Consider the following 57,671-nt stretch of genomic DNA (forward strand, 5'->3'; position numbering starts at 1 on the left):
GGGAAAAAGAGCGTGGCCAAAAACAACAAACAAAAACCACCAAACACACTATTGAGTTCTCAAACAACACGCCCGAGTTTGTCGCGCAGAAATCCCGCGGCTAAAAGCCGCTGAGCTTCTGCGGGCAGTGAGAATACCCACCGTAATGGGTGTCTCTCTCGGATTTCGTCTTCGCTCTCCGGCGCTTGTCCGTGTCGCTCTGACCTGGAATAAGTTACGTGAGCGCTAACAGCGAGTCAAATCGCCAGGTCACTGCGACGTTTTCCCAGGTCAGAGCGTGACTACCGGACGCCCTAACCGCCGGTGCGCTCGACGCCGGCAATGTGCCGCTTGCCACGTCGCAACACGAGCCAACGCTCATGCAGAAAATCGGAATGCTGTGGTAGCCACTCGTCGCTTTCAATACGAATGTTGTTCACGTACACCCCGCCCTCGGCGACATTGCGGCGCGCGGCCCCCTTACTCGCCGCCAACCCGGTGCTCACCAACAAGTCCACGATCGAGTCCGGGCCGCCCGGCTTCAGCTCGGCAACCTGCCCACTACTGGCCTCGCGCAGCGCGGCGCCGAGCGTCGATCCGTCGAGGTCGGCCAACTCGCCACGACCGAACAACGCCTGGCTGGCGAGCTCGACCGCCTTCGTCGCCCCTTCTCCGTGCACCAACGTGGTGAGTTCACGCGCGAGCCGTTTCTGCGCGGCGCGTTCATGCGCACGGTTCTTGGTCGCGTCCTCGAGCTCGCCGATCTCCTCCGGCGTCAGAAAGGTGAACCACCGCAGGTAACCGATGACGTCGGCATCAGCGGCATTCACGAAGTACTGGTACCAGGCGTAGGGGCTGGTCATTTCGGGGTCGAGCCACACGTTGCCGCCGCCGGTCGACTTGCCGAACTTCTTACCTTCGGAGTCGGTGACCAGCGGAGTCGTCATCGCATGCACGGTGGCGCCCAGCTTCTGGCGCACCAATCGGGCGCCGGCGACGATGTTGCCCCACTGATCGGAGCCACCGATCTGCAATGCGCAACCATGCCGCTGGTGCAGTTCCACGAAGTCGTTGGCCTGCAGCAGCATGTAGCTGAACTCGGTGTAGGAGATGCCGTCGCCTTCGAGCCGGCGTCGGACCGTCTCCCGGTCCAGCATCACGTTCACCGAGAAGTATTTGCCCAGGTCGCGTAGAAACTCGATGGCCGAGAGCTGACCGGTCCAATTGAGGTTGTTCTCGACGATCGCACCGGTCGGGCTGTCGTCGAATTCGACGAACCGCTCCAACTGACCGCGGATGCGGCCGGCCCAGTCCGACACCGTGTCGGCGGTGTTCAGCGTGCGCTCCCCCGTGTCGCGAGGGTCACCGATCATCCCGGTCGCCCCGCCGGCCAGCACGATCGGCCGGTGTCCGGCACGTTGGAACCGCCGCAACGTGAGCAACGGAACCAGGTGGCCTGCGTGCAGGCTGGGCGCGGTCGGGTCGAAGCCCGAATAGACGGTCATGGGGCCTTTGGCCAGGTCGTTCGCCAACGCATCGCGGTCGGTCGACTGGGCGATCAGCCCACGCCAGTCCAGCTCATCCAGGATTCCCATGCTCATGACGACGATCATGCCGCATTGCGCAGGTCAATCACTGGTGCCGGGCGCAGGTGCACGCGGGCTGCGCCGATACGCCGACACCTCTCCCCGGCCGGCAATCCAGAACCGCCATTGCCGGTCGGCGGCCTTGCTCACTCCGACCCGCGGGCCGTCGACTCCCGGGACCGCATCGCCCAGCGTCAACCGCACCGGACTACCGGCATCGAAGAGGTCAATCCCGTTGTCCTCCATAGCAATTCCCAACGCAGAGCACAGGTTTCCCGGCCCTCTCGCCAACGCAACGGGGCGCACCGCAGGCCCCCGGCGCCGCGCGGCCACCTCGGTGCCGGCACTTACCGCCGCAGCGCGCAGCAGGACCGCGCCCGCCACACCGTCGTAACCGCAGACCACATTCGCGCAGACATGGATGCCGTGGCTGCGGTAGGTGTACAGGTGTCCGGGCGGGCCGAACATCACGAGATTCCGTCCGCCTGCACCGCGAAACGAATGCGAGGCTGCGTCGGGCCAGGGGCCGTCGGGCGGACCCCCGTACGCCTCGACCTCGACGATGACGGCGCGGACACCGCGTCCAGTCAGCTCGGCCCCCAACAGCCGACGGGCTGCGAACAGCGGATCTCCGGTCAGCAGTTCGGCGCCCATCTGCAAGCCCACCCGAGCGATTTTGCACTTCGCAACATCCACCGTTGACACCGGCCATACGCGAGCGCAGTATTCATCACATGATGACTTCATCGATCGATGAATTCTCGGCCGGATTCCCGTCCAATGCCGACGCCCCTGCCGTCGACATCACCGGACTGCAGGTCAACCGTGGTGGGCGCCCCGCGATTCGAGACCTCTCGGTGCGGATCTCCCGCGGTGCCATCACCGGCCTGCTCGGCCCCTCAGGCTGCGGCAAGACCACCCTGATACGCAGCATCGTCGGGACCCAGATCGTCGAGGCCGGCACCGTCATGGTCCTCGGACACCCCGCCGGTTCGGCACCGCTACGCCACCGCGTCGGATACGTCACGCAGGATCCGACGATCTACAACGACCTGCGGGTCATCGACAACGTCCGCTACTTCGCCGCGCTGTACGGCACGTCGGCGGACTCGGCCGCCGACGCCATCCGGACGGTCGGACTCGACGATCACCGCACCGCCTACTGCGGCAACCTCTCCGGCGGTCAACGGACCCGGGTCTCGCTCGCCTGCGCCCTGGTGGCCGAACCTGAACTCCTGGTGCTCGACGAGCCGACCGTCGGCCTCGACCCGGTCCTGCGCGTCGACCTGTGGGAACAGTTCAACGAACTGTCACGGCGCGGAACAACCCTGCTGGTCTCCAGTCACGTCATGGACGAGGCCGACCACTGCGGTGACCTGCTGCTCATGCGCGAAGGCAGGTTACTCGCCCACACCACCCCTGACCAGCTACGGAAGGACACGGAATGCACGTCCCTGGAGGAAGCGTTTCTCACCGTCATCCGGCGCAGCGCCACAGCCGGGCACAACCGAGCCGACTGAGCCCGGCGGCCTACCTGGCCACCACCGGACGGATCCTGCGACAGCTCGCCGCCGACCATCGCAGCGTGGCGATGATCCTGTTGGTCCCCAGCCTGATCATCACCCTGATGTATTTCATGTTCCAGAACGCACCGCACGCGCCGGGGCAACCGACACCGTTCAACAATGCCTGCCTGATCATGCTCGGCGTCTTCCCGCTCATCGTGATGTTCCTGATCACCTCGATCACCATGCAGCGGGAACGAGTCTCGGGAACTCTCGAACGCATTCTGACCACGCCACTGCGGCGGTTCGACCTGCTCGCCGCCTACGGCACCGCGTTCTCGATCGCAGCCGCGGCGCAGGCCACCCTCGCCTGCGTCGTCTCGTTCTGGTTCCTCGGACTCCACACCGAGGGCAGCCCAGTTCTGGTGTTCCTGATCGCGATCATCAACGCCGTACTCGGCGTCGGTCTAGGGCTGTTGTGCAGCGCGTTCGCCCGCACCGAGTTTCAGGCCGTGCAGTTCATGCCGGTGGTGATCGCGCCCCAACTGCTGTTGTGCGGCATCATCGTGCCTCGGGCCGCGCTGCCGGACTGGCTTCAGTGGATCAGTAACGTGCTACCGGCCAGCTACGCACTCGAAGCCCTGCAGCAGGTCGGCGCCCACGCTGAGCTGACCGCCGTCGCAGCACGCGACATCGCGATCGTGCTCGGCTTTGCGGTGCTGGCACTGTGTCTGGCCGCGGCCACCCTGCGCCGTCGAACCCCCTAGGAACCCGTGAGTACCGACGTCGACTCCAGCAGAGAACGCAAACGGCCCGGCCGCCCGGCCGGACCATCGGACAAACGCGAGCGCATTCTGACCAGTGCGCGGGAATTGTTCGCCCGCAACGGAATCGACAAGACATCGATTCGCTCCATCGCCTCCGATGCCGGAGTGGACGCGGCACTGGTGCACCACTACTTCGGCACCAAGACCCAACTGTTCGCCGCGGCGATCCACATTCCCATCGATCCGATGACGGTGATCAGCCGGCTGAAAGAGGTGCCGGTGGACCAGATCGGGCACACGCTGCCGTCAATCCTGTTGCCGCTGTGGGATTCCGAGATCGGCAAGAGCTTTGTCGCGACGCTGCGCTCGATCCTGGCCGGCAACGACGTATCGCTGGTCCGGTCGTTTCTCCAGGACATCATCATCGGCGAGATCGGGCCCCGGGTGGACAACCCGCCCGGCAGTTCCCGGATCCGCATCCAGTTCGTCGCCTCACAATTGGTCGGGGTCGCGATGGCGCGTTACATCCTGGAGCTCGAGCCCTTCGCCACGCTGCCGGCGGAACAGATCGCCGAGACGATCGCACCCACCCTGCAGCGCTACCTGACCGGTGACCTACCCGGACTCCTCTGACCCGGCCAGCTCCATCAATCGCCGGTGCTCGGCGTCATCTTCGATGGCCACGGCCTCGTCGACCAGAAGGACCGGGATGCCGTCCTCGATCCGGTAGGCGCGCCGCAACCGGGGGTTGTAGAGCCAGTCCGTTCCGGCCAGCAGCAGCGGCCCGCGGTCCTGCGGGCACACCAGGATGCTCAGAAGCTTGTCGTCGACCACCACGTGAAGTTAGCCCAGCGGGATCTGGATGCCGCCACTCGGGCCGGGCTGTCCCCCGCCCCCGCCCGGAATCGGAGCGATACCGCCCGGGAACTGACCGACCCCGGGATTGAGCCCACTCTGCTGCGGAATCTGAGCGTTGGTCTGGGCCTGCAACTTGCGCTGGTAGGCCAACGTGCTCTTGAGCGCGTTGATCAACGGGACCTGGTTGGGGCGCTTGTCGAGGGCCTTGGTGATGGCCTCACGGTTGGCATTCGACGGCTTGTAGCCCTGCTGACGCAGCTTCAGGATGTCGTGGATCAGCGTCGAGATCTGGCCGCCGCCCTCGCCGGTGTCGTAATCCCTGGCGATGATGGACAACGCCTCGTCGGCGGTCATCGGCGGGGCCGCCGGAGCGGCCGATCCGGGTGCATCGGCGACCGGAGTGGGCTGAGCGGGGTCGGCGGCAGCCGTCGGCGCACCCGCGCCCACCAGCAGGCCCAGGACCAGCGCACCGCCGGTCACGACCCGACACCAGCTGTTCGCACCCGATCCCGATGTCATCGATCCTCCAGTCGTTCTGCCGTCCGCCGGAGCGTAACAGCGCGTTCTGGCCCCGGCATCCCGTCGGGCGACGCGACTATTCGGCGTCCGCCTCGTCGTCGGCACCGCCGGCGACGAGTTCGGCCCGACTGGCCGCGGTCAACTTCTTGTACGTCCCTGTATCGGCGTCGAGGTACCAGCAGTTACGCCGGCCGGATTTCGGGATGCCCGCGGCCCGCAGCGGCGCGACGAGCGGGCGGTAGGACGCACCGAGTTCCATGTCGGCCACCACGTGCACCACGTCCGGCGGGTTGCCGGCGGCCAGATCCTCCAGAGCGAGCGACAGATCGGCCGTCGGGACGCTACCGCCGGGGCGCAGGGCCAGGGCCGTCACTGCCAACTGTCGGCCCGACTCCTCGATGCCGTAGGTCACCGACATGTCGACCGCGTCGAGCCGCCCGACCGCGTCGTTGACACTGGTCGCGAACACCGGGCCCCGTTCGGTCCGGATCACCGCACCTCGGTTGTCGACCAGCCAGTAGTCACCGTCCTCATCGCGACGGAACAGGAACTCGGTGGACACCCAGGTGTCGGCCGGTGCGAACACACCGCGCTTGACCACGGCGGTCGGATCGACCGGGCCACGCGGGTGGGCCAGGAGCACACCCACCTCGTTGGCCTCGGCCTTGCGCACGAACCCCTGCTCGTCTTCCAGGATCAGGTCGTCGTCGGCGTCGTAGGCGGCGAGTTCGACGGTGCCGCCACCGGGCAACGGCCGTCCCTTGCTGCCGATCTTGGCTCCGGACACATTGGCCAGCACGGCCTGTCCGTCTGTGGTGGCGAAGAACTCCACGACTTGGGCCGGCTCGAACACGTCGACCACGCGTTTCCACAGCCCGGCCGGCATCCCGGATCCGATGAACAGCCGGACCGGGTGACTTCCCGTGAGCGAGAACGACGGATCGTCGATGACCTCGCGCAGCATCGCCCAGGTATAGGACACGACGGTCACGCCGTACTGCCGGATCTCCTGCAGGAACCGGTCGGGCTGCAATCCGCGCGACAGCGCGATGCGTGAACCGCCGACCACGGCACCGCCAAGACTGACCAGCAGGCCGGACTGATGATGCAGCGGGGTCAGGCAGTAGACCGTGTCGCCGCGACCCAGATTCGCCGCCGACGCGGTGCCGAACGCGGACAGAGCCCACCGGAAGTTGGTGATCTGGCGGGCCACGAGCTCCCCACCGACCTCGCTGAAGGCGACGAACGCCAGGTCGCGCGCGAGACCCGGGTTGGGCCGGTACCAGCCGGGCAGTTCGACGACGTCGGGGTCGATCTTCTCCATATCGACGACATCGGCGTCCTCGGGGACATCGAGGTCGCGGCTCTCACCACCGGGTCCACCGAGCGGCCCGCCGCTGCCGAGAACCAGCACGCGCATGTCGAGCTTGCAGGCCACATCGAGATGGCTCGGGTCGGCGATGATCTCGGCCACGCCACCGAGCCGGGCCGCCTCGGCCAGGTCCGCCTCCGGCAGCAGCACGGCCACCGCTCCCAGCCGGGACAGGGCCGCGATGGCCACCAGGGCACTGGGCCGGGTGTCCATCAGGACGCCGACCCGGGCGCCCTGTCGCACACCGACGTCGATCAGTCCGCGAACCACGTTGTTGATCCGGCGATCCACGGCCTCATAAGTGTGCACACGGCCGTCGAACAGCAGTGCCTCGCCGTTGGGGGCGCTGCGGGCCTGCTCGCTCATGATCCGGCCCAGCGAGATCCGGGTGTGGTCGTTGACCTGACCCAACCGGGCCAACCGGGGCAGCGTGCGGGCCGTCTCGATGACCAGGGTCCGGGCGTTCTTGTTCGCCGTCACCAGCGCGTCGGCGGCCGAGCGGGCCACGCCGAACGCCATCTCGGTGGCTGCGGTGGCGCCGTGGGTCACGCGGGCGGAGAACGACACCCCACCCTCGGGATGATCAGCCGGCTGCGATCCCATCGGCACCACGCCGTCGGGCATCTGTTCTCCGCCGAGCCATTTCACCCACTGCGCCACTGTCGGCCAGGTCTGGGTCGAGGCCTTGGACCCCACGACCAGGCCGAAATGTCCTGCCCTGATCAGGTATTCGTAGACGTCCGCATCCGGTGCGGCCCGTTTGATGCCGCGTACCGCGGCCGGTTGGCCGATGTCGTCGACCTCACCGATCACCGCCAGGATCGGGCAGTCGATGTCAGAAAGCGTGACCAGGTCCCCGTGGACGGAGAAGCCGCCGGTGATCATCCGGTTGTGCGCGATGAACTGCTTGAGCAGTTCGGAGATCGCCGGTCCGGACCAGGCGATCCAGCCCTCCGACGACAGGAAGCGGCGCTGCTGCTCACGCGGCAGCAGGGCCTCCCGGTCATGCAGTTGACGCAGGAAATCCAGGCGCGACTGCGCGGTCTTGATCGGGTCGAGCATCTGAAAGCCGGTGCGCGCCAACCACCCCGGGATGTCGATGCGGCTGAACACGTGGTCGGCCATGAAATCCGCGGCACCCGCGGCGACCCCCGCCGGAAGGTTCATCGGCAACGCGGCCAGGGTATCGACCGGCGAACCGAACGCGATGATGCTCGCCAGATCCTTGGACCGCCGGTAGGCCGCAGCCTGGTAGGCGAACATCCCGCCCTGCGAGTAGCCGGCAAGGTGCACGTCGCGGCCGGTGACCTCCTTGACGATGTCGATGGCCTCCGAGAGCGCGACCACGTGGTCTGCGAGGTTGCGCTGCATACCGCCCTCGACCTTGTCGGGCGAACCGAAGTCGATGACCCACGGGTCGACGCCCGCGGCGTGCAGGATGCCGACCGCACCGTCGTCGCGCGTCACGTCCCACATGTCGGCCGACATCATCATCGGATGCACCATCAGCACCGGAGGACGGAGATCCTGGGCACCGGGGCGGGCGTCGGGCGGGAAGTACCGCCGCAGCCGGTACATCGGCACACTCTGGATGATCTGGAACGGCGACGGGACCGCACCGGTCTCCAGGCCTCCGTAGCGCAGCACCTCCAGACCGTTCTGCGCGGTTGCCAGCAACCGCTCGACCGGTTTGGTCACTGCCGAGAAATCCACCAGTTAGCTCCCCACACCTGACAACTCACCCGACCCCCGATTGACGTCGTCATCATGGCATAACAGCAACCAATCGCCGATGTGATCAGCGCTATGCCGACGGTGGCCCCGTGCGATGCCGGATTCCCGGGCCCCGGACGATAGGGTCGGCGGCGATGGCACACCTGCTCGGGGGCGAAACCCTGCATCTGGAGTACCCCGCCGGGGTGGTGTTCGACTCGGTCACCGTCGGCGTCAGCGAAGGCGACCGGATCGGCATCGTCGGCCGCAACGGCGACGGCAAATCCAGCCTGCTGGCCATGCTGGCCGGCCGACTCGAACCCCATTCCGGACGGGTCACCGTGCGCGGCGGAGTGCGCATCGGCGTACTCGATCAGGCCGACACCCTCGACGACGCCGACACGGTCGGCCACGCCGTGGTCGGCGACGTGCCCGAACACGAGTGGGCCGGTGACCCCCGCGGGCGCGATGTCATCGCGGGACTGCTCGCCGACCTGCCGTGGGACGCACGACTCGGCACGCTGTCAGGCGGACAGCGGCGCCGGGTGGCTCTGGCCAGGCTGCTCGCCGGCGATCACGACGTGCTGGCGCTCGACGAGCCGACCAACCACCTCGACGTGGAGGCGATCACCTGGCTCGCCGCGCACCTCAAGAAGCGCTGGTCCGCGTCGTCCGGCGGGCTGCTGGTGGTGACGCACGACCGCTGGTTTCTCGACGAGGTCTGTACGACCACATGGGAAGTGCACGACCGCATCGTCGAACCGTTCGACGGCGGCTACGCCGCGTACATCCTGCAGCGGGTGGAGCGTGATCGCCAGGCCGCCTCGATCGAAGCGCGTCGGCAGAACCTGGCCCGCAAGGAACTGGCCTGGCTGCGCCGCGGCGCGCCGGCCCGCACCTCGAAGCCGAAGTTCCGTATCGACGCGGCCAACGCACTGATCGCCGACGTTCCCGAGATCCGCGACAAGGTCGCACTGCAGTCCCTGGCGGTGTCCCGGCTCGGGAAGCAGGTCGTCGACCTGCTGGACGTGTCGGTGAGCTACGGCGACCGTGAAGTGCTGCAGCAGGTCGAGTGGCGGATCGCCCCGGGTGAGCGCACCGGGATCCTCGGCGTCAACGGTGCCGGAAAATCGACCCTGCTGGGCCTGATCGACGGCTCGGTGCAACCGACCTCGGGACGAGTCAAACACGGTAAGACTCTGCAGGTCGCGACCCTCACCCAGACCGTCGACGAGCTTGAGCCACACCTCGGCGATCCGGTGCGGACAGTACTGGCCAACCTGCGCACGACGTATGTGTTCGGCAGCGGGTCGAAGGCCCAGGAGCTCACGCCCGGGCAGTTGCTGGAGCGTCTCGGGTTCTCGAACGCCCAGTTGTCGACACCGGTCAAGGACCTCTCCGGCGGACAACAACGTCGCCTGCAACTGCTGTTGATCCTGCTGGCACAGCCCAACGTGCTGATACTCGACGAGCCCACCAATGACCTGGACACCGACATGCTCTCCGCCATGGAGGATCTGCTCGACTCGTGGCCCGGCACGCTGATCGTGGTGAGCCACGATCGGTATTTTCTGGAGCGGGTCACCGATCAGCAGTACGGGATCCTCGGCGGGCATCTGCGGCATCTACCGGGCGGGGTGGACGAGTACCTGCGGCTGCGAGCTGCCCATGGGTCGGCGACCGGCGCGGCGCAGGCACCGGCCGCAGGCACTGCACCGGACGGGTTGTCCGGTGCCGAGCTGCGGGCAGCGCAGAAGGAGGTGTCCGCCCTGGAACGCCGGCTGGAGAAACTGCAGGAACAGATCAACCGGTCCCGGACGGCGATGGCGGACCATGACCAGTCGGATTTCGAGGGACTCGCGGTCAAGGTGGCAGCCATCCGCGCGCTGGAGGACGAAGTCACCGAGGTCGAGGAACGCTGGTTCGAACTCGGCGAGCAGATCGGCTAGCGGCGCAGCCGGATCCCTAACTCTTCGGCGGTCTCGCGAACCACGCCGAGCTGCCTGGCGACCTGGACCGGTGACGTACCGCCACGCGCACTGCGCGCGTTGACCGAGCCCTCCACGGTCAGCACCTCACGCACCTGCGCGGTGAGCGCGGGGTTGATCGCGGCGAATTCGTCGTCGGTGAGTTCGTCGAGCCCGACCCCACGCCCCTCGGCGACTCGCACGGCCTCCCCCGCGGCCTCATGGGCCACCCGGAACGGAACCCCTTCGCGGACCAGCCATTCGGCGATATCGGTGGCCAGCGTGTAACCGGCAGGTGCCAGCGCGGCCATCCGGTCCTCGTCGAACGTCAGCGTGCCGACCAGGCCGGCCATCGCCGGCAGCAACAGCTCCAGCTGGGCCACCGAGTCGAAGACCGGCTCCTTGTCCTCCTGCAGATCCCGGTTGTAGGCCAGGGGCTGCGCCTTGAGCGTGGCCAGCAGGCCCGTCAGGTTTCCGATCAGGCGTCCGGACTTGCCGCGGGCCAACTCGGCGATGTCCGGATTCTTCTTCTGCGGCATGATCGAACTGCCCGTCGACCAGGAGTCGTGCAAGGTCACGTAACCGAATTCGGTTGTGCTCCAAAGGATGATGTCTTCGGCGAGCCGGGACAGGTCCACCCCGATCTGGGCGAAGATGAAGGCCGCCTCGGCGGCGAAATCGCGGGCCGCGGTGGCGTCGACGGAATTGTCTGCCGCTGAGGCGAATCCGAGATCCGCGGCGATCGCATCGGGATCCAGGCCCAGCGACGATCCCGCCAGCGCCCCGGAACCGTAGGGCGAGACGGCAGTGCGGTCGTCGAAGTCGGCGAGCCGGTCGACATTGCGCAGCAGTGGATGAGCGTGCGCCAGTAGATGATGCGCGAGCAGGATCGGCTGAGCGGCCTGCAGGTGGGTCTTGCCCGGCATGATGGCCGTCGGATGCGCGGCAGCCTGCACCGCCAGGGCGTTGACCACCTCGAGCACGCCGTCGGCGACGCGACGGACGGCGTCGCGCAGCCACATCCGGAACAACGTGGCCACCTGGTCGTTTCGCGAACGTCCGGCCCGCAGCCGGCCACCGAGATCCGGCCCGACCCGGTCGATCAGGCCGCGCTCCAGCGCGCCGTGCACATCCTCGTCGGTGACCAGCGGCCGGAAACTGCCGTCGGCAACGTCGGAACCCAGGCTGTCCAGGCCCGCGAGCAGCCCGTCCCGCTGCTCATCGGTGAGCAGGCCGGCCCGGTGCAGAACTCGGGCGTGGGCCTTCGACGCGGTGACGTCGTACGGCGCCAGCACCCAGTCGAAATGGGTCGACTTGCTCAGCGCGGCAAGGGCTGCCGAAGGACCGTCGGCGAACCGGCCGCCCCACAGCGAGCCTTCGTTGGTGGTTCCGTCGTTGGTGCTCATCTCACTTCTTTCCGCGAGCAGACGCGTAGGTACCCCGCGCACGGCGATTTCGGGTACCTACGCGTCTGCTCGGCATCAGAGGCCCAGGTCGCGCTTGGCCGAGATCTTGGAGCTCAGACCGTGCAGCTGCACGAAGCCCTTGGCCGCGCTCTGGTCGAAGCTGTCGCCCTCGTCGTAGGTGGCCAGGTTGAAGTCGTACAGCGACTCACCGGAACGGCGGCCGTTGACGATGACGCTCCCGGCATGCAGAACCAGCCGGATGTCGCCGGAGACGTGCTCCTGCGTGTGCTCGACGAACGCCTCCAGCGACCGCTTCAGCGGGCTGAACCACAGGCCGTCGTAGGTGAGCTCGCCCCACTTCTGGTCCACGCCGCGCTTGTACCGACCCAGCTCACGCTCCAGCGTCACGTGCTCGAGCTCGGTGTGCGCGGTGATCAGCACCATCGCGCCCGGCGCCTCGTAGATCTCGCGGCTCTTGATGCCGACCAGCCGGTCCTCGACCACATCGAGCCGGCCCACACCCTGCGCACCGGCCCGGGTGTTGAGCTCCTGGATGATCTCCAGCACGCTGAGCGGACGACCGTCGATCGCGATCGGGCGGCCCTTGTCGAAGCTGATGATCAGCTCGTCTGGAGCGTTGAAGTTGACCGTCGGGTCCTGGGTGTAGTCGTAGACGTCCTTGGTCGGCGCGTTCCACAGGTCCTCGAGGAACCCGGTCTCCACCGCGCGGCCCCACACGTTCTGGTCGATCGAGAACGGTGAGCGCTTGGTGACGTTGATCGGGATCGCGTTCTCCTCGGCGAACGCGATGGCCTTCTCACGGGTCCAGGCGTAGTCGCGGACCGGGGCGATGACGTCCAGTTCAGGTGCGAGGGAAGCGAAGCCGACCTCGAAGCGCACCTGGTCGTTGCCCTTGCCGGTGCAGCCGTGCGCGACGACAGTGCCGCCGTGGGCACGCGCGGCGTCGACCAGATGCTTGACGATCAGCGGGCGGCTGATGGCCGACACCAGCGGGTAACGGTCCATGTAGAGCGCATTGGCCTTGATGGTCGGCAGGCAGTATTCGTCGGCGAACTCGTCACGGGCGTCGACCACGACCGCCTCGACCGCACCGCAGTCCAGGGCACGCTGGCGCACGACATCCATGTCCTCGCCGCCCTGGCCGAGATCGATGGCGACGGCGACGACCTCTTTGCCGGTCTCCTTGCCGATCCAGCTGATCGCGACCGAGGTGTCCAGACCTCCGGAGTACGCCAGGATGACGCGTTCGGACATGAGCAATCTCCTTGTTTTGGGCTCTACTTCAAGTTCTCGATGGTGTTGGCAAGTTCGGCCCCGGTCATCGGGTCGCGCGCCACCATCAGGATGGTGTCGTCACCGGCGATGGTGCCGACCACATACGGCAGGGCGGCGCGGTCGATCGCGCTGGCCAGGTAATGCGCCGCCCCGGGCGGGGTGCGCAGCACGGCAAGGTTAGCGCTGGCATCGGTCGATACCAGCAAGTCCCCCAGCAAGCGGGTCAACCGTTCGGTGCCACCCGACACACCCCGCACCGGGCTGCCGTCCTCGGGCACCACATACACCCCGACTCCGCCATCGGCACCGCGCAGTTTCACCGCGCCGAGCTCCTCCAGGTCCCGCGACAGCGTGGCCTGGGTGACCTCGATGCCCTCCTGGCCCAGCAGGGCGGCCAGTTCGGTCTGGCTGCTCACCTGCCTGGCCGACAGGAGGGCGACGATGCGGGCCTGTCGGCCGGCGCGGGTCGGTGCGCTCATAGTCTCAGGCGCTTGTCTTTTTTTCGAGCAGCCACACCAGCATGGCCTTCTGCGCGTGCAGCCGGTTCTCGGCCTCGTCGAACACCGCGCTCTGCGGGCCGTCGATCACCTCGTCGGTGATCTCGTGACCGCGGTGCGCCGGAAGGCAGTGCAGCACAATGGCTTCCGGGTCGGCACGCTTGAGCAGATCGGCGTTGACCTGGAACGGACGGAACGGCCGCACCCGGTCGAGCCCGTCATTCTCCTGGCCCATCGACGTCCAGGTATCGGTGACGAGCACGTCGACCCCGTCGACCCCGGCCTGTGCGTCATCGGTAACGGACACGGTTGCTCCAGTTTCACTGGCGCGGCGCTTGGCGGCCTCGACGAAGTGCGGGTCTGGTTCGAATCCGGCCGGCGCGGCGATGGTGACGTGGATGCCTGCGGTGACACCACCCAGCATCAGCGAGTGCGCCATGTTGTTGGCGCCGTCACCCAAATACGTCATCCGCAAACCCTTGAGCTCGCCCCGGCGCTCGGCCAGGGTCTGCAGGTCGGCCAGCACCTGGCACGGGTGGAATTCGTCAGACAGTGCGTTCACGATCGGCACCGTCGATCCCGAGGCCATGGCCGTCAGCCGCTCCTGGGCGAACGTGCGCCACACGATGGCGTCGACGTAGCGGGACAGCACCGCGCCGGTGTCCTCGAGGGTCTCCTCGCGGCCCAGCTGGGTGCTGCGGCCGTCGACCACCACGGCATGGCCGCCGAGCTGGGCGATGCCCATCTCGAACGAGAACCGGGTGCGGGTGGAGTTCTTCTCGAAGATCACCGCGACGCCGCGCGGGCCCTCGAGTGGGCGCCGCGAGAACGGTGCCTTCTTGAGTTCGGCGGCCAGGGCGAGCACCTCGGCCTGCTCATCGGGTGACAGATCGTCGTCGCGCAGGAAATGCCGGATGGTCATGAAGCAGCCTCCACAGCGGTGTCGAGAACGGCAGGCAGAGCGGACAGGAACGTCTCGATCTGCGGTTCGGTGATGATCAGTGGCGGCGCCAACCGGATGACGTCCGCGGCAGCGGCATTGACCAGGAACCCGGCGTCGCGCGCGGCGGCCTCGACGGCCTTGGCGCTCGGTGCGGTCAACACCACGCCCTGCAGCAGACCCTTGCCGCGCACGTGGTCGACGAGCGGATGACCCAACTCCTCGATGCCGTGGCTCAGCGTCTTGCCGAGCACCCCGGCGCGCGCGATCAGATCCCCGTCGGCGAGCGCCTTGAGCACCGCCAGCGCGGCGGCGGTGCACACCGGGTTACCTCCGAACGTGCTGCCGTGCAGACCCGGGGTGAGCAGATCACCGGCCGCGCCGATGGCCAGGCAGGCGCCGATCGGCAGCCCGCCGCCCAGGCCCTTGGCCAGCGTGACGATGTCCGGGGTGATGCCGTCGTGCTGATGCGCATAGAACGCGCCGGTACGCCCGACGCCGGTCTGCACCTCGTCGAGGACCAGAAGTGCGCCGTTCCTGGTGGTGATGTCGCGGGCCTGCGCCAGATATCCGGCCGGCGGGACGACGACGCCACCCTCCCCCATGATCGGTTCGAGGAACAACGCGGCGGTATCCGAATCGACAGCAGCGGCAAGGGCTTCGGCATCCCCATAGGGCACATGGGTGACGTTGCCCGGCAGCGGCTCGAACGGTGCCTGCTTGGCGGGCTGGCCGGTCAGCGCCAGCGACCCCATCGTGCGGCCGTGAAAGGCCCCTTCGGCGGCAACGATATTCGTCTTGCCGGTGAGCCGGGTGATCTTGAAGGCGACCTCGTTGGCCTCGGTGCCCGAGTTGCAGAAAAAGGCCCGCGCCGGGGCGCCCAGATGCCCCACCAACGCTTCGGCCAGCGCGATGCCCGGTTCGGTGGCGTACAGGTTCGACGTGTGGCCCAGCGTGTTGAGCTGGGTGGTGACGGCCTCGATCACCCCGGGATGGCGGTGCCCCAGCAGGTTGACCGCGATTCCGCCGAGCAGGTCCAAGTAGGACTTGCCGTCGGTATCGGTCACCACGGCGCCGTCACCGCTGGCCAGTGCCAACGGCGGGGTGCCGTAGTTGTTCATCATCACCGCTTCCCAGCGGTCCTGGAGGGTCATGCGGCTACCACCTTGGTTCCAGTTCCTTCATCGGTGAAAAGCTCGACCAGCACACAGTGTTCGACGCGGCCGTCGATCACGTGGGCGCTCGGCACACCGCCCTCCACCGCCCGCAGGCAGGCCTCGATCTTGGGCACCATGCCCGATTCGAGCGTGGGCAGCAGCCCTGTCAGGGCCTCGGTGTCGATCTCGCTGACCAGCGAAGAGCGGTCGGGCCAGTCGGTGTAGAGCCCCTCCACGTCGGTGAGCATGATCAGCTTCTCGGCACCCAGCGCCTCGGCCAGGGCCGCAGCGGCGGTGTCGGCGTTGATGTTGTGGACCACACCATCGATGTCCGGCCCGATGGTCGACACCACTGGAATACGCCCTGCGGCAATGAGATCCATGATGGATTCGGCGTTGACGTATTCGACGTCGCCGACCAGCCCGATGTCGGTGGCCACTCCGTCGACGGTGACGCTGCGCCGCACGGCGGTGAACAGGTGCGCGTCCTCACCGGTGAGGCCGACCGCGTACGGGCCGTGGGCATTGATCAGATTGACCAGTTCCCGGCCCACTTGACCGAACAGCACCATGCGCGCGACGTCGAGCACCTCGGGTGTGGTCACCCGAAAACCGCCCTTGAAATCGCCTGCAATGCCCAGCTTCTTGAGCATCGCGCTGATCTGGGGCCCGCCGCCGTGCACCACCACCGGGTGGATGCCGCAGTTGCGCAGGAACACCATGTCAGCGGCGAAGGCCGCCTTGAGGGTGTCATCGGTCATGGCGTTGCCGCCGTACTTGACGACGACGATCTTGCCGTGCAGTTGCTTGAGCCACGGCAGCGCCGAGGCGAGCACCTGGGCCTTGACGCCGCGCTCGATGGCCTGGTTCATGAGCTGTAGGCCGAGTTCTCTTCGACGTAGGCGTGCGACAGGTCGGTGGTCCTGATGGAAGCACTGTGGCCTCCCACACCCAGGTTCACCACCACGGCGATGTCTTCGCCGGACAGGTCGACGTCGCGGGCTCCCGGAGCGCCGGCACCGTCGACGCACACCGGAGAACCGTTGAACGACACGCTGATCCGTTCCGGGTCCAACTTCACCGGCGCGATGCCGACCGCGGCCAGAACCCGGCCCCAGTTCGGGTCGGAACCGAACAGCGCGGTCTTGACCAGGCTGTCTCGAGCGATGACGCGGGCCGCGACCAGTGCATCGTCCTCGGTTTCGGCGCCCGTCACGGTGATGACGACCCGCTTGGTGACGCCTTCGGCGTCGGCCTGCAGCTGTGCGCACAGGTCGTCACAGACCCGCAGCACCGCCTCGTTGAGATCGTCCTGGCTCGGCGCGATCTCGCTGGCGCCGGACGCGAGCAACAGCACGGTGTCGTTGGTCGAGCAGCTGCCGTCGACGTCGAGCCGGTCGAAGGTGAGCGCCGTGGCCCGCCTCAGCGCGGCATCGAGTGCCGCGCTGTCAGCGACCGCATCGGTGGTCAGGACCACCAGCATGGTGGCCAGTGACGGCGCCAGCATCCCGGCGCCCTTGGCCATCCCGCCCAGGGTCCAGTTGTCCCCCGACTCCACCGAATGGTGCAGCGCAACCTGTTTCGGCACGGTGTCGGTGGTCATGATGGCCCGGGCGGCGTCGTCACCCCCGGTCAGACCGCCCGCGATCTCGTGCACGATCTCGGTGACGCCGGCCAGTACCTTGTCCATCGGCAACCGGTCACCGATCAGGCCCGTCGAGCACACCGCGACCTCGATGGCACCGGTCTCGGTACCCCAGTCGCTCAGTGCAGAGGCCACTGCCTCGGCGGTGGCATGGGTGTCCTGGAATCCCAGCGGCCCGGTGCAGGCGTTGGCGCCGCCCGAGTTCAGAACCACGGCACGCAACCGGCCGGTGGTCAGCACCTGCTGCGACCACTGCACGGGCGCAGCCTTGATCTTGTTGCGGGTGAACACGCCCGCCGCGGCGTAATCCGGCCCCTCGTTGAACACCAGCGCCAGGTCCGGTGCGCCGGATGCCTTGATACCGGCGGCGATGCCGGCCGCCCGGAAGCCTGCGGGTGCGGTGACGCCCTGAGTGCGGACCAGCTTGGTACCTGTTGTCACTCCCTCAGGCGATATTGTCGCCTCCGGTTCCGGTGTCACGGTGCTACTCCCACGATCGACAGTCCTTCGGTTTCGGGCCAGCCCAGCGCCAGGTTCATCGACTGCACCGCGGCGCCGCCGGTGCCCTTGGTGAGGTTGTCGATGGCAGCGATGGCCACCAGGGTCTGAGCCGCTTCATCCACGGCGACCGCGATCTGCGCGGCGTTGCTACCGATCACCGAACCGGTCTTGGGCAGCTGCCCCTCGGGCAGCAGGTGGATGAACGGCTCTGCGTCGTAAGCCTTTTCGTAGGCTGCCCGGATCTCGGCCTCCGAAGCCGCGGTGTGGGCGGTGCAGGTGGCCAGGATGCCGCGGGAGGTTGGGATCAGCACCGGAGTGAAGGAGACGGTGACGTCTTTGTCGGTCACCGAACGCAGGCCCTGGGCGATCTCCGGGGTGTGCCGGTGCTTACCGGCGATGTTGTAGGCACGTGCCGAGCCGATCACCTCGGCGCCCAGCAGGTCGACCTTGGCAGACTTGCCCGCGCCCGAGGTGCCGCTCACGGCGACGACCGTGACGGCCGGTTCGACGAGGTCGCCGGCGACGGCAGGCAGCAGCGCCAGCAGTGCCGCGGTCGGATAGCAGCCCGGCACCGCGATGCGTTTGGTGCCCTTCAGCCGGTCCCGGGCCCCGGGCAGTTCCGGCAGACCGTAGGGCCAGCTGCCCGCGTGTGCCGAACCGTAGAACTTCTCCCAGTCGGCGGCGTTGGTGAGCCGGAAGTCGGCACCGCAATCGATGATCAGGGTGTCAGGACCGAGCTGCTCGGCCAGCGCTGCGGAGTGTCCGTGCGGCAGGCCCAGGAACACCACGTCGTGGCCGGCCAGCACCTCTGCGTCGGTGGGCTCCAGAACACGCGAGGCCAGCGGCAGCAGGTGTGGATGATGCTCGGCCATCGTGGTGCCGGCGCTGGAGGCGGCGGTCAGCGCCCCGATGGTCAACCGGCCGTCAGCGTAGGCCGGGTGCCCGAGCAGCAATCGCAGGATCTCTCCGCCGGCGTAGCCGCTGGCGCCGGCCACCGCTATCGAAGTCATGCAGCAATTCTGCATTGTTATGCATGCAGATGCAAATTCATTAATCAGCTATGCGCAGCCACGCAGCCCTTCGTAGAGCCAGCGCTGAATGGCACCTACCGTAGTCGTCTCACCTGCTATCTCACCGAAGAGGTCCCAATACCGGCGGACATGCGGATCGGTGTCGGCGCCGGCGTTGACGACGAGCGCACGCCGGAAACTCTGCGTGTTCGTGTCCTTGCGAGCCTTGGCGTGGGCATCGACGAATCGGTCGACCGCAGCGCAGGATGACGGCGATTGACCGGCACGCACGAGCGGCGACGCCATGTCACACGCCTCGGCAACACCGGTGACCAGACCCCGACGATCGCTGATACGGGTGGGTTCGAACCGCCACAGCTGCCGGGCCATCACCCTCCCGAATACCGGTTGCCGGGCAAGGGCCACAAGCTCGGCGTAGGCGACAACGCTGCCCGGACGTGCCTGGTCCGGTGATTGCGGCACGGTCATCTCCACGAGACCGTCGAATATTTCCCCCTGCGCCGCCCCAGCGAACAATCGCCGCCAGAAGTCGATCAGTACGTCGTGTCCGCGACGTCCGTCCTGCGCGGTCGACAATGCCTCCAACGACGCCCGCCGCCTCGCCAGGTCAGCCAAATCCGCATCGAGGGCGCGCTGTTCGGCGTTCACAGCATCGCCGATGGAGATCCGACCTACCAGGATGGCACCAATCGCATCCAAGCCGAGACCGGCAGCGCGCAAGCGCCGAACCAGGATGAGCGATTCGGCCGCTGTGTCGTCGAAAACGCGATGCCCACCCGAACTCCGGCGAGCTTCGAGAAGGCCCTCATCGCAGTAGTACCGGATCGTCCGAACGGATACGCCAGTGAGCCGCGACAACTCACCGATGCTTGTGCCGTACGTCACAGTGCCTTGAACCTCCACCTGACTGGAGTTCCTAGCGTAGGCCGCATGAACACCGAGGACATCTGGCGCGCCGTCGACACCGAACGCCGCGGGCTCCTGCACCTACTCGAACCACTCACCGCGTCGCAATGGCGCCACGCCAGCCTGTGTGAGAGGTGGCAGGTTCGAGACGTCGTGGCCCACCTGACGCTTTCCACACAGGCCAATGTCGGTCGAATACTGGTCAATCTGTTGCGAGCGCGCGGCAGCTTCGACCGAATGGTCTGCGATACCGCGACCCGCCACGCAGCGGAGAGTGCGGATCATCAGTTGCTCGAAGAGTTGCGCGGCACGATCGGCTCGCGCTTCGCCGCGGTCGGCACCACACCGGCTGATCGGCTGATGGACTTGCTCGTACACGGCCAGGACATCGCGGTGCCGCTGCAACTCCAGCACGAAATGCCCACCGCGGCTGCACAGTTGGCACTGGAGCGGATTTGGAATCCGCGATTCCCGTTCCGGGCCAGCCAGAGGCTGGCCCCCTACCGGCTATGTGCTGTCGACACCGGCTGGGCAGCCGGGGCCGGACCCCTCATCGAGGGGCCCGTCTCGGCATTGCTCCTGCTGGCGACGGGACGTCAGGCAGCTGCTCTCCCCCACCTGCGCGGTGACGGCGTCGAGCTACTTGTCGCCTGAGATTCAGCCGCGCAGGACAGCGCCGACGCGCTCCGTGGCCACCGCGACCGCGGCATCGCGCGCGGCGCTGGCCTCGTCCTCGGTCAGGGTGCGGTCGGCAGCCCGGAACCGCAGTGCCAGGGTCAGCGATTTACGCCCCTCCCCGATCTGCGGGCCGGTGTAGACGTCGAACAGTCGGACGTCCTCGAGCAGCTCACCCGCCCCGTCGCGCACCGCGTCGACGACGGCAGCCGCGGCCACATCGTCGGCCACGATCACGCTGATGTCCTGGAACACGGCGGGGAACGGCGACACTTTCGGTGCGGGCAGCGTCTCGACGATCGGCACTGCATCGAGATCGAGTTCGACGGCACAGGTGCCCTTCGGCAGCCCCGTCCGCTCGACGACCGCCGGATGCAGCTGGCCGGCGTAGCCGACGACGGCATCGCCGACGAGCACCTCGGCGCAGCGCCCCGGGTGCCACGGCAACTCCTGGGCGGCGCGGAACGTGAACTCCACTCCGGCGGCCCGGCCGATCACCCGCACCGCCTCGAACGCGTCGGCGGCCTCCACCGGACGTCCCGGACCCCAGGGCCCCGCAGGCTCCCGCAGTCCGGTCAGCACCGCCGCGACATGCTGCGGCTGATGGGGCAACGACGCGTCGAGCCCGGCGATCTCGTCATCGGTCGGCCGACGGTCATTCGGGATGCGCTCGACGGATCGGGTCTGCTCGGTCGGGTGCACCACCTGCTGAATCCCGAACAGCGCCACATCGGCGGAGCCACGGGACACGTTGCGGCCCAACGCTTCAAGCAATCCGGGCAGCAACGTGGTGGCCAACGCGGGCCGATCGGCTTCGAGCGGGTTCAGCACCTTGGTGGTGTTGCGGCGGGCGTCGTCGGCGGCCAGGCCCCAGGCGTCGAACACTCCGGCCGGAAGGAACGGCGTGGGCAGGACCTCGACGAACCCGGCCAGCGCGAGTGACTTGCCGATGGCACGGCGACGCTTCTGGACCGGGGTCAGACCACGACCGGCCGGCGCGGTCGGAAGCACCGACGGGATGGACTCCAGGCCCTCCAGTCGCAGTACCTCCTCGACGAGGTCGGCACGCTGACGCATGTCGGGCCGCCAACTCGGCGGGGTGACGGTGAGCAGGTCGGAACCGGTGACTTCAGCACCGATCTGGATCAGCCGCCGCGCCGTGGTGCCTGCGGCGTAGTCGACGCCGGCGGTGCGGTCGGGCAGGTCGGCGGGGATCTCGACGGCCGGTTGGGACCAGTCGGTGCGTCCGTCCACCCGCCAGTCGGTGAGCTTCGGTTCGACCGTTCCGCCGGCGATCTCGGCCAGCAGGGTCGCGCAACGGTCCAGTGCGGCAACCGAAATGGCCGGGTCCACGGACCGCTCGTACCGGCGGCCGGCCTCGCTGGCCAGGTGCAGTCGACGCTGGGTGCGCGACACCGCGGCCGGATCCCACACCGCGGCTTCCAGCAGCACATCGGTGGTGGAATCGCGCACCTCGGTGGTGCCCGCGCCCATCACGCCGCCGATCGCCGCCGTCGCGACATCGTCGACGATCAACACGTCGGCCGAGTTCAAGGTGCGCTCGACATCGTCGAGGGTGACAACCTTCTCGCCGTCGCGGGCGAACCGCACGTCGAAGCCGCCGGTGATCAAGCTGCTGTCATGCGCGTGCATCGGATGACCGAGTTCGAGCATGACGTAGTTCGTCACGTCGACCGCCGGGGAGATGGCGCGGATACCGCTGAGCATCAATCGACGCTGTATCCACCACGGCGACACCGCCGCCGGGTCGATGCCCGTTACCGGGCGCAGTCCGAAACGCTTTACCCCGGTGCCAGACTGGACGGTCAGCGGCCAGGCCTCGCCCTCGGCGGGCAACGGTGTCACATCGGCCAGGTCGACGAACTCGAGGTCGTTGGCGCAGGCGATCTCGCGGGCCAGTCCACGGACGGACAGGCAATAGCCGCGGTCCGGCGTGATCGCCAGATGGAACACCACGTCGTCGAGGCCGAGGATGTCGGCGGCCGGGGTGCCCGGTTCAGCCGTGCCCTCGGGCAGGACCAGAATGCCCGCGCCCTCGACGCCCAGGTTCATCTCCGACGCCGAGCAGATCATTCCGTCGGAAACCCGGCCATAGGTCTTGCGCGTGGCGATTTTGAAGTCACCGGGCAGCACGGTGTCGGGCAGTGCCACCACAACCAGATCGCCGACTGCGAAATTCGTTGCACCACAAACGATATCGCGGAACTCGCCGTCGAGATTCTGGACGCCGACATCGACCTTGCAGGCCCGGATGGGCTTCTTGAACTCGGTCAGTTCCTCGATCTCGGCGACTCGGCCCACGGTCAGCGGACCACTCACCGGGCCGATCGGGATGATCCCCTCGACCTCGTGCCCGATCCGAATGAACGTCTCTTCGAGCTCCTCGACGGACGCATCCCAATCCGGGGCACCAGCGCGGACGGCCTCCCGCAGCCAGCTGAAGGGAATCCGCATCAGGCACCGACCCCGAACGGCAGCGAGAAGCGGACGTCACCCTCGACCATGTCACGCATGTCAGGAATTCCGTTGCGGAACTGCAGGGTTCGCTCCAATCCCATACCGAAGGCAAAGCCGGAGTAGACGTCGGGGTCGATACCGCAGGCGCGCAACACATTCGGATTGACCATGCCGCAGCCGCCCCACTCGACCCAGCCGGGGCCGCCCTTCTTGCCGGGGAACCAGATGTCCACCTCGGCCGAGGGCTCGGTGAACGGGAAGAAGTGCGGACGGAACCGGGTGCGCCCCTCCGGGCCGAACTGGGACCGTGCGAACGCGTCCAGCGTGCCGCGCAGATTCGCCATGGTCAGACCCTTGTCCACGGCGAGCCCCTCCACCTGGTGGAAGACAGGCGTGTGGGTGGAGTCGAGTTCGTCGGTACGGAAGGTCCGCCCGATCGAGACGACATAGACGGGCAGATCGCGTTCCAGCAATGCGCGGATCTGGACGGGCGACGTGTGGGTACGCAGCACCTGCCGCGACCCGTCCGGGGCGATCTGGAAGGTGTCCTGCTCACTGCGTGCCGGATGATCCGGAGGGAAGTTGAGCGCGTCGAAGTTGAACTGCTCGGTCTCGACCTCTGGGCCCTCGGCCAGTTCCCACCCCATGGCCACGAAGGTGTCCGCGACGTTCTCGGCCAGGATGGTGATCGGGTGCCGGGCGCCCACCGGCTGCCGCGTCGAGGGCAGCGTCACATCGATGCGTTCGGCGACCAGCACCGCGGCGTCGCGCTCAGCCCGCAGCGCGGCCAGCCGCTCGTCGTATGCGCGCTGGGCCTCGCCGCGGGCGACGTTGACCCGCTTGCCGGCGTCGGCGCGGTCGGCCTTCGGCAGCGTCGCCAGCGCCTGGCGCGCCAGGGCGATCGGGGCACGATCGCCGAGGTGCTCGGTCTTGGCGCGCGCGAGCGCGTCGAGGTCACCGGCCAGCTCAAAGGCATGCCGGGCCGCGCTGACGGCTTTGGTCAGGGCTTCTTCTGAGAGATCACTGGGCTGCTCAGCCACCCGGCGATCATAGGCGATGGCCTGATCAGGCTTCGAATCCGTTTGCCCGTACGAAGGGCAGAGCCACCACGACAACTCTGCGTCGAGCCGTTCCGCCTCGTCCGCCTCGGCATCTCCAAAGCCCACGCCCGCTGCGACCGTTGGGCAGCCAAATCAAATTAGCGCGCGAGGTGCCCGATGAATGCCGTTACGCTTGTGAACGGATCGATCTCGCCACCTCAGGACAGTTTGCCGAAGTAGCCTTTTCGAATTTTCCGGTGCCCCGGCCAACTGCTCTACGGTGCGCAGTCTTGACCGGCGGAAAGCTCGTGCCCGCCGCTATGACAATTGCTATAGAAGGTGGTCAGGTGGATCGTCAGAAGTTGGCTGATGAGTGGGACGACGGGATCTCGCCCGCGGTGGCGGGACTGGCCGGGCTGGCCGAACCCTACGGAGTCGCCCTGGACTACTCGGCCCAATCACTGCGCGCACTCGAACACGTCATCACCAACCTGTTCCACCAACCCGACGACCTCTTCACCGACGACGACCGCCCCGCCGTCCGCGCACTGATCGCCTACATCGGCCTGACCCTGACCCACCTCACCACCGGACACTGGGACTGGGACGACCAACCCGGCTTCGCCGAACAGGCACAACCCACCCTCACCGACACCGCATTACTCGACCGCATCACGACCACCTACTGGGGCTGGGACGACAACCCCGCCGGCACCCCCGCCGGTCTCCCCATCGCCGTACCCGGTGACGGACTCGGACTCCACCCCGTCTCACCTCTGCACCTTCTTTTCGCCACGGTCATCGACCGGCCCACCGACGCAGGTCCACTGGTCCAGGCCTTCACCGCCTGGAGCGAAAAGGTCACCACCCCACCACCGCCCGGCGTCGTCGGCATCGACCTGCTGCCCAGCCCAGAACCCTCACCCGTCCTCGACGACTGGCTGGCCGCCCGCCAACGCGACTTCCCACAATGGGCCACCCGCTACCCCGGAAACTGGGACTTCACCCCCGAATCCATCGACCGCCTCACCGACCTCATCCACCACCACACCCCCACCGTCGAAGCCATCAACGACCCCGCCAACACCGACCTACTCGCAGGCGCCTGCTGGTATCTCGGCGAAATGCTGCGCCGCAGCCGACCCTCCCGCTGGGTCTACGTCGACTACACGAGGGAGCCCGGCGACCCCGCCCTCGTCGCGTACGAAGTGCAGAGCAATGACGACAGGGACGTCACGGGCCCGTTCCGGCTGTTCCGCCTCGGCATCACCAAAGGCCAACCCAAAGCCCGCGGCTACTACGACCGCTGGGCAGCCAAATCATGACCGGGCACAAGCTCACCACTTACGCCATGGTGATCGTTTTGGTCATCGCCGGCTCGACGTGGCTGGGGGGTGCTACCGCCCACGCCGAGTACGGGGCCTACGGCGAGTGCACCACCGGGTTTGCCCTGCCGGGGTTCGATGCCACCGAGGTGGCACCCGAAAACAGCACCGTCGAGTACCGGTATCCGGGTCTGGATCCGGGCCTGGAAGCGATCGATGAACCGTCGAGCGACGAACTGAGGATCCTCGACGACGAAGGCCTGTCCGGCGGCACCGAGAATCACATGCTCATCACCTGGCGCAACTACACCCGGGCCAAAGCTGCCGCCGGAGCCAAGCCCATGGCCTTCGGGCGGTGGAAGTCGAACTACATCACCGTCATCAAGAACCGGCGCGTCGGACCCGCCTTCGAAGACTTTCTGTGGGACGAACTGTGGAAGCTGTCCGACAGCGGATCGGCGGGCTGGATCAAGGGCTCGAAGATCAACCCCGGGATCCTCCCGAACGGACCGGTTTTCGATATCACCAACGTCGATAACAAGATTCCGAAACGGCTGTGGACCATCGTCGAAGCCAAGTCCGGGGACTCGCTTGCTTCGCATGCAAGAAAACAGTTCATCGAACACGTCAAGATGGCCGGCCAAACCGGGTCCTCGTTGGTGATGATGTTCGGCAAGCTACCCAGCCCCGCCACGCAGCGCTGGATCAAGCGCACCCTGGATCAGCTGAGGAATGACGGCGCAGCCATGCCGACGGCGGTGTGCGTCAAGTACTGGCCGACGAAGGCTGTACCCGAAGGACCGGGCGGTCCCGGCGGCCCGGGTGGTGCAGCTTCGTTGCCGCTTCCCTTGGGAGACGCGCCGGACAACCCCGAGGATCAGGCGGTCAGAGACGAAATCGAGGTCGCACTCGATCAACCCGCCAGTCCGACGCTACAGCCGGCACCACCGGCTCCCGCACAGCAGCCGAAACCGGCGCCCATCCAGGTTCAGGCCGGCCCGGCACCGGCACCACAACAACCGGCACAACCGCCGATGCCACGGCAACAGCCGGCACCACAGCAACGGCCGGCGCCCGCACCTGCGGTTCCAGCTGTCCCGGCCCCGCAAGCGCCTGCCGCACCGCCACCGCCGATCGTCATTCCAGTGCCGGTCCCCGTACCCGCGCCGATACCGGCGGCGCCGATTCCCGTGCCGGTACCGGTACCTGTGGCACCAGCACCGGCACCTGCAGCTCCCGCCCCTGCAGCACCAGCACCCCAGCAGGCACCTTTGGCGCCCGCCGCGCCCGCGATCGGCTACGGCGGGATCGATTTCTCGACCCTCGAATTGCGCTATGTCACCGACACAGTCGCAGGTAAACCGGCAATGCAGTACGCGTTCCGGGCCAGCACCACATCCGACGATGTGCCGTCCTACGGCGGGAAGCGCAATGCCCAGATGGCCATGGACGCCTTCTACGTCTGGATGGCGCTGTCCCCCGACAAGTTCTGGGTCAACCTGAACCCCACCGAGCCGGACCGAGTCATCGACCGGGAGTTCGGCAAGACACAAGCGGGTCAGGTGCTGCTTGAGGCGGACTTGGAGATGAAAGAGGTGTCGGGCCGGCTGCAGCGGGACGACACGCCGCTGGGCAAACGATTCGAAGACGCGCTGCGCGGCACGGACAAATGCTTCCTGGGACGCAGGCAATGGATAGAACCCACGCCGGCCACCGTTCGGGAGGACGGCGACCAGCTGTACATCATCGACGCACCACTGACTGTCAAGGTCGGGCTCGAGGACGGCGATATCAGCCCGAACCAATCATGCGACGGCCAGGATCCGGCGATCACCGCGCAAAACGGTCAGCTGTACCAGGACATGATCATGCCCGCGGTGGTCGAGGCGATCAATCATGATCCCGAGTTCGCCGACCTGCGCCGGGTGTACGCCAGCCGGATCGCTGCCGAGTGGTACCGGAAGCGCAACGCGGACAAGCCAACTCAGTATGCGGATGTCATCGATTCGGGCAATGTCGCCGCCTGGACCGTACCGTGGAATTCGCGTGAGGTCTTCGACCGCTACGTCTATTCGTACACCCACGCCAAACCGACCTTCAGCTGGAAAACCCAGGAGGGTGACCGAACGTGGACTCGGGGCCGCTCCTGGGGAGGCGTCGACTTCAGCAAGATCGAACTGAAGGACGTCGGCGAACAGGAGTTCAAGACGAAGTACGCGTCCATCGCCACTGCGGCGGGACCGTCGATCGTCGGCCCGGTCGAGCAGCAGACCGGTGATCAAATCTGGATAGGCGACATCAACACTTCTGTTCCGCTGAACCAGATTTGGCCGCAGCAACCGACGTCGTGGACGCCATACGAAATCCCGAACCCCGCGACCTCGAAGCCGTACTTCTATCTGCTGGTGACCCTGCCCGTGGCGGCCTGGCTCGTAACCGGTGGCGCGCTGTGGTGGCGCCGCCGCAAAGCCGGAAACGGAGGCTGACCGTGTCACTGGATCCCTTCGGTAACTACGACCCGTTCGCCGACCCGGCCCCACCGCAGTCCACGGTGCCGCCGCGGCCGACTCCGTCACCTCAGCCACCTCAGCCACCGCGGCCGACTCCACCACCTCGGCCGGCTCCACCACCTCGGCCGGCGGCGGCACCAACTGCGCCGGCCTGGACCGGCGTGCTCCAGACCGCCACACCGGGGCCTCCCGCGCCGCTCCCGCACACCGGGTCGTCTACGGTGCCGCCGTGGGAGGCAGGCGGCCCGCCGTGGACGGTTTTCCTGGCTGGTTACCTGGTGGGTGGGATCGCCACACTGCTCGTGGTCGGCGCCATCGGCACGCTGCTGGCCCTACCGGAACTCGAATTCGTATACGGCGGCACCACATTTCCCGGGGTGACATTGGCGGCAGTTTCGGTCGGCGTCGCCGGGGCACTGGTGTGGCTGGCCGTTCGCTACGCCGGCCGACATCGAACCGCCCGTACACCAATACTCGTCGGCATCGCGGTCATCGCAGCGGTCGCCGTCGTGATCATCGTGCTGGCTCCGGGCGCCCAGGTCTCGTGGTTCAGGACGCTGACGCTGATCCTCAGCGCCGCAGTACTTCTCCTCGCGATCGCGATCGTGGCGCTGATCCTCCAGCCGAAGTCCAAGTCCTATTTCGTCACGCCGTCAACCGCAGACCAGCTGTCGATGCTCGGGTTGCCCCCCGTCGCGCCTGCGCCGACCAGCGCGAGGCCTGCAGAACCCGACACCGTCACCACCAGGCCGGTCGCTCCGCCACCCACGTACGCGCCACCTCCCCGACAGGCACCCGCACGTCCGGCGCCGCCCGGGCAGGACTACGACCCATTCCGGTAGCGCCGGGCGCGCCCCGGTGAGTGCGGCCTATGCCCCCGGCGCCCCGTCACCCTCATGTTCGCCGGCCGGTAACCGCCTGGGAATTTTCACCCGGTACATGATCAGATCATCGGGCACGCCCTCCGGCTTCGCCGAAAAAACCTGCCGCCGTTCACGTTTGACGGTCACACCCAGAAGGGCGAGCTCCTCTTCCGAGATGCCCTCCAACGTGGTGTGCGAGATCATCAAGCCGCCCCTGGCGGCCCGCTCCATCACGCGAGCGGTGATGTTGACGTCGATGCCGAGCCAGTCCGACCCGATGCGCTGCGGACGCCCGGTGTGGATACCGATGCGCATCCGCGGTGCGTAGCCGTCCAGGTCGATGTTCCTGACCCCCTCGCGCGCCACGAGCATCGCGCGCAGGGCGGTTTCCGGATCGGAGAACACCGCCATCATGCCGTCGCCCATACGCTTGACGATGTGACCGCGGGCCTCGAGGACCGGGGGTTCGATGACCTGAGCCACCCGTCGCAGCAGCCGCAACGTGGCGTCATCGCCGGCGCGGAGCGACCACGACGAGAAACCGACCAGGTCGGTGAACGCCAGCGTCACTTCGGGATTGGCCGGGGTTCCCGAGACACGTTCGGTCAGCGCCTGCCACACCTGCAGCGCGCCCAGGCTCACCTCCCGAGAGGCGGCATCACGGTCCAGCAGGCGGTCGGCCACGCGCGCGGCCGCGCGGGGTCCGCCCTCTCCGGCTGCCGAGAGACGGTCACCGAAATCAGGATCGCCCGGCAATGCCCGCCGCGCCCGCCGGACCAGGTCAACGACAGCCGGGCTGCGATTGGTGCGTTGCAGCCAGCCCAACGGACCCGGCAACCCGGGTGCCTTCGCAGGACGCTGCTGTGGCGCCTGCCCGATATCCCCGACCTCGCCGGACGGGTCATCGAACGGCTCGCCATCCACAGCGCAAGAGTAAGTGGCGCGCAGACCGGGCGGCAATCGCGCCACGAGCGACGGTGCTCACCCTCCCCTGGCGGCGCCAAACCGGCCTGGTCACGGCCCTATGGCGCCACGGTAGCCGACGAATAACAGTGCACAGCGACGCGCCGTGGCGTCGTAGACAACACACGTTGTCACTACTATCGTGAGCTGAGCTGTGATTCACGTCATGACGAGTCAACGAGGACGCAATGACCACACGAGCCACCACCAGCGAGCACGATCCACTCGGACCGGATTCGCTGACCTGGAAGTACTTCGGCGACCTGCGCACGGGGATGCTCGGCGTCTGGATCGGAGCGATCCAGAACATGTATCCCGAACTCGGCGCCGGGGTCGAGGAGCATTCGATACTGCTGCGCGAACCCCTGCAGCGGGTGGCCCGGTCGGTCTACCCGATCATGGGCGTCGTCTATGACGGCGACCGGGCGGCCGACACCGGCGCGCAGATCAAGGGTTTTCACCACACCATCAAGGGCGTCGACGGCCAGGGCCGGCGCTATCACGCGCTGAACCCTGAGACGTTCTATTGGGCGCACGCCACGTTCTTCATGCTCATCATCAAGACCGCGGAGTATTTCTGCGGCGGGCTCACCGAAGCCGAGAAGTGTCAACTCTTCGACGAGCATGTGCAGTGGTACCGCATGTACGGCATGAGCATGCGGCCCGTTCCGAATACTTGGGACGAGTTTCAGGAGTATTGGGACGCCAAGTGCCGAGACGAGCTCGAGATCAACCGGGCCACCCTCGACATCTTCACTATCCGGATCCCCAAACCGTGGTTCGTGTTGATGCCGACACCGGTGTGGGACCAACTGTTCAAACCCCTTGTCGGCGCACAGCGCTGGATCGCGGCCGGCCTGTTCGACCCGGCGGTGCGGGAGAAGGCCGGCATGCGCTGGACGCCCGGCGACGAGGTGCTGCTGCGAATCTTCGGCAAGATGGTCGAGTTGGCATTCGTCGCGGTACCCGACGAGATCAGGCTGCACCCGCGCGCCCTGTCGGCCTACCGCCGTGCCGCCGGGAAACTACCGGTCGACGGCCCCCTGGTCGAAGCACCTGGCTTCATGGCCCCGCCCCGCGACCGCCGCGGGATGCCGATGCACTACCTGCCACGTCACAAGACCCTGCTGGACCGGGCCGGCGCGCTGGTGCACACCACCTTCTCCCTGCCGGCGCTGCGACGGCCGGCCAGGCGCAGTGCAGCCTGACTTTTGACACCTGTCTAAGCTGGCGAGATGCTTGATTGGTCTGACGTTGACATTGCTGTCCGGGACGCAGTACGCGAGTTCGTGGACAAGGAGATCCGGCCGCACCTCGACGAGCTGGAAAGCGGCGACATGGAGCCGTACCCGATCGTGCGAAAGCTTTTCGCCACGTTCGGTATTGATGCCCTCTCCAAGGAATCGCTGGACAAGCGGCTGGAGAAGCTGCGCAGCGGTGACAGCAAGCCGTCGGGCGCCCGCGGTGGAATGTTCGGCGGCAGCGGTTCGCCGGGCATGGGGTTCGTCCTGATCAGCGAACTGTGCCGGGTGTCGATGGGCCTGGTCACGGGCCTCGGGGTCAGCTTGGGCCTGACGGTGTCGACGATCCAGAGTCGCGGCACCCTGGCCCAGCAGGAACGCTGGCTGCCCGGCCTGGTGACCTACGAGAAGATCGGCGCATGGGCGATCACCGAGCCCGATTCGGGTTCGGATGCCTTCGGCGGCATGAAGTCCTATGTCACCCGTGACGGCGACGACTACATCCTCAACGGCCAGAAGACGTTCATCACCAATGGCCCCGACGCCGATGTGGTGGTGGTCTATGCCAAGCTCGACGAGGGTGATGGTGCGGACAAGCGCAACCGCAAGGTGCTGACCTTCGTCCTCGACCGTGGCATGGAAGGCTTTGTGCAGTCGAAGCCGTTCCGCAAGATGGGTATTCACTCATCGCGTACCGGCGAGCTGTTCTTCAACAACGTCCGGCTGGGACGCGACCGGCTGCTCGGCGAGACCGAAGGGTCCGACGAAGGCGCCGACGAAGGCAGGGCCAGCGCCCGGTCGAACTTCTCGGCCGAACGCATCGGGGTGGCCGCGATGGCGCTGGGCGTGATCGAGGAATGCCTGCGGTTGAGCGTCGACTACGCCAAGACCCGCACCCTGTGGGGCCAGGAGATCAGCCAGTTCCAGCTGATCCAGCTCAAGCTGGCCAACATGGAAGTGGCCCGGATGAACGTGCGCAACATGCTGTTCCGCGTCATCGAATCCGCCGAGAAGGGCGTCTCGATCTCCCTCGCCGAGGCTTCCGCAATCAAGTGGTACTGCTCTCAGGCCGCCACCGATGTCGCGATGGAGGCGGTGCAGCTGTTCGGCGGCAACGGCTACATGACCGAGTACCGGGTGGAGCAGTTGGCCCGCGACGCGAAGTCGCTGATGATCTACGCCGGCAGCAACGAGGTGCAGATCACCCATGTGGCACGGGGTTTGCTCAGCTAAACCTGCCCCTGGATCATTTCACCTTCGCCGGGTCTGACGAGAAGCTACTCTCAGCGACAACGCAGTACCGCGCACGCCGATGCCGACGGCTGCAGAGCGCAAGGAGCGAGGCTCATGCTCGAGGTCATCGACAAGGGGTTTTGCACCGAATCCCACCCGGTACCGCTTGTGTTCGTGCATGGAGGGTTCCACGGCGCCTGGTGCTGGGACGAGCATTTCCTGGATTTCTTCGCCGACAAAGGCTATCGGGCGCTGGCGCTGAGCCTCCGCGGGCACGGCGCCAGCTCCGAGACCAAACCGCTCAACGACTGTTCGATCGCCGACTACGTCGACGATGTCGCCTCAATTGCCGACCGCCTTCCGGCCCCACCCGTGGTAATCGGCCATTCCATGGGCGGTTTCATCGTTCAGAAGTACCTGGAGTCTCACGAGGCACCTGCGGCGGTGTTGATGGGTTCCGTGCCCCCGTCGGGATCAAGCAGGCAGATCCGGCGGTTCACCGTGCGGCATCCGTGGCTTCAGGCCCGGGCGCTGGTCACTCACAGGTCGTCGCATTGCTTCAAGACCCCCAAACGGGCCCGCTACTGGCTGTTCTCGCCGGGCACCCCGGAGCCAGACGTCACACGATTCGCCGCCCGGATACAGGAAGAAAGCGCACGGGCGATATCGGGCATGCTCCGTAACCTGCCCCAGCCACAACACATCACGACGCCAGTGCTCGTTATGGGTGGCGAACATGACGGCTCGGTCACCCGAGACGAGATGCGCGCGACGGCACTTGCGTATCGGACCGAAGAAGAAGTATTCCCCGGCATGGGACACAACATGATGCTCGAGCCCGGATGGGCTGCGGTCGCCGAACGAATTCACTCGTGGCTCGAAAACAACACGTAGCCCGCGGCCCGCTCAGCGAGCCTGCCCGATTATCCGACGACAGCGAGCGCGTCGATCTCCACCAGCATGACCTCGTGCGGGAGGTCGACGAATACCGTGGTCCGGCAGGGAAGCTGGTCGGATTTGACGTTCTCCGCGATGAACTCGCCGTACACCTCGTTCATGGCCGTAAAGTCCTCGCGCGTGGTGAGGTAGACCCGGAACATCAGGACGTCGTCGACGCCGGCGCCACCGGCCGCCAGGATCGCCTTCACGTTTTCCAGTGTCCGGCGGGTCTGCGCTTTGACGTCGCCTTCGCCGATGTAGGTGTTGGTCGCAGGGTCCATCGGACCCTGCCCCGACACCTGCAGGAATCCGCCCTTTCGGACGCCCTGGCTGAAGGTGTGAGCGGGGGCCGGGGCGTCGTCGGTACGGATGACCCGCGAATCAGACACGGTGAATCTCCTCTGGTTTCGGTGCTATCGCTGAATCAGGAGGGTGGACGGTAACCGCACTCGGCCGAGATGCGTCGGGTTGCCGCCTGCAGCGGAGGCAGGAGTTCAAGGACGCGCTCAAAGGGCAGCACCACATCGGGCACCGACACCGAAACCGCAGCGACCACACGCCCATTCGCACCGCGGATCGGTGCTCCCACGCAGTTGATCGACGGCTCGTTCTCTTCACGGTCCTGCGCCCAGCCCTGCGCGCGCACGGTCTCGATTTCCCGCAGGTATGCCTCCGGGGTGGTGATGGTGTTGGCGGCGCGCTGGGTGAAGTCCATCGTGGCGACGATCGGCCGCAGTTCGGCATCGGACAGGTCAGCGAGAATCACCTTGGCCACGGCGGTGGAATTCAGGTTGGCGGTCAAGCCGATTCGCGAGTACATGCGGATCTGATCGTGCGATTCGAGCTTGTCGATATACACGATGTCGCCGCCTTCCATCGCGGCGAGGTGAGTGGTGCGGCCGTACTCGCGATTGAACTCGACGAGGTACCGCGAAGCGATCTGGCGGATCTCCCGCTGGTCGGTGCCGTGGGCAGCCAGTTCGAATATCCGTGATCCGAGGTGATACCGGTTGTTGTTGTCGCGGTAGGTGAACCGCTCCTCGGACAGAGTGCGCAGCAGCCTCATCACGGTGGTCTTGTGCACATCGGTGGCGGCCGCCAGCTCGTCCAGGCCGGCCGGACCTTTGCCGAGCTGAATCAACAACTGCAGTGCGCGCGCGACGCTCTGACTCACCGCCTGCTCCCGCACACTGTGAACCCGACCTCGCTCACCCTCGTGGCAGCCCACTCGCCGTCGGTGCAGATGAGCAGATGCTCGATCAGCTCGTCGGGCGGGGGTGGCGCGGAGTCCGCCGCGACAGTCAGGGTGACGGCAGCTCCGATGTGACCGCGCCGCAAGCATGATTCGGGGTCTTCATCGAGGACGACGCCGCTGAGGAATCCGGCGGCGAATGCGTCCCCTGCACCCACCGGTTCCACCACGTCGACGCGTAGTGCAGGGACGACGAACTCCTCGCCGGAGCGGTCGACAGCCAGCGCCTGATCCGCTCCGTCCTTGATGACCAGCGTCGCGGGATCCGGCAAGATGCGGCGCAATGCAATTGGGTCGTCGGTCCCCATGACGCGGAGCGCCTCGTCGGCGCCCACCAACACCACGTCGGCCAGGTTGGCCAGCGCAATCACCTCGGCGGTGTCGCCGTTCGGCCACAGCTGTTCACGCCAGTTCACATCAAAACTCACCGGCCCGTCGATGCCTGGTCGGTCGGTGAGCAACCGGCGCATCATGGCCCGACAGGTCGGCGACAGGGCAGGCGTGATGCCGCTGCAGTGCACCACCGATGCATGCGCGAACGCGGTCACAACCGCCGGCGCATCGAGGAATTCGGGTGACATCGCCGACGCCGCCGACCCCGTCCGGCTATACCGGCTGACGCTGCGCGGCTCCCCGTTGGTATCCGGCGCGGCCACCTTCGAGTAGTACCCGGTGGGCAGCTCGGGATCGATCTCGACCGCGGAGATGTCGACGCCGCGCGCGGTCAACTCGGATGTGATCAATGCCCCGTAGGCGTCGTCACCGAGCCGGCCGATGAACGACGCGGGGATGCCCCAGGCGACGAGGCCGGCCGCCACGTTGGCTTCCGCACCGGCCAGGTGCAGTTCAGCTTGAGTACCGGCCAGGTGCAGTTCAGCTTGAGTACCGGCCAGGTGCAGTTCGGCTTCCGCACCGGCCAGCACCAGCGGTTCACCGAGGCAGGCGACGCCGCCGGCAGTAGGTGCGGGCAATTCGGGCACTGCGGTCCTTGGGGTCAGACGATTGACGCGGTGTCGCCACTCATGTTAGACAGATCACATACGAAATTGCAACTGTGATTGCACTATATGCAACAGAGCAGCTCACGCCGATTGCCACCGCAATCGCCACCAAGGAAATCACCACGGAGGACAAGGATCGGCATGACGACGCGAGGTGAGCCACTGCTGGACAGTCGAGCATTGGGCGACCTCCGCTCCGAACGGCTGTCCGTATTGGACAAGGCCCTCCCCGCCGCGGCCGATGGGCTCACCACCGAGGAGTTCCTCGCCACTCGCCCCCGCCTCTCGGAATTCACCACACCGGTGATGACACTGGACAATTCGGCGATCGAGGACAACGTGGCCGCCATGTCCGCCTGGTGCAGTGCGCACGGGGTCGAACTGGCACCCCATGGCAAGACCACCATGTCGCCGGTGTTGTGGGACCGCCAGATACGCAGCGGCGCATGGGGTATCACCCTTGCCACGCCCAGCCAGGTGCGGGTCGCGGTGAGTTTCGGGGTGCGCCGGATCCAGCTCGCCAATGCCCTTGTCGACCCGACCGCGCTGCGCTGGCTCGCCGGGGAGATGTCTGCCCATTCCGACCTTGAGGTGATCACCTGGGCGGACTCGCCGGCCACCGTCGATGCGATGAACGCGGCCCTCGCCGAAACCGAGGTGGCGCGGCCGATCCCGGTGCTCGTCGAACTCGGGGCGGCCGGCGGTCGCACCGGCGCGCGTTCGGTGGACGAGGCCGCGGCGGTGGCCGAGCACATCGCGGCGAGCGCAGTGCTGCGCGTCGCCGGGGTGTCCGGCTACGAGGGATCGCTGGCGCACGACGCGTCGGTCACGTCACTGGCGCGGGTCCGGCATTACCTGGAGGACATGGCCCGGCTGCACCGGCGCATCGACGCCGCAGGCCTCTACCTCGCCGGGTCCGACCGATACGTGACCGCCGGCGGCAGTGCCTATTTCGATGCCGTGGCGGATGTGCTGGCCCCACTGGCCGGCGGTCACACACATGTCGTGGTCCGCGCGGGGGCCTACATCATCCACGACGACGGTTTCTACACCGGGATCACGCCGTTCCGCCGCAGTGACGAGCCGTACCGGCTGCGCTCGGCGATGCACACCTGGGCCCGGGTGGTGTCGCGCCCGGAACCGGGGCTGGCCCTGCTGGACGCAGGCAAGCGCGACGTCCCGTTCGACGAGGGTCTCCCAACGCCGCAACTGATCGCTTCGCAACTCGGCGCACCCGCCCGTCGCCTCACGGGAGCCGAGATCGTGGCCCTCAACGACCAGCACGCGTTCCTGACCATCCAGCCCGGCTCGGACATTCGCGTGGGTGACGTTGTACGACTGGGGCTTTCCCACCCGTGCACGGCCTTCGACAAGTGGCGATGGATCCCGGTCGTGGCCCCCGACGAGACGGATCCCGTCGTCATCGACCTCATCCGCACCTACTTCTGACCCGGATACGCGATGCCCGCCCTGATCCGCTCAGCCACTGTCGTCGACGGCGCGACAGCCGGACGGTCGCTGCGACGCGGCGTGAGTGGAGGTGTGCAATGACAGAACTCGACGTCCTCCGGGCGGATCGTGTGCTCAGCGTCGTCCGGGCCGAGACGATTCCGGACGCGGCCGATCTGTGCCACGCGCTCGCGGCGGGTGGTATCCGCACGGTCGAGCTGACATTCACCACCCCCGGCATTCTCGAGCACCTGCGCTCGTGCGCCGAATCGGTGGCCGGGGCTGGGATCACGCTCGGCGTCGGCACCGTGATGACTGCCGGCCAAGCCCGCGACGCCATCGACGCGGGTGCGCGCTTCCTGGTCACCCCCGGCCTTCGACCCGAGGTCGCCGAGGTCGCGACGGCCGGCTCGATACCGGTGTTCCTGGGTGCACTCACCCCGACCGAGGTGGCACAGGCGGTCGATCTCGGATCCGCTGCGGTGAAGATCTTCCCAGCCGGCAGCATGGGTCCGAAATACCTGTCCGATCTGCACGGGCCATACCCGGACGTCGAGCTGCTGCCGTCCGGCGGAATCAACGACGGAAACGCCCGGGCTTACCTCGATGCGGGCGCGCTCGCCGTGTGCGCAGGTACCGGCGTCGTTTCACCGGCGCATGTCGCGACCGCGAACTGGGATGAAATCACCAACCGGGCAAAGAGTTTCGTCGCCGCCATTTCCCGCTGAGCCTGATCCAACCATCACTGGTCCACGCCGCGAGGGTCAGGAAATCATGTGCCGGCCGGGGTGTGCCTGTTGCCAGCCTGCCATCGCGGCGTCCCAGTCGGGCCCGTCGAGCGCGGTGAGCGCGGCCGGAAACAACCCGTCCTCTTCTTTTGCGATGTGGACGTAGAGCTCTTCGATCTCCTTGCGGACCCGTTTCTGATCGTCAGGGTCGGACAGGTCGACCACCTCGAGAAACGCGGCCAGCTCACGATGTTCGGCCACCAGCGGGTCGATGTGCTCGGCGTAGAGCTCGTCAGTGTGCATCACCGCGAACAGCCCGTTCTCCTCACCCTGCCAGTGGGAGCGCAACTCCTCGAACATCTCCCCCAGCCGCCGGCGGGCCACGTCCAGCTCACCGCGGTCCATGGCGCGCACCGCTTCACGGCCGTGGTCGACAGCCCGCTCGTGCTCGGCGATGTAATCCCGCAGCAGTGGCATGTCCCGGCATCCGCAGTATTGGCACACGACGCACCTCCCCACAGCATCGTGTCACATCACCCGAGTGGCCACTTGTGATACCCGAATCGCGAAAAACCGTGCGATAAGTGGCCATTCGGCGCACTATCTGCGGTGGGCGCGGGCGCTCTGATACAGGCAGATCGATGCCGCCGAGGCGATGTTGAGACTTTCGGAGTGTCCGGGCATCGGAATGTGCACCCGGTGATCGGCCGCCACCGCCAGTTCGGTTGGCAGGCCGTGGGCTTCGGGCCCGAACAGCCAGGCTGTGGGCCCGGCCAGGTGCACATCATCGAGGCTGACCTCGCCGTCGATCGTGGTGGCGAGCACTTGCATTCCGGCGGCCTGCAGCTGCGCAACGGTTGCCGCCTCATCGGGCTCGCCGATCACCGGCAGAGAGAAGATGCTGCCGGCCGACGCCCGCAGACACTTGCTGTTGTAGGGGTCGACGCTGTTGCCCGCCAGCACCACCGCGTCGGCACCCATCGCGTCGGCGGCCCGGATCAACGTGCCCGCGTTGCCCGGCTCCGAGATCTGCACGGGTACCGCGATCAGCCGGGGCTCAGCGGCCAGAACGTCATCGAGGGACACTTCCGGCAGCCGGCACACCGCCACCAGGCCGACCGGTGTCACGGTGTCCGACAAGGCTTTCGCCGCACGCTCGGTGACCAGCTGCACCGGCACGGCGGCCAGCAGATCGCCGAAACGGTCCATGGCGGCCTCGGTCGCGAACACCTCGGAAACAAGTCCGCGCCGCAACGCGGCCTCGACGAGGTTGGGTCCCTCGGCAAGGAAGCGTGCGGCGCGGCGGCGCCCGACGTGGCGCTGCAGTTTGACCGCAGCAGCCACCCGGGCAGAACGCTCGGTGAGCGTCAGGCGGCCTCTCCGGAGGGCGCATTGACATCTTCGGGAAGAGCGGCCTTGGCGACCTCGACCAGCGCGGTGAACGCGGCGGCGTCGCTGACGGCGATCTCGGCCAGGTTCTTGCGGTCCACCTCGACGCCGGCGGCCTTGAGGCCCTGGATCAGGCGGTTGTAGGTGATGTCGTTGGCGCGGGCCGCAGCGTTGATACGCGAGATCCACAGCTTGCGGAACTCACCCTTGCGGGCGCGACGGTCGCGGTAGGCGTAGGTCAGCGAATGCAGCTGCTGTTCCTTGGCCTTGCGGTACAGACGGGACCGCTGGCCCCGGTAGCCCTTCGATGCCTTGAGTACGGTACGCCGCTTCTTCTGGGCGTTGAGTGCGCGCTTCACGCGTGCCATGGGATGTTCCTATTCTCGTTCGGTACGGGGAGCGGCAGGTCTAGCCGTTGAGCAACTTGTTGACACGCTTGGTGTCGTTGGCTGCAACCACGGTGCGGCCGTCAAGCCGGCGGGTGCGCTTGGTGGCCTTGTGCTCCAGCAGGTGGCGGCGGCCGGCCTTCTGGCGCACGATCTTGCCGGTCCCGGTCTTGCGGAAGCGCTTCGATGCTCCGCTGTGGGTCTTCGCCTTGGGCATGAATCCTCAGTTCTGTGTTGAAACTAGTTCTGCGTAACGTCTGGTTCTTCTGATGCGGCCTGCTGCCCGCCTGGGCGCTCGGCCTGCTCCGCCGCCTTGGCGCGAGTCTTCGCGCCGCGGTGCGGTGCCAGCACCATCGTCATGTTGCGGCCGTCCTGCTTGGCTGAGGTCTCGACGAAGCCGTACTCGGCCACGTCTGCGCCCAACCGCTGCAACAACCGGTACCCGAGTTCGGGCCGGGACTGCTCGCGTCCGCGGAACATGATGGTCACCTTGACCTTGGATCCGGCTTCGAGGAAGCGGACCACGTGGCCCTTCTTCGTCTCGTAGTCGTGATCGTCGATCTTGGGACGCAGCTTCTGTTCCTTGACGACAGTCTGCTGCTGGTTCTTGCGAGACTCGCGCTCCTTGAGTGCCGTCTCGTACTTGAACTTGCCGTAATCCATGATCTTGCAGACCGGGGGTTTTGCGGCTGGTGCAACTTCGACGAGGTCGAGATCGGCATCCGCGGCGACGCGGAGAGCATCTTCGATGCGGACAATGCCTACCTGCTCGCCGTTCGGTCCGATCAGGCGGACTTCAGGTACGCGGATGCGCTCGTTGATGCGGGTCTCAGTGCTGATGGGGCCTCCTATGTTGGGTCTGCTGAGGAGACCCACCCATCCGCATCTCTGCCCCGAAGAACAGAAAAGCCCTGCTCAAAGCAGGGCCCAATGCCGACCGATCACGGCTTGCGCCGCCTGCAGCTCCAAAGCCGGAGCACAGAACCGGTGTCCGAGAACACCGGCGACCGGACCGTTGTACCTTGTGGCCAACGGTGGGAGTGGGACTCCACTTGCTGTCCCTGACATGAGCCGGGACGGTCGCGCATGACAGTCTAGCAGGCATGACGGATCCGACCGAAACGCCCGACGAGGCGACGCCGCAGGACTCAGGCAATCTGGACGGCCCAGCCGTTCGCGAACTCGCCGACATCCCCGCGGTGGAAGTCATCACCCGGGCGGCCCTCATGTTGATGAGCGCCGCGGCCGAGAAGATCGGACTCTCTGCCGAGGATCCCGACGATAGCCCGCATCGTGATCTTGATGAAGCCCGCCGGATCATCACCGCACTGGCCGGACTCGTGACGGCATCGGCCGAATACCTGGGACCGCACGCAGGCCCGGTGCGCGACGGCCTCAAGAGCCTGCAGCTGGCGTTCCGCGAAGCCAGTGCGCATCCCGACGAGCCCGGCAAAGGCCCAGGCGAGAAGTACACCGGCCCAGTCTGGTAATCACCTGCGCGGTGTCTGTGCGCGTGGTGGACCCAATTGACGGTTTGACCGCCTATTCTCCGGGCGTATGACCGTTATCAGCCGCGGCAGCCGCACCGGGGTCCAGCCCGCGTCGAGGTTCTCCTGGGTTCCCGCAGCAGCCGGCTGGATCGTCGGGGTGATCGCCACTCTTTCGCTGATCGCCAGTGTGTCTCCTGCGGTGCGTTGGTTGATCCAGGTGCCGCGAGAGTTCGTCAACGACTACATCTTCAACTTCCCCGACACCAGCTTCGCGTGGGCGTTCGTACTGGCGCTGCTGGCGGCTGCGCTGGCCGCCCGCAAGCGGATCGCCTGGTGGATTCTCGTGCTCTACATGGTGGGCGCGATCGGCTGGAACCTCGGCGATCTCGCCACCGGCGGCGACCCCGTCGCCGACGACGTCGGCGAGGTCATCGGCGTGGTGTTCCACGTGGTGGCCATCGTCGCGCTGGTGTTGGCGCGTAATCAGTTCTGGGCCAAGGTGCGCCGCGGCGCCCTGCTCAAATCCGCCGTGGTCCTGGTCGCGGGCATGGCGATCGGCATCTTGGCCGCCTGGGCACTGCTGGAGCTGTTCCCCGGCACCCTGCCCCCGGAATGGCGATTGCTGTACGCGGTCAACCGGGTGAGCGGTTTCGCGACCGTCCCGACCGAGGTTTTCGAGGGCTATTCGCACACGTTCCTCAACGCGATCTTCGGGTTGTTCGGCGCGATGGCGTTGATGGCCGCCGCGATCGTGCTTTTCCAGTCACAGCGCGCCTCCAATGCGTTGACGGGCGAGGACGAATCGGCGATCCGCGGCCTGTTGGAGGTCTACGGCAAGAACGATTCGCTGGGATACTTCGCCACTCGCCGCGACAAGTCGGTGGTGTTCGCGCCCAACGGCCGGGCCGCCATCGCCTACCGCGTCGAGGTGGGCGTGTGCCTGGCCGGCGGCGATCCGGTCGGTGATCCCAAATCGTGGCCACAGGCGATCGCGGCCTGGCTGCAGTTGTGCCAGACCTACGGCTGGGCCCCGGGCGTGATGGGCGCCAGTTCGGCGGCGGCCGAGGCGTTTCGGGCAGCCGGCCTGAACGCGCTGCAGCTCGGCGATGAAGCCATTCTGCATCCGGACAACTTCCGGCTGTCCGGGCCCGACATGCGTGCGGTGCGCCAGGCCGTCACCCGGGCCCGGCGCGCCGGCACCACGGTGCGCATGCGGCGCCACCGTGAGCTGGACCGGGCCGAGATGGACGAGGTGATCCGGCGCGCCGACGCGTGGCGAGACACCGAGACCGAACGCGGCTTTTCGATGGCACTGGGCCGGCTCGGCGACCCGGCCGACGGTGACTGCCTGCTCGTCGAGGCGGTCCAGCAGCGCGACGGCAACCCCGAGCCGGAGGTGGTCGCGCTGCTGTCATTGGTGCCGTGGGGCACCAACGGCGTCTCGCTCGACGTGATGCGCCGCTCCCCGCAATCCCCCAACGGCACCATCGAGCTGATGGTCAGCGAACTGTGCATGCAGTCCGAAAGCATTGGGGTCAGCCGGATCTCACTGAACTTCGCAATGTTCCGGTCGGCGTTCCAGCAGGGCGCACAGCTGGGCGCCGGTCCGGTGGCCCGGCTGTGGCGGGCCCTGCTGGTGTTCTTCTCCCGGTGGTGGCAACTGGAGACGCTGTACCGCTCCAACATGAAGTACCAGCCCGAGTGGGTGCCCCGGTACGCCTGCTACGAGGACGCACGGCTGATCCCCCGGGTCGGGGTGGCCTCGGTGATCGCCGAGGGATTTTTGGTGTTGCCGTTCTCCCGGCGCAACAAGCAGCACACCGGCGAGCACGTCGCGGCCCCGGCGGATCTGGTGGGTTCGGGCCGGTTGCATCACGACGGCAGCGCACCTGACATGTCCGGGCTGCCGATCGACCCGGCCGACGGCGACGAGCAGCAGCGGCTTCCCGAGCAGGTGCGGGTCAGGATGGCGAAGTTGCGGCAGTTGCAGGCCGCCGGCGTGGACGCCTATCCGGTGGGCCAGGCCCCCAGCCACACCATTGCCGCCGCACTGGAATCGGTCGACGGGAACACGCTCACCGTCGCCGGCCGGATCCTGCGGATCCGGGATTACGGCGGTGTGCTGTTCGCCCAGTTGCGCGACTGGTCCGGCGAAGTCCAGTTGCTGCTCGACAACGCCCGCCTGACCGAGGCCACGACCGCAGACTTCACCGCAACCATCGATCTGGGCGATCTGATCGAGGTGAGCGGTTCGATGGGCCACAGCCGCAACGGCACCCCCTCACTGCTCGTCGACAGCTGGCGTTTGACCGGCAAATGTCTCCGCCCGCTGCCGGACAAGTGGAAGGGCCTGACCGACCAAGAGGCTCGCGTGCGGGCGCGCTACGTGGATCTGGCCGTCAACACCGAGGCGCGGGACTTGATCCGGGCCCGCAGCGGCGCTCTGCATGCCATCCGGGAAACGTTGTACGCCAAGGGTTTCCTCGAAGTCGAAACCCCGATCCTGCAACAGATCCACGGCGGAGCGAACGCCCGGCCGTTCCTGACCCACATCAACGCCTACGACCTGGACCTGTATCTGCGGATCGCACCCGAGCTCTACCTCAAGCGGCTGTGCGTCGGCGGCGTCGAGCGGGTCTTCGAACTGGGCCGCGCATTCCGCAACGAAGGCGTGGATTTCAGCCACAACCCGGAGTTCACCCTGCTGGAGGCCTACCAGGCGCATGCCGACTACAACGTGTGGATCGACGGCTGCCGTGAGCTGATCCAAAATGCCGCGCAGGCCGCCAACGGGGCCCAGGTCTTCCAGCGGCCGCGCGCCGACGGAGTCCTCGAGCCGGTCGACATCTCGGGTCGGTGGGCGGTAAAGACCGTGCACGACGCGGTGTCGGAAGCCCTCGGCGAGCACGTCACCGTCGAGACCGACCTGGCCACCCTGCGCAGGCTCTGCGATGCGGCGCACATCCCCTATCTGACCCACTGGGACGCCGGCGCGGTGGTGTTGGAGATGTACGAGCACCTCGTCGAGGACCGCACGGAAGAGCCGACGTTCTACAAGGACTTCCCCACCTCGGTGTCGCCGTTGACCCGGCCGCACCGCAGCATCCCCGGGGTTGCCGAACGCTGGGATCTGGTGGCCTGGGGCGTCGAACTGGGTACCGCCTACAGTGAGCTCACCGACCCCGTCGAACAGCGCCGCCGACTGCAGGAGCAATCGTTGCTGGCCGCGGGCGGTGACCCCGAGGCGATGGAGCTCGACGAGGACTTCCTGCAGGCCATGGAGTACGCGATGCCGCCGACCGGTGGTCTCGGTATGGGCGTGGACCGCGTGGTCATGTTGATAACTGGACGTAGCATCCGCGAAACGCTGCCGTTTCCCCTGGCCAAACCTCGTTAGCAGGCTCCTCACAGCCGATCCCAAGATTGGGCGGCGACGATATTGCTGTGACCTTCACTCACCACCTGTCCTTGATGCACGGCTGGGTTCCGACCAGCATCCAAGTCATCACCGCCGTGGTGTTGATCGCCGCAATCGGCTGGCGTACCCGTCGCTGGGCACTCATCTGGCTGCCGTTCGCCGCCGCGGTCGGCGGCGTCCTGGTCGCGGGCACCAACTGGTACATCGAGTCCGAGGGGTTGGCGGGGAATCCGGCGCCGCGGTCGCTGTGGGTGTGGATCGCGCTGACCGGCGTGGCGGTCGTGGTTCTGGCTGCCGGCTGGCGCGGCAGCCAGTGGTGGCGGCGCGGTTCCGCCGTCATGGCAATCCCGCTGACGCTGCTGTGCACCGCGCTGGCGCTGAACCTGTGGGTCGGCTACTTCCCGTGGGTGCAGACCGCGTGGAACCAGCTGACCGCCGGCCCGCTACCCGACCAGACCGATCAGGTCACGGTGACCGCCATGCAACGCCAGGGCACCATCCCCGCCAAGGGCAGCGTGGTCCCCGTCGAAATCCCCAACACGGCCTCGGGTTTCCGGCATCGCGGCGAGTACGTGTACCTGCCGCCGGCGTGGTTCGCCGCCAATCCCGCGCCGAAGTTGCCTACCGTGATGATGATCGGCGGTGAGTTCAACACCCCGGCCGACTGGATGCGGGCGGGCAATGTGATCAAGTCGATGGACGATTTCGCCGCCGCCCACCACGGTTACGCGCCCGTGCTCGCGTTCGTCGACCCGGGGGGCACCTTCAACAACGACACCGAATGCGTCAACGGCAAGCGCGGAAACTCCGCCGACCATCTCACCAAAGACGTTGTCCCATATATGAACAGCCATTACGGCGTCAATCCGGCGGCCGCCGGATGGGGCATAGTCGGTTGGTCGATGGGCGGCACCTGCGCCGTGGACCTGGCGGTCATGCACCCCGAGCTGTTCAGCGCGTTCGTCGACATCGCCGGTGACCTCGGCCCGAACTCGGGAACCAAGGCGCAGACCATCGACCGGTTGTTCGGCGGCAGCACCGCCGCATGGGACGCATTCGACCCGAGCACCGTGATCAACCGGCACGGGCCGTACGACCAGATGGCCGGCTGGTTCGACGTCAACGACACGTCCACGCCGGGCAAGCCCGCAGCCCGCGCCAACGACCAGGCCAAGGCCGCCAACGCCCTGTGTGCGCTCGGGTCGAAACACGGCATCGAGTGCGCGGTGGTGACGCATCAAGGCACCCATGACTGGCCGTTCGCCAGCCACGCGTTCACCGCTGCCCTCCCCTGGCTGGCCGGCGCGATCGGCACGCCGCAGGCGCCCGCAGTCGGACTGCCGCAGTCGTCACCCTCGGCGGCGTTCATCCAGACGGCCGCCAAATAGCGGTCAGTAGTCGGATTCGGCCGCGCGGAGCTCGGCGAGGAAGGCATCTGTACCGGGAACGGCCAGCCGGGCCCGCGCGACTGCCCGCACCCGGTCGCGGTCGGAGACCGACTCGCCGGCGCCGGCGGCCCCGACCCGCACCGAGGTGTGGGGCCAGTCCAGGTTCCAGGCCTGGGTTTCGCTGAGCGGCTGTCCCTCCGGATCGTGCAACTCCAGTACCGCACGACCCGTGGCATCGAGGAAACCGGAAGCGGCGCAACCGTTACCGCGTATCTCCACCTCGATACCCAGCGGCGAATCCAGCCCCGAAAGCGCCACCTGCACCTCTGCGGCAACGCCCGCGCCGGCCGCCGTCACCGACCATTCGACGGTGCCCTCGGCGGCGTCGAACACACCGGGCGGCACCGCCGACCACGCGACGGTGCCGGTGCCGCGGGCGATCAGTCCTGCCGCAATCGCACCCTCGCCGGCGCCCGCCGCCAGGGCGTAGTCGTCGCGCCGGGGTGCGGCACCGACGGGGTCCGGCCAGTCGAGCCCGATCTCACCGGCCAGCTCCCGGCATTCCTCGACCAGCGCCGCAATCCTCGGATCACCCTGGCCGGCAAAGGAACTCAACACGCCGAGATGTGGCGCCAGCAGGCCGGCAACGTCGGAGTCGAGCGTGTCGTCGGTGAAGAAATCCTCGGCACGCACCGTCAGCAGTGCCAGTTCCGCGTCGAGCACCGGTCGTTCCAGTGCCGCGATGCCGTCCCGGTCACTCGCCGGCCACCACCGCCGCAACCAGTGTCCGATTGCCAAGCGCCGCAAGGGGTCCGTCGTACCGGGCAGCATCTCGACCCCGGCCAGGTCGACCGGCTCTCCGGTCTCCCGGTGGCGCAGTGCGTCCAGGAGCGCGACGTGGCCTGACTCCCCGACCACCCGCCACAGCCAGTCCGCGCGCTCGGGGTCGGTGAAGGTGATGGAAGGCGGTTCGCCGACACCCTCATCCACAACCCAGGACAGAACGGCGCCGCTGACCTCGAGAACCGCGACCACAGGCACGGCGCCGGTGCGCCGACCGGTACTCCACAGCCCGCCGACAGCAGCCAATCTCACTCTGCCACCTGCACTTCCAGCATCGCCTTGATTCGCTGGCGGTGGTCGAGGCTGACCGATCTGGCCACACCTTCCAGCAGGGACCGCAGGTCGTCGACATCCGCGCAGGACTCCTGCCAGACATCTCGGCCGTGCAACCGCGCCCACAGCCGGCTCAGATAGGGACGGCAGAAGGCGGCAAGATCATCGATGACCTGCCGCTGACGCGGGTGCACCGCGGCACCGTCCGCCAGATAGCGGCGGGCGTGCAGCACGTAGGCCTCCTTGGCCAGCCGGGCCTGGATGCGTGCCGACAGCTGGTAGCGGCCCGCGGCCGACGCGTCGAGCGGATGTAGGTCGGTAGCCACCTCGATGCCCGCGAGCAACCCGGCCTGTTTGTCCTCGGCCAGCAGCCCCCACGGGGCGCAGGCCCGGTCCACCTCCTCGGCGCACAGCAACGGGATGTCGGGTAGTTCGTCGCGGTCGAGTGCCCGGCGCAATGTCGCGCGCACCCGGTCCACCACCGTGCGGTCCAGTGGACGGTCCCCCTCGGCAGGACCATCGATCGTCGGGTGCTGTTGCGGCAGCGTTGAACTCAGCCCGATATCAACGATCGACCACGGCAGCCCGGCGTCCGCGTGGCGAGTCCCGGCACCAAGGTTGTACGGCGTGGCGTCGGCCACCAGCGCCGACCACACCCGCCGGCGGGCCGCCTCGGCACGGTGGCTGTCGGCCGGGCCGAGCACGGTCACCAGACCGGCGAAGAACGGACCGGTGATCGCGTCGGATGCCACGACGTCTTGCCAGCTGCGGTCGAGTTGGCGACGCAACCGGTCGATGACGTGCGGATCGGCCACGTGCTGATTGAGGGCCTCGGTGGCGGTGCGGTCACGGCCCTGGTGGAGATCGGCCAGCACCTCTGCGGCCACGACCGCGCGATCCGAGGACGGGACACCTCGGGTCACCGCAAGTTCGAAACACACCGGGAAATAGAGCTCCTGGGCGTTGCCGGTGGTGATGCGCAGGCGTCGGCGCTGCTGTTTGAGCTCGGTGAACCAGGCTGCGGCGGCCCGCAGCTGCGGGCCGTTGCGGATCATCTGCGCGTGCAGTTCGGCCGCCACCTCGGGAGCCAGCACCGGCGCCGAGTAGTGGGTGTTGCTGCGCAGCCTGAGCACCAGCGGGTCGATGATCCGTTTGACCGTGCGGCGTAGCGGCCCGCCGTCGTCGCCGCTGAACACCTCGACCCCGGGGCCCAGAGCGCGCCAGGCGCGATCGATCACCGCACGGCGTGGTTGGGCAGCATCCACACCCGAAACGGGGCCGGTCTGCGCCCCAGACGTTTCGGACCCGATGCTCACCGGCACCAGGATAGAGGCCGAAGTTGGGTTCGGTAGCGCCCGCTCGGCCGGACCCTTGGGGACATGACCGACACCGTGCTGCTCGCCGTCCTGTGCCTGTTCTGCGCCGGCGCCGCGCTGAGCGCCACCCGCCGGGTGCGGGGTGTCCGCCGCAACGACGAGGCCGACGAGCGTCTGGTCACCCTCGGCGAGCTGGTGGCCGAGTTCGACCACATGCTGATCCGCAAGGGACTCATCACCCGGGTGCAGCTCGAGTTGATCCGTACCGGCACCCGGTCACGCGGGATCATCACCGGAATGCGGGCCACCGGGACCATCCGCGAGGACTACCGCGAGGTCGAACTCGACCTGATGGTCAGCCGGCGCGACGGCGGCCAGTTCCCGGTGCATCAACGCGCGCTGATCCCCGCGTCGGCGCTGGCGAAGGTGTCACCGGGCAACGTGATCGATGCGTACTACCGGCCGGGCGATGAGAACACGGTGGCCGTCTGCGTCACCCCGTCCTGACTCAGCGGGCGCCGTCGACGGTGAAGGTGGCCAGTGCGGCCCAGTGCAAGGGGCTGGCGGTCCGGTCACCGTCACGCCACCGGCGCATCATCGCCCGCTGCCAGCGGTTCACCGCCAGACCCGCGTCGTTCTCGCGATGAGCCAGATCCACGCCGACGATGGTGTCGGTCATCGGATCGGCCTCGGCGCCGGCCGAACCGAACTGACGGAACCCGGCCGTGGTCGGCAGCGACCACAAGGTCGCCGTCACCAGTTGCGCACCACCCAGGATCATCGCGGCCACCAATCCGGCGGCCTCGTCGAACCGGTAGTCACCGCCGGATGCGCACGCCAGCAACGCCACTCGGGGTGGAATCGGCAGTTGTGTCGCAATCATCTCCCCCGCGGTCAGCGGCCGGGCCTCGGCCAGGTGCAGGGCTGCACGATCGGCGTGCCCGGCGGCACCGTCTGCAGCACTGGCATGCCCGACGTAGAGCAGCCGGCTCGGGTCCTGCGCACAGGCGTCGGCCAACCAGCCCCGGTCGGTGTCCGTGCGCCGGAACAGCTCGACGGCCGCGTCGACCTTCGGCAGGACCGTGTCGCGCACCAGTTCATCGAAATGCTGCGACAGTGGCGTCTGCGGCGATGGACGGCCCAGCACCGAGCCCAGCGCCGAATCCGGTCGCTGCCCGGGAATCCGGGGATCCAGTACCAGCACCGGCGGGTGGTCCTGGCGTTCGGGCCAGCCGGCGGGGCTACGCGGCGCATGAACGATGTTGGGCGGTACCGCCATCAGCACGTCCACCAACTCCATCAGCCGGAAGCCGTGGGGGCCCGGCATCGCCAGCTGGCCCCAGGGCACCCGACCCAACCGCGGACTCGGCGTCACGAACAGCACCGGACGGACGTCGGCGACGCGGTCGGCCAGCAGCTGCCAGGCGTCGATGCCGATCAGATTCGAGCCGAGCACGCGAGCCAGTTCGAATTCGGACTCCGGGGTCGCGAACGCGCCGGTGACCACGGCCCGTTCCACTGCCTCGGTGGGCGTTTCGGTACCGATCGGATCCGGCAGCGCCGGGTTGAACAACGCCTCCACCGCCTCCATGTGCGGTTCCTCGATCACCCAGGTCACCGAACGTTGCGGCTCTCCCACCACGCGCAGGCTGACATAGGTCGCGATGCCGACGTCGGCGAAACGCATCACCAGCGTGTCGGTCATGGCCAGGTCGTCCAATCCGCGCCAGGGGCGGTGACGTCCCGCCCATACCGCTGCAGCGCCAGCTCCCGGTAGTGGCTCAGGATCGGGCCAGAACTCGGGTCGATCCGCAATGCCGGCAACGGTCCGAGCCGCGTCAACGAGCCTTCGGCGTCAACCGGTGCAGCCGCGGCCGCGACGGCGAGTTGCGGGGCGAGTTCGGCCTCGACCGGAACGACGGCCGTGGCCGTCTCCGCCCATTCGGCGGACTGCTCTGCATCGACCGCTTTGTCGGCGGTGAAAGTTCCTCGTGCACTGTGGTATTCGATCAGCTCACAGGTGAGCTCGGTATTGTCCGATTCCCAGGCCACCGCGAATGCCCCCGCCAGCAAGGGCGCCGAGACACTGCCGGCCCACCGGGCCCTGGCCCCGGCGTCGGTGATCGTGTAGCGCACCGAATCAACCGCGAGGGCGGCAGGCACCTTCAGGTCGGCGGCCCGGCCCAGCTTGACCATCCCCCGGCGGTACTTGCGGCTGCCCGGGCGGCAGTTGAACGTGCCGGTCCCCGCGGCGTGCCGAGCCTCCACCTGTTCCCAGCTCTGCCCCGGTTTACCCAAACCGTCGAAGCCCATCTCCGCCAGCGCGTCGGCCCGCCAGATGTTGCCCAGGTGCGCATCCAGCCGCGCGTACTGCAACCAGCTGCGCCGCGGCGATGCGTCGAGCAGCGCCCTGGCCTCCTCCACCATCGCGATCGCCTCGTCGAAGGCGCCGCGGAACAAGGCGATCCAACTGCGCTGCAGCAGAATTCGGTGAATATGTAAGGGCCGCTCGATCTCGCGCCAATGCCGCTCGGCATGGTCCCAACATTCGTCGGCCTCCCGCAACCTGCCCAGGCCCACCCGGATCAGACCGAAGTACAACCAGCTCCGGGACACATCATGGGCGCGGGCATGCTCGGCGATCACCGGGTAGGCCTCAGTCACCAGGTCCTGGGTCTCGGCGTACCGACCGGCTGTCCAGGCGGCAGCCCCCCGCTCGAGCTGGGCGCGGGCGGTGGCGAGTCTCCAGCCCCGGGCCTGCGCACGGGCACCGGCCCGGCGCAACCATGGCTCGGCCTCGTCCAGACGACCGGACTCGATGCAGAACCGACCGTAGCCGAGCGCTCCGGTGACGAACAGATGATCAGCCTCGGCATCCTCACCTCGAGGCGCTTCGCCGTCCTCCAGGACCTCGAGCACCTCGGCCCACACCGGCACCGATGCGGCATACAGATCGTCGTCGCACAGGCTGCCCGCGATCAGAATCCTGGTGTGGCAGATCAGGTTACGATGCTCACGCCGTAAATCGTCAAAGTCTCCGGCGGTTTCGATCAGGGTCGCCAGATGCGCTGCGGCACCGTCATGATCGCCGCGGGCGGCAGCCAGCCCGGCTTTGAGGAACTCCAGCCGGCGGGAGTAGCGGCAGATCATGTGATCGATCTCGGCGTCGGACATGGTGGTCTGTGCGGCAAGGTCGGGCCGCTGTCCCGAGCGGATCGCAGCGTAGATCGCCAGGGTGTCACGGATCCGGGAAATGCTCTCCACCACACCGTCATACGCGGTTCGTACCAGGAAGATCTCGCCGAGCTGGGCGAACACCTCGAAGGCATAGTCGTCGCGGTCGGCCTGCTCGATCCGAGGTAGCAACGACAGCAGGAGGTCGTGGGCAGCACCCTCGTCGGCGGCCAGCGCCAGGTGACGTGCGCGGTCTAGATCGCCGACGATGGTCACCTCTGCACCATATAAAAGGTGCGGGCGTGCCCGGCAGGTGGTCCGCCGGGCACGCCCGCCATGTCGGGAGATCAGCTGCAGGACACCGTGATGGTGAACGGCTTGTTGATCATCCCGGCCATCGGGTTCTTCATGTCGGCGCCCGACGCCTCGCCGGTGATGGTGTAGGTGTCCCCGTCGACCTTGACCTCGGCGGAACCGACCTTGACACCCATCGCCTCACTGACCGCCAGTGCGCTTCCGTCGAAAACCAGGCCGAGGGACTCGACCTTCGGGGTGGCCTCGTCGGTCATCACCACACCCAGGCCCTGCTGGCCGCCGATCGCGGCGCTGGCCACGTTGATCTTGCCGCCCTGTTTCACACAGCTGACCGAGTTCAGGTCGAGGCCGGCCAGGTCCGAACCGTCGACCTTGACCTGGGTGTTGCCCCCGGTGCTGACCTTGGCCTCACCGGCCGGCTGGTCCGCCGATGCGGCGGGCTTGTCGGCGGGCTTGTCGTCCGAGCAGCCCACCAGCACCGCACCGGTCGCGAGCAGTCCCATGGCGCCTGCGATAACTCGATTCATGCTCATTCCGTCTTCCCCTTCGTCTCACGTTGCCCCGATGGCTCCGTCCTGCGCTCAAGTGAAGGCGGGCCCAAGTGCTACCGATCCCAAGAAATGTCGGTTGCCGCAGGTAACGTGGATTTCGTGACGAAGGACCCAGAGCACCCGGATCAGCCCGAAGAAACCGAGGAGCCCGCTGCGGTGGAGGGTGAGATCGTTCCTGCTGCTACGGCCACGGGTCCGGCCGCACCCGTCGAGGTGCCCGACACCGGCTACACCGCCGCCGGGGTGCCGACGTTCGACGCGGTCCGGGAGAAGATCGAGACCCGGTACGGCACCGCGATCGGGTCGGCGGAGCTGGCGGCCGAGACTCCGGAGGGCCGCTCCATCGAGGAGCAGTACGAGAAGCGCCAGCAGGCGGCGGCCGAGCGCTTGCAGCAGATCCGTGAGTCCATGCACAAGGACGACACCTGATCCGTGCGCACGTTCACTGTTGCCGAGCGGCGGGCCCGGCTGGCCCGGCGCCATTTCCTGAGCCAACCGGCGTCCTCCGTCGACGACGCCGCACGCGCTTTCGTCGGCCTCCACGCGACTGATCCCTCGACCCCTTACCTGTCCCTGTTTGCGCGGCTGCCCGGCTTCACCGTCGACGTTCTCGACAGCGAGCTGTACCGACAGCGCACGCTACTCAAACACCTCGCGATGCGCCGCACGCTGTGGATCGTGCGCACCGAGGACCTGCCGCTGGTGCAGGCCGGGGCGAGTGACCGGGTTGCCGGCAACGAACAGCGCAAGCTCGTCGGCGATGTGGAGAAAGCCGGGGTGGCCGCCGACGGCGCGCAGTGGCTGCACACCGCGTGCCAGGCAGTCCTGGACCATCTGCGTGCGCACGGGCCGACCCCCGCAGCCCAACTGCGCATCACACTGCCCGAACTGGCCGGCAGTTTCGACCCGGCACCGGGCAAGCGCTGGGGCGGTGAGACTCCGCTTTCCCCAAGGGTTCTGACGGTGCTCGGGGTACGCGGCGAGATCGTCCGCGGCCCCAACGACAGCGGCTGGACCAACTCGCGGCCGCGGTGGGCGGTCACCTCCGACTGGCTCGGGACAACGGTGCCCACAGCCGACCCTGACCATGCCCGCGCCGAGCTGGTGCGCACCTGGTTGCGCACGTTCGGCCCCGCCACGGTCACCGACATCAAGTGGTGGTTCGGCAACACCCTGACCTGGGCCCGCCACGCCCTGCGCGATATCGGCGCGGTCGAGGTCGATCTGGAGGGCACCGCGGGCTACGTGCTGCCCGACGACCTCGATGTCGAACCCGAGGCTGAGCCCTGGGCCGCTCTGCTCCCGGGTCTGGACGTCACCACGATGGGGTGGTTCGACCGCGACTGGTACCTCGGCGATCATCGTCCAGAGGTGTTCGACACCAACGGCAACGGCGGGCCCACGGCCTGGTGGAACGGCCGGATCGTGGGCGGCTGGGGCCAGGACTCCGACGGCCGCGTCCAACTGCACCTGCTGGAGACGATCGGCCGCGACGGCACCCGCGCGCTGCAACAACGCGCCGATGCGCTCACGGACTGGCTGGCCGGGGCACGTGCCAATCCCCGGTTCCCCTCCCCGTTGTCCAAGCGCTCATGACGCGGTTCGCCGGTTGGGTGCTGCCGATCGTCGTCGGCTTCGTGTTGATCGGCGTGATGGTCGGGGCCTCCGCCCCGGGTGACCCGGGCATTCTCTTCTACATCTCGGCACTGCTGCTTTTCGCGCTGGCGTTCGCCTGGCTGGTGGCCGTGGTCCGTCTACTGAGCGGCTCCGGCAGACGACCGCGGCAGTGGATTGCCGTGGTGGCGCCGCCCATCCTGACCCTGGTGGCCTTTCTACTGATCCACGCCGGCGTGCCGATTCAGATTCGTTGGTATACAGCACAACCGGCGTTCGAGCGGGCGCTGCAGGCGTTCAACGAAAATGCCACCTTCGGTAAACACCCCGGACATATCGCCGGCTACCCCATCGAGTACATCTCGGGCCGGGCCGACAACTTCGTCGACTTCACCTACCGTGACGACCAGAACGGGTGGAATGGCTTCGCCTACAGCGCCGACGGCAACCCGCCTCAGACCGAACACAAGTCATCGGGCGACTACGTCATCGGGTGGGCGAAACGGCTCGGCCCGCACTGGTTCGCGTTCCAGAGCTATCACACGATGCACTGACCGATTCAATCGCCGCTCACGAAAAGCTAACGCCGCGTTCGTACGACCCGCGACTCGTCCCACACCGGGTCGGTCGATTCATAGACGGAGCCATCGGACCCGAACACCAGGAAACGGTCGAACGACCGCGCGAACCAACGGTCATGGGTGACCGCGACCACCGTACCCGCATAGGCGGCAAGTCCGTCCTGTAACGCTTCAGCGCTGGCAAGATCGAGGTTGTCTGTGGGTTCGTCGAGCAGCAGTAGTGTCGCGCCGCCCAGTTCGAGTAGCAGAATCTGCAACCGGGCCTGCTGGCCTCCTGAAAGTGTTTCGAAAGGCTGTTCCGCGCAGACTTGCAGCTCATAGCGAGCCAACGCGCTCATCGCTTCGGTGCGCAGCCTCGCGTGCTCGACCATCACGATCTCGCATGGTGTTCGGCCGGCGAGATCCGGGCGTGCATGGGTTTGAGCGAACAGTCCCGGCGATACCCTGGCGCCAAGTCGCGCAAGACCACTGTGTGCCACAGGCTCGGCGGCGACTGCCCCACGAGGCAACTCGTCGGCCACCGCGGTCAACAGTCGCAGGAAGTGCGACTTGCCAGAACCGTTGGAACCCAGCACCGCAACGCGCTCACCGTAGAAAATCTCCAGGTCAAACGGCTGCATCAGACCAGTGAGTTCGAGGTCATTGCAGATCACCGTGCGTCTGCCGGTGCGGCCGCCTCGCAATCGCATCTTGATGTCCTGGTCACGCGGCGGCACCTCGGGAGGACCGGCCTCTTCGAACTTGTGCAGCCTGGTCAACGCGGCCTGATACCGCGACGCCATACCGTCGTTGTACGCGGCCTTCTGACGCAGCTCGACGACGAGCGTCTTCAGCTTGGCGTGCTCCTCATCCCATCGTCGTCGGAGTTCTTCGAGACGTTCGTTACGGTCCCGGCGGGCCTGCGCATAACTGGCGAACCCGCCGCCGTGGATCCAGACATGCCGCGATTCGACCGTGACGATCCGTTCCGCGGTGCGGCTGAGCAGCTCCCGGTCGTGGGTGACCATGAGGATCGTCTTGGTGGTCTCCCCCAGTCGCTGCTCCAGCCACTGCTTGCCCGGCACGTCGAGATAGTTGTCCGGCTCGTCCAGCAGTAATACCTCGTCGGGTCCACGGAGCAGCGCCTCGAGCACCAGTCGTTTCTGTTCGCCACCCGACAGCGTGTTCACCAGACGCCAGCGACAGGAGTCGTAGGGCATTCCCAACGCGGCGATGCAGCAGGCGTCCCAAAGGATTTCGGCGTCGTATCCGCCGGCGTCGCCCCAGCCGGCGAGCGCGTTGGCGTAGCGCATCTGGCTGGATTCGTCGTCACGCTCCATCAGGACGAGCTCGGCCGCATCCACGTCGACCGCGGCGGCACGCAGGCGAGGCGGCGCCACCGACAACAGCAGTTCGTGGACCGACGTGGAGTCCCGGATACCCCCGATGAATTGGCGCATCACCCCCAGGCCACCGCTGTGGGCGACCGTGCCCTGCTGGGGCACCAGATCGCTGGAGATCAGCCGCAGCAGCGTGGTTTTGCCTGCGCCGTTGGGACCGACAAGTGCCGCCGCCGTGCCGTCGGTGATCCGGAACGAGACATCATCGAGCAGCTGCCGTCCATCCGGCAGCGTATGGCTGATGTGTGCGACCTCGACGTGGCCCATGAGTGCCAGTCTCCAAAACCGCAGAGCCCCGGGGCAACCGAATTATCGGCCGCACCCAGGTCGGTCAGGCGCTGACCTTGCGGCGCTTGGGTTTCGGTGCGGGCGCGTCGACCAGCTCGGCGAGGAACTGACCGGTGTAGCTGTCGGGGTTGGCCGCCACGTCCTCGGGCGTGCCCTGCGCGACGACGGTGCCGCCCCCGGCCCCGCCCTCGGGCCCCATGTCGACGATCCAGTCCGAAGTCTTGATCACGTCGAGGTTGTGCTCGATGACGATCACCGTGTTGCCTTTGTCGACAAGGCCGTTGATCACCTTGAGCAGCTTGCGAATGTCCTCGAAGTGCAGGCCGGTGGTGGGCTCGTCGAGGATGTAGACGGTGCGCCCGGTGGACCGCTTCTGCAATTCGGCCGCGAGCTTGACGCGTTGCGCCTCGCCGCCGGACAACGTCGGCGCGGGCTGCCCCAACCGCACGTAACCCAGACCCACGTCGACGAGCGTCTTGAGGTAACGGTGGATCGAGCTGATCGGCTCGAAGAACTCGGCCGCCTCCTCGATCGACATGTCCAGCACCTCGGCGATGGTCTTGCCCTTGTAGTGCACCTCAAGGGTTTCCCGGTTGTAGCGGGCGCCCTGGCACACCTCGCACGGCACATAGACGTCGGGCAGGAAGTTCATCTCGATCTTGATGGTGCCGTCACCCGAGCAGGCCTCACACCGGCCGCCCTTGACGTTGAACGAGAACCGGCCCGGCTGATAGCCGCGGACCTTGGCCTCGGTGGTGGCGGCGAACAGGGACCGGATCTTGTCGAACACCCCGGTGTAGGTGGCCGGGTTGGACCGCGGCGTGCGGCCGATCGGCGACTGGTCGACGCGCACCAGCTTGTCGAGCTGGTCGAGTCCGTTGACGCGGGTATGCCGGCCGGGCACCTGCCGCGCACCGTTGAGCTTGTTGGCCATCACCGAGGCCAGGATGTCGTTGACCAGCGTCGACTTGCCAGAACCCGACACCCCGGTGACCGAGGTGAGCACGCCGAGCGGGAACGCGACGTCGATCTCTTTGAGGTTGTTCTCCCGCGCCCCGACGACCGTGACCTGACGACGCTTGTCGGTGGGCCGCCGGATGGCCGGAAGCTCGATGCTCTCCTTACCGGAAAGGTAAGCGCCCGTGATGGATTCGGGATTGGTCAGCAGATCCTGGTAGGTGCCGCTGTGCACGATCCGGCCACCGTGCTCGCCGGCTGCCGGGCCGATGTCGACCACCCAGTCGGCATGCGCGATGGTGTCCAGGTCGTGTTCGACGACGATCAGCGTGTTACCCAGGTCCCGCAATCGGACCAGGGTGTCGATCAGCCTGCGGTTGTCGCGCTGGTGCAGGCCGATGGAGGGCTCGTCGAGGACGTACAGCACGCCGACCAGACCGGAGCCGATCTGGGTGGCCAACCGGATACGTTGTGCCTCACCGCCGGACAGCGTCGCGGCGGCCCGCGACAGCGACAAGTAGTCCAGCCCGACGTCGAGCAGGAACCCGAGCCGCGACTGGATCTCCTTGAGCACCTGCCCGGCGATGGCCTGCTCGCGGGTGCCCAGCGTCAGATCGTTCAGGAAATCAGCACAGTCTGCGATGGACAGCTCGGCCACTTCGGCGATGGATTTCGCGCCATGGTCCCCGGCGGTCATGGTCACCGCGAGGATCTCGGGCTTGAGCCGCGTGCCGTTGCACTCCGGGCACGGGATGTCGCGCATGAAGCCCTCGTAGCGTTCCTTCATCTGCTCCGAGTCGGTCTGCTCCATGCGGCGTTGCAGGAACGCCATCACGCCTTCGAAATCGGCGTAGTACGACCGGGTGCGGCCATAGCGGTTCTTGTACCGAACGTGGACCTGGTGATCCGACCCCTCCAGAATCGCCTTGCGCGCCTTGGCCGGAAGCTTCTTCCACGGGGTGTCGAT

At 67.2% G+C, this 57,671-nt stretch carries 52 protein-coding genes (1 of these 52 running past the window's edge); 20 read left to right on the plus strand and 32 right to left on the minus strand.

What is annotated here, in order from left to right:
* Positions 1–293: 293 nt before the first annotated feature.
* Together tyrS and AC4ELH_RS24380 are read right to left on the minus strand one after the other, a co-directional pair.
* Complete coding sequence (tyrS, locus tag AC4ELH_RS24375) at positions 294–1,580, minus strand: tyrosine--tRNA ligase (protein ID WP_207549053.1); 1,287 nt, start codon at positions 1,578–1,580, stop codon at positions 294–296.
* A 27-nt stretch (positions 1,581–1,607) separates the two neighbouring features.
* Positions 1,608–2,219, minus strand: coding sequence for a DNA-3-methyladenine glycosylase (locus tag AC4ELH_RS24380; protein ID WP_064881113.1), 612 nt, complete (start codon positions 2,217–2,219; stop codon positions 1,608–1,610).
* Positions 2,220–2,299: 80 nt separating this feature from the next.
* Here AC4ELH_RS24380 and AC4ELH_RS24385 point away from each other — a divergent pair, with 80 nt between their 5' ends.
* From AC4ELH_RS24385 to AC4ELH_RS24395, 3 genes are read left to right on the plus strand one after another with little or no spacing between them, the layout of a single operon-like run.
* Positions 2,300–3,085 (plus strand): ABC transporter ATP-binding protein, encoded by a 786-nt coding sequence (locus AC4ELH_RS24385; RefSeq protein ID WP_498887275.1) that lies wholly within the window; start codon positions 2,300–2,302, stop codon positions 3,083–3,085.
* The gene (locus tag AC4ELH_RS24390) at positions 3,010–3,837 is read left to right on the plus strand and encodes an ABC transporter permease (protein WP_082941613.1); all 828 of its coding nucleotides are present in this window, start codon (positions 3,010–3,012) and stop codon (positions 3,835–3,837) included. Before AC4ELH_RS24385 ends, AC4ELH_RS24390 begins: the two co-directional genes overlap by 76 nt.
* Positions 3,838–3,843: 6 nt before the next feature.
* A complete protein-coding gene (locus tag AC4ELH_RS24395; RefSeq protein WP_498887278.1) occupies positions 3,844–4,470 on the plus strand; it encodes a TetR/AcrR family transcriptional regulator in 627 nt (208 codons plus the stop codon).
* Here AC4ELH_RS24395 and AC4ELH_RS24400 read toward each other — a convergent pair.
* The 3 genes from AC4ELH_RS24400 to AC4ELH_RS24410 form a co-directional block, all read right to left on the minus strand.
* Complete coding sequence (locus AC4ELH_RS24400) at positions 4,453–4,671, minus strand: Trm112 family protein (protein WP_463795027.1); 219 nt, start codon at positions 4,669–4,671, stop codon at positions 4,453–4,455. The genes AC4ELH_RS24395 and AC4ELH_RS24400 overlap by 18 nt on opposite strands.
* A 9-nt stretch (positions 4,672–4,680) precedes the next feature.
* Positions 4,681–5,214: a hypothetical protein gene (locus AC4ELH_RS24405; protein ID WP_498887280.1), complete on the minus strand. Its 534-nt coding sequence runs from the start codon at positions 5,212–5,214 to the stop codon at positions 4,681–4,683.
* A 76-nt stretch (positions 5,215–5,290) separates the two neighbouring features.
* Positions 5,291–8,302 carry an acyl-CoA synthetase gene (locus AC4ELH_RS24410; RefSeq protein ID WP_448448952.1) on the minus strand — a complete coding sequence of 1,004 codons (3,012 nt, stop codon included), beginning with the start codon at positions 8,300–8,302 and terminating at the stop codon, positions 5,291–5,293.
* A 152-nt stretch (positions 8,303–8,454) separates the two neighbouring features.
* Between AC4ELH_RS24410 and AC4ELH_RS24415 the strand changes: the two genes are divergently transcribed.
* Positions 8,455–10,248 carry an ABC-F family ATP-binding cassette domain-containing protein gene (locus AC4ELH_RS24415; protein ID WP_448448949.1) on the plus strand — a complete coding sequence of 598 codons (1,794 nt, stop codon included), beginning with the start codon at positions 8,455–8,457 and terminating at the stop codon, positions 10,246–10,248.
* On the opposite strand, the gene argH is transcribed toward AC4ELH_RS24415, so the two are convergent.
* The 9 genes from argH to AC4ELH_RS24460 all read right to left on the minus strand — a co-directional run bounded on the left by argH (position 10,245) and on the right by AC4ELH_RS24460 (position 19,624).
* Complete coding sequence (argH, locus tag AC4ELH_RS24420) at positions 10,245–11,672, minus strand: argininosuccinate lyase (RefSeq protein WP_463805021.1); 1,428 nt, start codon at positions 11,670–11,672, stop codon at positions 10,245–10,247. The two genes, AC4ELH_RS24415 and argH, sit on opposite strands and share 4 nt — an antisense overlap.
* Before the next feature lie 75 nt (positions 11,673–11,747).
* Positions 11,748–12,947, minus strand: a complete 1,200-nt coding sequence (locus AC4ELH_RS24425) for an argininosuccinate synthase (protein WP_064881059.1) — start codon at positions 12,945–12,947, stop codon at positions 11,748–11,750.
* A 23-nt stretch (positions 12,948–12,970) separates the two neighbouring features.
* Entirely contained in the window at positions 12,971–13,447 is a 477-nt protein-coding gene (locus AC4ELH_RS24430; protein ID WP_064881057.1) for an arginine repressor, read from the minus strand.
* A gap of 4 nt (positions 13,448–13,451) precedes the next feature.
* On the minus strand, positions 13,452–14,387 hold the full coding sequence (gene argF, locus AC4ELH_RS24435) for an ornithine carbamoyltransferase (protein ID WP_064881055.1): 936 nt from the start codon (positions 14,385–14,387) through the stop codon (positions 13,452–13,454).
* Positions 14,384–15,559, minus strand: a complete 1,176-nt coding sequence (locus AC4ELH_RS24440) for an acetylornithine transaminase (RefSeq protein WP_498887285.1) — start codon at positions 15,557–15,559, stop codon at positions 14,384–14,386. The genes argF and AC4ELH_RS24440 overlap by 4 nt, the downstream gene beginning before the upstream one ends.
* Positions 15,556–16,434 (minus strand): acetylglutamate kinase, encoded by an 879-nt coding sequence (argB, locus tag AC4ELH_RS24445; protein ID WP_064881052.1) that lies wholly within the window; start codon positions 16,432–16,434, stop codon positions 15,556–15,558. The genes AC4ELH_RS24440 and argB overlap by 4 nt, the downstream gene beginning before the upstream one ends.
* Entirely contained in the window at positions 16,431–17,648 is a 1,218-nt protein-coding gene (argJ, locus tag AC4ELH_RS24450; protein ID WP_110916792.1) for a bifunctional glutamate N-acetyltransferase/amino-acid acetyltransferase ArgJ, read from the minus strand. Before argJ ends, argB begins: the two co-directional genes overlap by 4 nt.
* 35 nt (positions 17,649–17,683) lie before the next feature.
* The gene (gene argC / locus AC4ELH_RS24455; RefSeq protein WP_498887288.1) at positions 17,684–18,718 is read right to left on the minus strand and encodes an N-acetyl-gamma-glutamyl-phosphate reductase; all 1,035 of its coding nucleotides are present in this window, start codon (positions 18,716–18,718) and stop codon (positions 17,684–17,686) included.
* A gap of 48 nt (positions 18,719–18,766) precedes the next feature.
* On the minus strand, positions 18,767–19,624 hold the full coding sequence (locus AC4ELH_RS24460) for a MerR family transcriptional regulator (RefSeq protein WP_498887290.1): 858 nt from the start codon (positions 19,622–19,624) through the stop codon (positions 18,767–18,769).
* A 45-nt stretch (positions 19,625–19,669) separates the two neighbouring features.
* Between AC4ELH_RS24460 and AC4ELH_RS24465 the strand changes: the two genes are divergently transcribed.
* A complete protein-coding gene (locus AC4ELH_RS24465; RefSeq protein ID WP_064881048.1) occupies positions 19,670–20,299 on the plus strand; it encodes a maleylpyruvate isomerase family mycothiol-dependent enzyme in 630 nt (209 codons plus the stop codon).
* Positions 20,300–20,302: 3 nt separating this feature from the next.
* On the opposite strand, the gene pheT is transcribed toward AC4ELH_RS24465, so the two are convergent.
* On the minus strand, positions 20,303–22,795 hold the full coding sequence (gene pheT, locus AC4ELH_RS24470; RefSeq protein WP_448448941.1) for a phenylalanine--tRNA ligase subunit beta: 2,493 nt from the start codon (positions 22,793–22,795) through the stop codon (positions 20,303–20,305).
* Positions 22,795–23,838 carry a phenylalanine--tRNA ligase subunit alpha gene (gene pheS / locus AC4ELH_RS24475; RefSeq protein ID WP_064881107.1) on the minus strand — a complete coding sequence of 348 codons (1,044 nt, stop codon included), beginning with the start codon at positions 23,836–23,838 and terminating at the stop codon, positions 22,795–22,797. Before pheS ends, pheT begins: the two co-directional genes overlap by 1 nt.
* Before the next feature lie 347 nt (positions 23,839–24,185).
* Between pheS and AC4ELH_RS24480 the strand changes: the two genes are divergently transcribed.
* Genes AC4ELH_RS24480 through AC4ELH_RS24490 form a run of 3 tightly spaced genes read left to right on the plus strand, consistent with a single transcriptional unit; the run spans position 24,186 to position 28,515 of the window.
* Positions 24,186–25,163, plus strand: a complete 978-nt coding sequence (locus tag AC4ELH_RS24480) for a hypothetical protein (RefSeq protein ID WP_498887293.1) — start codon at positions 24,186–24,188, stop codon at positions 25,161–25,163.
* Positions 25,160–27,649, plus strand: a complete 2,490-nt coding sequence (locus tag AC4ELH_RS24485) for a hypothetical protein (protein WP_498887295.1) — start codon at positions 25,160–25,162, stop codon at positions 27,647–27,649. The genes AC4ELH_RS24480 and AC4ELH_RS24485 overlap by 4 nt, the downstream gene beginning before the upstream one ends.
* 2 nt (positions 27,650–27,651) lie before the next feature.
* Complete coding sequence (locus AC4ELH_RS24490; protein WP_498887297.1) at positions 27,652–28,515, plus strand: hypothetical protein; 864 nt, start codon at positions 27,652–27,654, stop codon at positions 28,513–28,515.
* A gap of 27 nt (positions 28,516–28,542) precedes the next feature.
* Here AC4ELH_RS24490 and AC4ELH_RS24495 read toward each other — a convergent pair whose 3' ends face one another.
* The gene (locus AC4ELH_RS24495) at positions 28,543–29,460 is read right to left on the minus strand and encodes an adenylate/guanylate cyclase domain-containing protein (protein WP_498887299.1); all 918 of its coding nucleotides are present in this window, start codon (positions 29,458–29,460) and stop codon (positions 28,543–28,545) included.
* 227 nt (positions 29,461–29,687) lie between these two features.
* Between AC4ELH_RS24495 and AC4ELH_RS24500 the strand changes: the two genes are divergently transcribed.
* The 3 genes from AC4ELH_RS24500 (at position 29,688) to AC4ELH_RS24510 (ending at position 32,867) form a co-directional block, all read left to right on the plus strand.
* A complete protein-coding gene (locus tag AC4ELH_RS24500) occupies positions 29,688–30,707 on the plus strand; it encodes an oxygenase MpaB family protein (RefSeq protein WP_064881036.1) in 1,020 nt (339 codons plus the stop codon).
* Between the two features lie 27 nt (positions 30,708–30,734).
* Complete coding sequence (locus AC4ELH_RS24505; protein WP_064881034.1) at positions 30,735–31,973, plus strand: acyl-CoA dehydrogenase family protein; 1,239 nt, start codon at positions 30,735–30,737, stop codon at positions 31,971–31,973.
* Between the two features lie 114 nt (positions 31,974–32,087).
* Positions 32,088–32,867, plus strand: coding sequence for an alpha/beta hydrolase (locus AC4ELH_RS24510; protein WP_448448935.1), 780 nt, complete (start codon positions 32,088–32,090; stop codon positions 32,865–32,867).
* A 29-nt stretch (positions 32,868–32,896) separates the two neighbouring features.
* Here the strand turns inward: AC4ELH_RS24510 and AC4ELH_RS24515 are convergent, their stop codons facing one another.
* Genes AC4ELH_RS24515 through AC4ELH_RS24525 form a run of 3 tightly spaced genes read right to left on the minus strand, consistent with a single transcriptional unit; the run spans position 32,897 to position 35,144 of the window.
* Positions 32,897–33,301, minus strand: a complete 405-nt coding sequence (locus tag AC4ELH_RS24515; protein ID WP_064957945.1) for a RidA family protein — start codon at positions 33,299–33,301, stop codon at positions 32,897–32,899.
* Positions 33,302–33,336: 35 nt separating this feature from the next.
* Positions 33,337–34,086 carry an IclR family transcriptional regulator gene (locus AC4ELH_RS24520; RefSeq protein ID WP_498887302.1) on the minus strand — a complete coding sequence of 250 codons (750 nt, stop codon included), beginning with the start codon at positions 34,084–34,086 and terminating at the stop codon, positions 33,337–33,339.
* Positions 34,083–35,144 (minus strand): sugar kinase, encoded by a 1,062-nt coding sequence (locus AC4ELH_RS24525; RefSeq protein WP_498887304.1) that lies wholly within the window; start codon positions 35,142–35,144, stop codon positions 34,083–34,085. Before AC4ELH_RS24525 ends, AC4ELH_RS24520 begins: the two co-directional genes overlap by 4 nt.
* A 162-nt stretch (positions 35,145–35,306) precedes the next feature.
* Here AC4ELH_RS24525 and AC4ELH_RS24530 point away from each other — a divergent pair, with 162 nt between their 5' ends.
* Positions 35,307–36,614, plus strand: coding sequence for an amino acid deaminase (locus AC4ELH_RS24530; protein WP_498887307.1), 1,308 nt, complete (start codon positions 35,307–35,309; stop codon positions 36,612–36,614).
* 98 nt (positions 36,615–36,712) lie between these two features.
* Positions 36,713–37,342, plus strand: coding sequence for a bifunctional 4-hydroxy-2-oxoglutarate aldolase/2-dehydro-3-deoxy-phosphogluconate aldolase (locus tag AC4ELH_RS24535; RefSeq protein ID WP_498887309.1), 630 nt, complete (start codon positions 36,713–36,715; stop codon positions 37,340–37,342).
* A 36-nt stretch (positions 37,343–37,378) separates the two neighbouring features.
* Here AC4ELH_RS24535 and AC4ELH_RS24540 read toward each other — a convergent pair whose 3' ends face one another.
* The 5 genes from AC4ELH_RS24540 to infC form a co-directional block, all read right to left on the minus strand.
* A complete protein-coding gene (locus tag AC4ELH_RS24540; RefSeq protein WP_498887311.1) occupies positions 37,379–37,819 on the minus strand; it encodes a hemerythrin domain-containing protein in 441 nt (146 codons plus the stop codon).
* Between the two features lie 123 nt (positions 37,820–37,942).
* On the minus strand, positions 37,943–38,686 hold the full coding sequence (locus AC4ELH_RS24545; RefSeq protein ID WP_448448931.1) for a TrmH family RNA methyltransferase: 744 nt from the start codon (positions 38,684–38,686) through the stop codon (positions 37,943–37,945).
* Positions 38,687–38,709: 23 nt separating this feature from the next.
* The gene (gene rplT / locus AC4ELH_RS24550) at positions 38,710–39,099 is read right to left on the minus strand and encodes a 50S ribosomal protein L20 (RefSeq protein WP_003885175.1); all 390 of its coding nucleotides are present in this window, start codon (positions 39,097–39,099) and stop codon (positions 38,710–38,712) included.
* Positions 39,100–39,139: 40 nt separating this feature from the next.
* A complete protein-coding gene (gene rpmI / locus AC4ELH_RS24555; protein WP_036449598.1) occupies positions 39,140–39,334 on the minus strand; it encodes a 50S ribosomal protein L35 in 195 nt (64 codons plus the stop codon).
* A gap of 23 nt (positions 39,335–39,357) precedes the next feature.
* Positions 39,358–39,957: a translation initiation factor IF-3 gene (infC, locus tag AC4ELH_RS24560; protein ID WP_171055167.1), complete on the minus strand. Its 600-nt coding sequence runs from the start codon at positions 39,955–39,957 to the stop codon at positions 39,358–39,360.
* 263 nt (positions 39,958–40,220) lie between these two features.
* On the opposite strand from infC, the gene AC4ELH_RS24565 reads away from it, so the two are divergent.
* The 3 genes from AC4ELH_RS24565 (at position 40,221) to AC4ELH_RS24575 (ending at position 45,413) form a co-directional block, all read left to right on the plus strand.
* A complete protein-coding gene (locus AC4ELH_RS24565) occupies positions 40,221–40,607 on the plus strand; it encodes a DUF1844 domain-containing protein (protein WP_055114753.1) in 387 nt (128 codons plus the stop codon).
* 67 nt (positions 40,608–40,674) lie between these two features.
* Positions 40,675–44,004 (plus strand): bifunctional lysylphosphatidylglycerol synthetase/lysine--tRNA ligase LysX, encoded by a 3,330-nt coding sequence (gene lysX, locus AC4ELH_RS24570; RefSeq protein ID WP_064881020.1) that lies wholly within the window; start codon positions 40,675–40,677, stop codon positions 44,002–44,004.
* Positions 44,005–44,051: 47 nt separating this feature from the next.
* Positions 44,052–45,413 carry an alpha/beta hydrolase gene (locus AC4ELH_RS24575; RefSeq protein ID WP_082941610.1) on the plus strand — a complete coding sequence of 454 codons (1,362 nt, stop codon included), beginning with the start codon at positions 44,052–44,054 and terminating at the stop codon, positions 45,411–45,413.
* Positions 45,414–45,416: 3 nt separating this feature from the next.
* On the opposite strand, the gene AC4ELH_RS24580 is transcribed toward AC4ELH_RS24575, so the two are convergent.
* Complete coding sequence (locus AC4ELH_RS24580; RefSeq protein WP_498887316.1) at positions 45,417–46,508, minus strand: hypothetical protein; 1,092 nt, start codon at positions 46,506–46,508, stop codon at positions 45,417–45,419.
* A complete protein-coding gene (locus AC4ELH_RS24585) occupies positions 46,505–47,845 on the minus strand; it encodes a hypothetical protein (RefSeq protein ID WP_498887318.1) in 1,341 nt (446 codons plus the stop codon). Before AC4ELH_RS24585 ends, AC4ELH_RS24580 begins: the two co-directional genes overlap by 4 nt.
* Before the next feature lie 63 nt (positions 47,846–47,908).
* Here AC4ELH_RS24585 and AC4ELH_RS24590 point away from each other — a divergent pair, with 63 nt between their 5' ends.
* The gene (locus AC4ELH_RS24590; RefSeq protein ID WP_064957938.1) at positions 47,909–48,352 is read left to right on the plus strand and encodes a hypothetical protein; all 444 of its coding nucleotides are present in this window, start codon (positions 47,909–47,911) and stop codon (positions 48,350–48,352) included.
* Between the two features lies 1 nt (position 48,353).
* Here the strand turns inward: AC4ELH_RS24590 and AC4ELH_RS24595 are convergent, their stop codons facing one another.
* From AC4ELH_RS24595 to AC4ELH_RS24605, 3 genes are all read right to left on the minus strand, one after another.
* Positions 48,354–49,550 carry a CHAT domain-containing protein gene (locus AC4ELH_RS24595; RefSeq protein ID WP_463805015.1) on the minus strand — a complete coding sequence of 399 codons (1,197 nt, stop codon included), beginning with the start codon at positions 49,548–49,550 and terminating at the stop codon, positions 48,354–48,356.
* Positions 49,547–51,295 carry a hypothetical protein gene (locus AC4ELH_RS24600; protein WP_498887321.1) on the minus strand — a complete coding sequence of 583 codons (1,749 nt, stop codon included), beginning with the start codon at positions 51,293–51,295 and terminating at the stop codon, positions 49,547–49,549. The genes AC4ELH_RS24595 and AC4ELH_RS24600 overlap by 4 nt, the downstream gene beginning before the upstream one ends.
* Before the next feature lie 71 nt (positions 51,296–51,366).
* The gene (locus AC4ELH_RS24605) at positions 51,367–51,861 is read right to left on the minus strand and encodes a lipoprotein LpqH (RefSeq protein WP_498887337.1); all 495 of its coding nucleotides are present in this window, start codon (positions 51,859–51,861) and stop codon (positions 51,367–51,369) included.
* Positions 51,862–51,954: 93 nt separating this feature from the next.
* Here AC4ELH_RS24605 and AC4ELH_RS24610 point away from each other — a divergent pair, with 93 nt between their 5' ends.
* Genes AC4ELH_RS24610 through AC4ELH_RS24620 form a run of 3 tightly spaced genes read left to right on the plus strand, consistent with a single transcriptional unit; the run spans position 51,955 to position 54,053 of the window.
* The gene (locus AC4ELH_RS24610) at positions 51,955–52,314 is read left to right on the plus strand and encodes a hypothetical protein (RefSeq protein WP_330220064.1); all 360 of its coding nucleotides are present in this window, start codon (positions 51,955–51,957) and stop codon (positions 52,312–52,314) included.
* A 3-nt stretch (positions 52,315–52,317) separates the two neighbouring features.
* The gene (locus AC4ELH_RS24615) at positions 52,318–53,481 is read left to right on the plus strand and encodes a winged helix DNA-binding domain-containing protein (protein ID WP_498887323.1); all 1,164 of its coding nucleotides are present in this window, start codon (positions 52,318–52,320) and stop codon (positions 53,479–53,481) included.
* Positions 53,478–54,053, plus strand: a complete 576-nt coding sequence (locus AC4ELH_RS24620; RefSeq protein ID WP_498887325.1) for a hypothetical protein — start codon at positions 53,478–53,480, stop codon at positions 54,051–54,053. The genes AC4ELH_RS24615 and AC4ELH_RS24620 overlap by 4 nt, the downstream gene beginning before the upstream one ends.
* A 26-nt stretch (positions 54,054–54,079) precedes the next feature.
* On the opposite strand, the gene AC4ELH_RS24625 is transcribed toward AC4ELH_RS24620, so the two are convergent.
* Together AC4ELH_RS24625 and uvrA are read right to left on the minus strand one after the other, a co-directional pair.
* A complete protein-coding gene (locus AC4ELH_RS24625; protein WP_498887327.1) occupies positions 54,080–55,726 on the minus strand; it encodes an ATP-binding cassette domain-containing protein in 1,647 nt (548 codons plus the stop codon).
* A 64-nt stretch (positions 55,727–55,790) separates the two neighbouring features.
* Positions 55,791–57,671: the 3' portion of an excinuclease ABC subunit UvrA gene (gene uvrA, locus AC4ELH_RS24630; RefSeq protein WP_064934330.1), read on the minus strand. It continues 1,014 nt past the right edge of the window; only the last 1,881 of its 2,895 coding nucleotides appear in the window; the start codon falls outside the window, past its right edge — the gene reads right to left on this strand; its stop codon occupies positions 55,791–55,793.

The organism is Mycobacterium shunyiense, from assembly GCF_058270075.1.

Excerpts from the sequence above, each read along its gene's own strand:
- tyrS (WP_207549053.1), bottom strand. The coding sequence starts at position 1,580 with ATGAGCATGGGAATCCTGGATGAGCTGGACTGGCGTGGGCTGATCGCC.
- AC4ELH_RS24380 (WP_064881113.1), bottom strand. The coding sequence starts at position 2,219 with ATGGGCGCCGAACTGCTGACCGGAGATCCGCTGTTCGCAGCCCGTCGG.
- AC4ELH_RS24385 (WP_498887275.1), top strand. The coding sequence starts at position 2,300 with ATGATGACTTCATCGATCGATGAATTCTCGGCCGGATTCCCGTCCAAT.
- AC4ELH_RS24390 (WP_082941613.1), top strand. The coding sequence starts at position 3,010 with ATGCACGTCCCTGGAGGAAGCGTTTCTCACCGTCATCCGGCGCAGCGC.
- AC4ELH_RS24405 (WP_498887280.1), bottom strand. The coding sequence starts at position 5,214 with ATGACATCGGGATCGGGTGCGAACAGCTGGTGTCGGGTCGTGACCGGC.
- AC4ELH_RS24415 (WP_448448949.1), top strand. The coding sequence starts at position 8,455 with ATGGCACACCTGCTCGGGGGCGAAACCCTGCATCTGGAGTACCCCGCC.
- argH (WP_463805021.1), bottom strand. The coding sequence starts at position 11,672 with ATGAGCACCAACGACGGAACCACCAACGAAGGCTCGCTGTGGGGCGGC.
- AC4ELH_RS24425 (WP_064881059.1), bottom strand. The coding sequence starts at position 12,947 with ATGTCCGAACGCGTCATCCTGGCGTACTCCGGAGGTCTGGACACCTCG.
- AC4ELH_RS24430 (WP_064881057.1), bottom strand. The coding sequence starts at position 13,447 with ATGAGCGCACCGACCCGCGCCGGCCGACAGGCCCGCATCGTCGCCCTC.
- argF (WP_064881055.1), bottom strand. The coding sequence starts at position 14,387 with ATGACCATCCGGCATTTCCTGCGCGACGACGATCTGTCACCCGATGAG.
- AC4ELH_RS24440 (WP_498887285.1), bottom strand. The coding sequence starts at position 15,559 with ATGACCCTCCAGGACCGCTGGGAAGCGGTGATGATGAACAACTACGGC.
- argB (WP_064881052.1), bottom strand. The coding sequence starts at position 16,434 with ATGAACCAGGCCATCGAGCGCGGCGTCAAGGCCCAGGTGCTCGCCTCG.
- argC (WP_498887288.1), bottom strand. The coding sequence starts at position 18,718 with ATGACTTCGATAGCGGTGGCCGGCGCCAGCGGCTACGCCGGCGGAGAG.
- AC4ELH_RS24465 (WP_064881048.1), top strand. The coding sequence starts at position 19,670 with ATGAACACCGAGGACATCTGGCGCGCCGTCGACACCGAACGCCGCGGG.
- pheT (WP_448448941.1), bottom strand. The coding sequence starts at position 22,795 with ATGCGGATTCCCTTCAGCTGGCTGCGGGAGGCCGTCCGCGCTGGTGCC.
- AC4ELH_RS24485 (WP_498887295.1), top strand. The coding sequence starts at position 25,160 with ATGACCGGGCACAAGCTCACCACTTACGCCATGGTGATCGTTTTGGTC.
- AC4ELH_RS24500 (WP_064881036.1), top strand. The coding sequence starts at position 29,688 with ATGACCACACGAGCCACCACCAGCGAGCACGATCCACTCGGACCGGAT.
- AC4ELH_RS24505 (WP_064881034.1), top strand. The coding sequence starts at position 30,735 with ATGCTTGATTGGTCTGACGTTGACATTGCTGTCCGGGACGCAGTACGC.
- AC4ELH_RS24510 (WP_448448935.1), top strand. The coding sequence starts at position 32,088 with ATGCTCGAGGTCATCGACAAGGGGTTTTGCACCGAATCCCACCCGGTA.
- AC4ELH_RS24530 (WP_498887307.1), top strand. The coding sequence starts at position 35,307 with ATGACGACGCGAGGTGAGCCACTGCTGGACAGTCGAGCATTGGGCGAC.
- AC4ELH_RS24535 (WP_498887309.1), top strand. The coding sequence starts at position 36,713 with ATGACAGAACTCGACGTCCTCCGGGCGGATCGTGTGCTCAGCGTCGTC.
- AC4ELH_RS24540 (WP_498887311.1), bottom strand. The coding sequence starts at position 37,819 with ATGCCACTGCTGCGGGATTACATCGCCGAGCACGAGCGGGCTGTCGAC.
- rplT (WP_003885175.1), bottom strand. The coding sequence starts at position 39,099 with ATGGCACGCGTGAAGCGCGCACTCAACGCCCAGAAGAAGCGGCGTACC.
- rpmI (WP_036449598.1), bottom strand. The coding sequence starts at position 39,334 with ATGCCCAAGGCGAAGACCCACAGCGGAGCATCGAAGCGCTTCCGCAAG.
- AC4ELH_RS24565 (WP_055114753.1), top strand. The coding sequence starts at position 40,221 with ATGACGGATCCGACCGAAACGCCCGACGAGGCGACGCCGCAGGACTCA.
- lysX (WP_064881020.1), top strand. The coding sequence starts at position 40,675 with ATGACCGTTATCAGCCGCGGCAGCCGCACCGGGGTCCAGCCCGCGTCG.
- AC4ELH_RS24590 (WP_064957938.1), top strand. The coding sequence starts at position 47,909 with ATGACCGACACCGTGCTGCTCGCCGTCCTGTGCCTGTTCTGCGCCGGC.
- AC4ELH_RS24595 (WP_463805015.1), bottom strand. The coding sequence starts at position 49,550 with ATGACCGACACGCTGGTGATGCGTTTCGCCGACGTCGGCATCGCGACC.
- AC4ELH_RS24605 (WP_498887337.1), bottom strand. The coding sequence starts at position 51,861 with ATGAATCGAGTTATCGCAGGCGCCATGGGACTGCTCGCGACCGGTGCG.
- AC4ELH_RS24610 (WP_330220064.1), top strand. The coding sequence starts at position 51,955 with ATGTCGGTTGCCGCAGGTAACGTGGATTTCGTGACGAAGGACCCAGAG.
- AC4ELH_RS24620 (WP_498887325.1), top strand. The coding sequence starts at position 53,478 with ATGACGCGGTTCGCCGGTTGGGTGCTGCCGATCGTCGTCGGCTTCGTG.
- AC4ELH_RS24625 (WP_498887327.1), bottom strand. The coding sequence starts at position 55,726 with ATGGGCCACGTCGAGGTCGCACACATCAGCCATACGCTGCCGGATGGA.